The organism is Paenibacillus sp. EB106-06-01-XG199, assembly GCF_058791575.1.
Window position 1 is genome coordinate 1 of the sequence record NZ_JBYTDQ010000022.1, and the last position, 42,285, is coordinate 42,285.

The 42,285-nt window shown below is 42.2% G+C and carries 56 protein-coding genes and 1 pseudogene; 46 read left to right on the plus strand and 11 right to left on the minus strand.

The features are described 5' to 3' along the window. The 5 genes from AC3WT9_RS33850 to AC3WT9_RS33870 form a co-directional block, all read left to right on the plus strand. On the plus strand, window positions 1–861 hold an 861-nt coding region (locus AC3WT9_RS33850; protein ID WP_492408898.1), incomplete at its 5' end, for an RHS repeat-associated core domain-containing protein. Window positions 862–865: 4 nt separating this feature from the next. Next, the gene (locus AC3WT9_RS33855) at window positions 866–1,351 is read left to right on the plus strand and encodes a hypothetical protein (RefSeq protein ID WP_341377900.1); all 486 of its coding nucleotides are present in this window, start codon (window positions 866–868) and stop codon (window positions 1,349–1,351) included. 214 nt (window positions 1,352–1,565) lie between these two features. Continuing rightward, complete coding sequence (locus AC3WT9_RS33860; RefSeq protein WP_492408900.1) at window positions 1,566–2,195, plus strand: hypothetical protein; 630 nt, start codon at window positions 1,566–1,568, stop codon at window positions 2,193–2,195. A gap of 170 nt (window positions 2,196–2,365) precedes the next feature. Beyond that, window positions 2,366–2,992 carry a hypothetical protein gene (locus tag AC3WT9_RS33865; protein ID WP_492408902.1) on the plus strand — a complete coding sequence of 209 codons (627 nt, stop codon included), beginning with the start codon at window positions 2,366–2,368 and terminating at the stop codon, window positions 2,990–2,992. A gap of 449 nt (window positions 2,993–3,441) precedes the next feature. Then, complete coding sequence (locus tag AC3WT9_RS33870) at window positions 3,442–5,142, plus strand: DUF4127 family protein (protein ID WP_341377903.1); 1,701 nt, start codon at window positions 3,442–3,444, stop codon at window positions 5,140–5,142. Here the strand turns inward: AC3WT9_RS33870 and AC3WT9_RS33875 are convergent. Both AC3WT9_RS33875 and AC3WT9_RS33880 read right to left on the minus strand, forming a co-directional pair. Further along, the gene (locus AC3WT9_RS33875; protein ID WP_341377904.1) at window positions 5,123–5,905 is read right to left on the minus strand and encodes a hypothetical protein; all 783 of its coding nucleotides are present in this window, start codon (window positions 5,903–5,905) and stop codon (window positions 5,123–5,125) included. The two genes, AC3WT9_RS33870 and AC3WT9_RS33875, sit on opposite strands and share 20 nt — an antisense overlap. A 55-nt stretch (window positions 5,906–5,960) precedes the next feature. After that, complete coding sequence (locus AC3WT9_RS33880; RefSeq protein WP_341377905.1) at window positions 5,961–7,424, minus strand: discoidin domain-containing protein; 1,464 nt, start codon at window positions 7,422–7,424, stop codon at window positions 5,961–5,963. Between the two features lie 279 nt (window positions 7,425–7,703). Here AC3WT9_RS33880 and AC3WT9_RS33885 point away from each other — a divergent pair, with 279 nt between their 5' ends. Further along, on the plus strand, window positions 7,704–8,303 hold the full coding sequence (locus AC3WT9_RS33885) for a hypothetical protein (RefSeq protein ID WP_492408905.1): 600 nt from the start codon (window positions 7,704–7,706) through the stop codon (window positions 8,301–8,303). A 44-nt stretch (window positions 8,304–8,347) separates the two neighbouring features. On the opposite strand, the gene AC3WT9_RS33890 is transcribed toward AC3WT9_RS33885, so the two are convergent. Then, window positions 8,348–8,662, minus strand: coding sequence for a DUF8817 family protein (locus tag AC3WT9_RS33890; RefSeq protein ID WP_492408907.1), 315 nt, complete (start codon window positions 8,660–8,662; stop codon window positions 8,348–8,350). 73 nt (window positions 8,663–8,735) lie between these two features. Here AC3WT9_RS33890 and AC3WT9_RS33895 point away from each other — a divergent pair, with 73 nt between their 5' ends. Further along, a complete protein-coding gene (locus AC3WT9_RS33895; RefSeq protein ID WP_341377907.1) occupies window positions 8,736–9,173 on the plus strand; it encodes a hypothetical protein in 438 nt (145 codons plus the stop codon). 261 nt (window positions 9,174–9,434) lie between these two features. On the opposite strand, the gene AC3WT9_RS33900 is transcribed toward AC3WT9_RS33895, so the two are convergent. The 3 genes from AC3WT9_RS33900 to AC3WT9_RS33910 are packed head-to-tail and all read right to left on the minus strand — an operon-like array spanning window position 9,435 to window position 12,711. Next, window positions 9,435–10,445 (minus strand): YheC/YheD family endospore coat-associated protein, encoded by a 1,011-nt coding sequence (locus AC3WT9_RS33900; RefSeq protein WP_492408909.1) that lies wholly within the window; start codon window positions 10,443–10,445, stop codon window positions 9,435–9,437. 13 nt (window positions 10,446–10,458) lie between these two features. Further along, window positions 10,459–10,917, minus strand: a complete 459-nt coding sequence (locus AC3WT9_RS33905) for a hypothetical protein (RefSeq protein ID WP_341377909.1) — start codon at window positions 10,915–10,917, stop codon at window positions 10,459–10,461. Further along, window positions 10,918–12,711 carry a hybrid sensor histidine kinase/response regulator transcription factor gene (locus AC3WT9_RS33910; protein WP_341377910.1) on the minus strand — a complete coding sequence of 598 codons (1,794 nt, stop codon included), beginning with the start codon at window positions 12,709–12,711 and terminating at the stop codon, window positions 10,918–10,920. 293 nt (window positions 12,712–13,004) lie between these two features. On the opposite strand from AC3WT9_RS33910, the gene AC3WT9_RS33915 reads away from it, so the two are divergent. Then, on the plus strand, window positions 13,005–15,164 hold the full coding sequence (locus AC3WT9_RS33915) for a serine hydrolase domain-containing protein (RefSeq protein WP_341377912.1): 2,160 nt from the start codon (window positions 13,005–13,007) through the stop codon (window positions 15,162–15,164). Window positions 15,165–15,417: 253 nt separating this feature from the next. Continuing rightward, the gene (locus AC3WT9_RS33920) at window positions 15,418–15,567 is read left to right on the plus strand and encodes a hypothetical protein (RefSeq protein WP_341377913.1); all 150 of its coding nucleotides are present in this window, start codon (window positions 15,418–15,420) and stop codon (window positions 15,565–15,567) included. 275 nt (window positions 15,568–15,842) lie between these two features. Here AC3WT9_RS33920 and AC3WT9_RS33925 read toward each other — a convergent pair whose 3' ends face one another. Beyond that, window positions 15,843–17,411 (minus strand): recombinase family protein, encoded by a 1,569-nt coding sequence (locus AC3WT9_RS33925; RefSeq protein ID WP_341377914.1) that lies wholly within the window; start codon window positions 17,409–17,411, stop codon window positions 15,843–15,845. A 48-nt stretch (window positions 17,412–17,459) separates the two neighbouring features. Between AC3WT9_RS33925 and AC3WT9_RS33930 the strand changes: the two genes are divergently transcribed. After that, window positions 17,460–17,849 (plus strand): IS630 family transposase, encoded by a 390-nt coding sequence (locus AC3WT9_RS33930; protein WP_341377915.1) that lies wholly within the window; start codon window positions 17,460–17,462, stop codon window positions 17,847–17,849. Between the two features lie 205 nt (window positions 17,850–18,054). Continuing rightward, entirely contained in the window at window positions 18,055–18,642 is a 588-nt protein-coding gene (locus tag AC3WT9_RS33935) for an SMI1/KNR4 family protein (protein WP_341377916.1), read from the plus strand. A 212-nt stretch (window positions 18,643–18,854) separates the two neighbouring features. On the opposite strand, the gene AC3WT9_RS33940 is transcribed toward AC3WT9_RS33935, so the two are convergent. Together AC3WT9_RS33940 and AC3WT9_RS33945 are read right to left on the minus strand one after the other, a co-directional pair. Beyond that, the gene (locus AC3WT9_RS33940) at window positions 18,855–19,295 is read right to left on the minus strand and encodes an ImmA/IrrE family metallo-endopeptidase (RefSeq protein ID WP_341377917.1); all 441 of its coding nucleotides are present in this window, start codon (window positions 19,293–19,295) and stop codon (window positions 18,855–18,857) included. An 18-nt stretch (window positions 19,296–19,313) separates the two neighbouring features. Continuing rightward, window positions 19,314–19,796: a helix-turn-helix domain-containing protein gene (locus AC3WT9_RS33945; RefSeq protein WP_341377918.1), complete on the minus strand. Its 483-nt coding sequence runs from the start codon at window positions 19,794–19,796 to the stop codon at window positions 19,314–19,316. A gap of 150 nt (window positions 19,797–19,946) precedes the next feature. On the opposite strand from AC3WT9_RS33945, the gene AC3WT9_RS33950 reads away from it, so the two are divergent. The 10 genes from AC3WT9_RS33950 (at window position 19,947) to AC3WT9_RS33995 (ending at window position 23,539) form a co-directional block, all read left to right on the plus strand. Continuing rightward, window positions 19,947–20,156 carry a helix-turn-helix transcriptional regulator gene (locus tag AC3WT9_RS33950; RefSeq protein ID WP_341377919.1) on the plus strand — a complete coding sequence of 70 codons (210 nt, stop codon included), beginning with the start codon at window positions 19,947–19,949 and terminating at the stop codon, window positions 20,154–20,156. A gap of 195 nt (window positions 20,157–20,351) precedes the next feature. Further along, entirely contained in the window at window positions 20,352–20,501 is a 150-nt protein-coding gene (locus AC3WT9_RS33955) for a hypothetical protein (protein WP_341377920.1), read from the plus strand. 115 nt (window positions 20,502–20,616) lie between these two features. Beyond that, entirely contained in the window at window positions 20,617–21,000 is a 384-nt protein-coding gene (locus AC3WT9_RS33960; protein ID WP_341377922.1) for a hypothetical protein, read from the plus strand. Between the two features lie 21 nt (window positions 21,001–21,021). After that, entirely contained in the window at window positions 21,022–21,363 is a 342-nt protein-coding gene (locus AC3WT9_RS33965) for a hypothetical protein (protein WP_341377923.1), read from the plus strand. A gap of 94 nt (window positions 21,364–21,457) precedes the next feature. After that, entirely contained in the window at window positions 21,458–21,661 is a 204-nt protein-coding gene (locus AC3WT9_RS33970; protein ID WP_341377924.1) for a hypothetical protein, read from the plus strand. A gap of 424 nt (window positions 21,662–22,085) precedes the next feature. After that, window positions 22,086–22,253, plus strand: a complete 168-nt coding sequence (locus AC3WT9_RS33975) for a hypothetical protein (protein WP_341377925.1) — start codon at window positions 22,086–22,088, stop codon at window positions 22,251–22,253. A gap of 79 nt (window positions 22,254–22,332) precedes the next feature. Continuing rightward, complete coding sequence (locus tag AC3WT9_RS33980) at window positions 22,333–22,608, plus strand: hypothetical protein (RefSeq protein WP_341377926.1); 276 nt, start codon at window positions 22,333–22,335, stop codon at window positions 22,606–22,608. Between the two features lie 105 nt (window positions 22,609–22,713). Beyond that, window positions 22,714–22,932 carry a hypothetical protein gene (locus tag AC3WT9_RS33985; RefSeq protein WP_341377927.1) on the plus strand — a complete coding sequence of 73 codons (219 nt, stop codon included), beginning with the start codon at window positions 22,714–22,716 and terminating at the stop codon, window positions 22,930–22,932. Between the two features lie 65 nt (window positions 22,933–22,997). Beyond that, window positions 22,998–23,162, plus strand: a complete 165-nt coding sequence (locus AC3WT9_RS33990) for a hypothetical protein (RefSeq protein WP_341377928.1) — start codon at window positions 22,998–23,000, stop codon at window positions 23,160–23,162. A gap of 182 nt (window positions 23,163–23,344) precedes the next feature. Then, on the plus strand, window positions 23,345–23,539 hold the full coding sequence (locus AC3WT9_RS33995) for a hypothetical protein (RefSeq protein WP_341377929.1): 195 nt from the start codon (window positions 23,345–23,347) through the stop codon (window positions 23,537–23,539). A 50-nt stretch (window positions 23,540–23,589) separates the two neighbouring features. Here the strand turns inward: AC3WT9_RS33995 and AC3WT9_RS34000 are convergent, their stop codons facing one another. Then, the gene (locus AC3WT9_RS34000) at window positions 23,590–23,811 is read right to left on the minus strand and encodes a hypothetical protein (RefSeq protein WP_341377930.1); all 222 of its coding nucleotides are present in this window, start codon (window positions 23,809–23,811) and stop codon (window positions 23,590–23,592) included. Window positions 23,812–23,886: 75 nt separating this feature from the next. On the opposite strand from AC3WT9_RS34000, the gene AC3WT9_RS34005 reads away from it, so the two are divergent. The 16 genes from AC3WT9_RS34005 to AC3WT9_RS34080 all read left to right on the plus strand — a co-directional run bounded on the left by AC3WT9_RS34005 (window position 23,887) and on the right by AC3WT9_RS34080 (window position 34,318). Next, window positions 23,887–24,615, plus strand: a complete 729-nt coding sequence (locus AC3WT9_RS34005) for a Rha family transcriptional regulator (RefSeq protein WP_341377931.1) — start codon at window positions 23,887–23,889, stop codon at window positions 24,613–24,615. A gap of 395 nt (window positions 24,616–25,010) precedes the next feature. Then, window positions 25,011–25,220, plus strand: coding sequence for a hypothetical protein (locus AC3WT9_RS34010; protein ID WP_341377932.1), 210 nt, complete (start codon window positions 25,011–25,013; stop codon window positions 25,218–25,220). Window positions 25,221–25,247: 27 nt separating this feature from the next. Further along, window positions 25,248–26,423 carry a replication protein gene (locus AC3WT9_RS34015; protein WP_341377933.1) on the plus strand — a complete coding sequence of 392 codons (1,176 nt, stop codon included), beginning with the start codon at window positions 25,248–25,250 and terminating at the stop codon, window positions 26,421–26,423. Window positions 26,424–26,492: 69 nt separating this feature from the next. Beyond that, window positions 26,493–26,654, plus strand: coding sequence for a DUF6906 family protein (locus AC3WT9_RS34020; RefSeq protein ID WP_445935382.1), 162 nt, complete (start codon window positions 26,493–26,495; stop codon window positions 26,652–26,654). A 188-nt stretch (window positions 26,655–26,842) separates the two neighbouring features. Then, window positions 26,843–27,118, plus strand: a complete 276-nt coding sequence (locus tag AC3WT9_RS34025) for a hypothetical protein (RefSeq protein WP_341377934.1) — start codon at window positions 26,843–26,845, stop codon at window positions 27,116–27,118. 136 nt (window positions 27,119–27,254) lie between these two features. Continuing rightward, entirely contained in the window at window positions 27,255–27,467 is a 213-nt protein-coding gene (locus tag AC3WT9_RS34030) for a hypothetical protein (RefSeq protein ID WP_341377935.1), read from the plus strand. A 440-nt stretch (window positions 27,468–27,907) separates the two neighbouring features. Beyond that, complete coding sequence (locus tag AC3WT9_RS34035) at window positions 27,908–28,564, plus strand: YoqU family phage-derived protein (protein WP_341377936.1); 657 nt, start codon at window positions 27,908–27,910, stop codon at window positions 28,562–28,564. A gap of 12 nt (window positions 28,565–28,576) precedes the next feature. Beyond that, window positions 28,577–28,996, plus strand: a complete 420-nt coding sequence (locus tag AC3WT9_RS34040) for a hypothetical protein (protein ID WP_341377937.1) — start codon at window positions 28,577–28,579, stop codon at window positions 28,994–28,996. 161 nt (window positions 28,997–29,157) lie between these two features. Next, complete coding sequence (locus AC3WT9_RS34045) at window positions 29,158–29,823, plus strand: hypothetical protein (protein WP_341377938.1); 666 nt, start codon at window positions 29,158–29,160, stop codon at window positions 29,821–29,823. A gap of 57 nt (window positions 29,824–29,880) precedes the next feature. After that, window positions 29,881–30,090, plus strand: coding sequence for a hypothetical protein (locus tag AC3WT9_RS34050; RefSeq protein WP_492408919.1), 210 nt, complete (start codon window positions 29,881–29,883; stop codon window positions 30,088–30,090). After that, on the plus strand, window positions 30,090–30,392 hold the full coding sequence (locus tag AC3WT9_RS34055) for a DUF7678 domain-containing protein (RefSeq protein ID WP_341377940.1): 303 nt from the start codon (window positions 30,090–30,092) through the stop codon (window positions 30,390–30,392). The genes AC3WT9_RS34050 and AC3WT9_RS34055 overlap by 1 nt, the downstream gene beginning before the upstream one ends. Window positions 30,393–30,426: 34 nt before the next feature. Next, entirely contained in the window at window positions 30,427–30,612 is a 186-nt protein-coding gene (locus AC3WT9_RS34060) for a hypothetical protein (RefSeq protein WP_341377941.1), read from the plus strand. Between the two features lie 72 nt (window positions 30,613–30,684). Then, window positions 30,685–32,115 (plus strand): DNA cytosine methyltransferase, encoded by a 1,431-nt coding sequence (locus AC3WT9_RS34065; RefSeq protein WP_341380341.1) that lies wholly within the window; start codon window positions 30,685–30,687, stop codon window positions 32,113–32,115. 71 nt (window positions 32,116–32,186) lie between these two features. Beyond that, on the plus strand, window positions 32,187–33,215 hold the full coding sequence (locus AC3WT9_RS34070; protein WP_341377943.1) for a DNA-methyltransferase: 1,029 nt from the start codon (window positions 32,187–32,189) through the stop codon (window positions 33,213–33,215). 46 nt (window positions 33,216–33,261) lie between these two features. Beyond that, window positions 33,262–33,471 (plus strand): hypothetical protein, encoded by a 210-nt coding sequence (locus AC3WT9_RS34075; protein WP_341377944.1) that lies wholly within the window; start codon window positions 33,262–33,264, stop codon window positions 33,469–33,471. 82 nt (window positions 33,472–33,553) lie between these two features. Further along, window positions 33,554–34,318: a phosphoadenosine phosphosulfate reductase domain-containing protein gene (locus AC3WT9_RS34080; RefSeq protein WP_341377945.1), complete on the plus strand. Its 765-nt coding sequence runs from the start codon at window positions 33,554–33,556 to the stop codon at window positions 34,316–34,318. Between the two features lie 393 nt (window positions 34,319–34,711). On the opposite strand, the gene AC3WT9_RS34085 is transcribed toward AC3WT9_RS34080, so the two are convergent. Next, entirely contained in the window at window positions 34,712–35,275 is a 564-nt protein-coding gene (locus AC3WT9_RS34085; protein WP_341377946.1) for a stalk domain-containing protein, read from the minus strand. Window positions 35,276–35,497: 222 nt separating this feature from the next. On the opposite strand from AC3WT9_RS34085, the gene AC3WT9_RS34090 reads away from it, so the two are divergent. The 9 genes and pseudogenes from AC3WT9_RS34090 to AC3WT9_RS34130 all read left to right on the plus strand — a co-directional run. Further along, window positions 35,498–35,908 (plus strand): hypothetical protein, encoded by a 411-nt coding sequence (locus AC3WT9_RS34090; protein ID WP_492408923.1) that lies wholly within the window; start codon window positions 35,498–35,500, stop codon window positions 35,906–35,908. Window positions 35,909–36,081: 173 nt separating this feature from the next. Further along, on the plus strand, window positions 36,082–36,288 hold the full coding sequence (locus AC3WT9_RS34095) for a hypothetical protein (protein ID WP_341377949.1): 207 nt from the start codon (window positions 36,082–36,084) through the stop codon (window positions 36,286–36,288). A gap of 16 nt (window positions 36,289–36,304) precedes the next feature. Further along, entirely contained in the window at window positions 36,305–36,508 is a 204-nt protein-coding gene (locus AC3WT9_RS34100) for a hypothetical protein (protein ID WP_492408925.1), read from the plus strand. 63 nt (window positions 36,509–36,571) lie between these two features. Beyond that, on the plus strand, window positions 36,572–36,778 hold the full coding sequence (locus tag AC3WT9_RS34105; RefSeq protein ID WP_341377951.1) for a hypothetical protein: 207 nt from the start codon (window positions 36,572–36,574) through the stop codon (window positions 36,776–36,778). 201 nt (window positions 36,779–36,979) lie between these two features. After that, window positions 36,980–37,615: a recombinase family protein gene (locus tag AC3WT9_RS34110; RefSeq protein WP_492408927.1), complete on the plus strand. Its 636-nt coding sequence runs from the start codon at window positions 36,980–36,982 to the stop codon at window positions 37,613–37,615. Window positions 37,616–37,662: 47 nt separating this feature from the next. Continuing rightward, window positions 37,663–38,346 carry a DNA-methyltransferase gene (locus AC3WT9_RS34115; RefSeq protein ID WP_341377952.1) on the plus strand — a complete coding sequence of 228 codons (684 nt, stop codon included), beginning with the start codon at window positions 37,663–37,665 and terminating at the stop codon, window positions 38,344–38,346. 589 nt (window positions 38,347–38,935) lie between these two features. After that, window positions 38,936–40,351, plus strand: coding sequence for a GBS Bsp-like repeat-containing protein (locus AC3WT9_RS34120; RefSeq protein ID WP_341377953.1), 1,416 nt, complete (start codon window positions 38,936–38,938; stop codon window positions 40,349–40,351). A gap of 68 nt (window positions 40,352–40,419) precedes the next feature. Next, window positions 40,420–41,460, plus strand: coding sequence for an RICIN domain-containing protein (locus AC3WT9_RS34125; protein ID WP_492408930.1), 1,041 nt, complete (start codon window positions 40,420–40,422; stop codon window positions 41,458–41,460). Between the two features lie 427 nt (window positions 41,461–41,887). Continuing rightward, window positions 41,888–42,285: pseudogene (locus AC3WT9_RS34130) on the plus strand (hypothetical protein); the annotation flags it as partial.

Genomic DNA, 42,285 nt, shown 5'->3' on the forward strand with positions numbered 1-42,285 from the left:
GCTGGTGAGATTTACGACGAAGAAACGGGACTTTACTATCTGCGTGCACGGTATTATGATCCGAGTATCGGGCGGTTTTTAAATGAGGATACGGTTGAAGGGCAGATTGATAATCCGCTGAGCCAGAATCTGTATACGTATGTGAGTAATAATCCGTTGATTTATACTGATCCGACGGGTCATGATGCCCAAATGGGAGGCGCATCAGGTGGGAATCCGCTTTATAATTTGTCTAATACTAATGCTACTAGACAAGTTATCTCAGCTCGCTCGGTGGATGCAGCCGCCCAAGCAAAGATTTTAAATTCATTAATTAAAGAATATAAGTATGGATTCTTTGGTGATGATTCTGGAGGAATGACTAGAAATCAATTTGAATATCTATACAAAACGGCTTTGGCTGAGGGATCAAGTAACTACAATACTGCTAAATGGGCAATCTCACAACTGGATAGTTATTTTAGTTATGGAGCCAACGATAAGACTATTGCTATTGCTACTACGATTGGAGTTATGGGCGCAGGATCAATATCTGGCGGAGGTGGATTTAACAGGAATATTAAGACGGCTGCAGATCTAACACCTTCATCGTTTGGAAGTTTAACTAATAATGGTGTGATAAAAGTAAATGCTTCAGGGAGCAATCGACCATTAACGGGTAATCCGAGTAGTTATTACAGTACAGTGAATGGCGAACATGTATTTATATATGACAACAATGGGAAATTAATTTATGATTTAAGTAATCAAAGGGTTAAGGCATTTAAAATAAATGTTTCTCCTAATGGTACAGAACACTACCAACCATATAAATTGGATGGTCCTGTTCCTGATTTTATTAAAGACTTATTCGGATGGTGAGGATATGAATAGAGTTACAATTCACGAGAGCATTGTTAATAATAAGATTTTTGAAGAGTTTCAGACTCGCAATGGAATCAGTCTTTTCAACCACTCTGCTAATAGTTGTTCGATAGAAGACTTTCTTGCTGTTTCTTATGTTTTATGCCCTGACCTAATTGAAATCAATGGGTATATATTTATTGCTGATTTTTTCATTGAAGAGGGTGATGCCGCCATTGAAAAAGTAAAACGCCTAGAAATGCAATTTAATAATAATAAGAAAGACATACAACAATGGGTTAATAGTTGGAGTTTCGCTGACTTCTTTATCGGGAATGTCACAGAAGGACTGGATAACAGCAAAATATTAGAACAGTTCGGAGAAGTAATTGTATATCATTGGAGCAGAAGAGCTAAAGAGATTTTTCCGGAGAAAAACATAATTGTAGAAGTAGGCAATGAAATTATGGGTGAGCTTGGATTAAGTGTTACATTATATGAGGAATAATTCTCTATATAACCACATGTGAGTCTTATGCTCCATGTGGTTTTTTTCTACGGTTGATTACTTCTCTAACCATCCTGATTTTGGGTAACAAAAAGGTGAATGAGTTACTACTAGACTCGGTGTGAGTGTGGATGAATTCAATACGGATAAATGTGATAGTGTTTACACTACTATACTCAAATCTATCGTAGGAAAAACTGGTGAGGGGTGTGAAATGGATATTAACAATGTTATAGAATCACTTCAACAGAATGTGCTAAAACACGAGCCAGGTTCTTATAAGATTTTACTAAACTTATTTCAACAATTGTATGAAAATCATGATGATGAACATGAAATTGTAGGTTCATTCTTATTAGGACACATTAATGAATTGATTCCTGTTATCGCAGAAAAAATAGTTGAGTGGTTTTCAATAGATGATTCATATGGTCATATTGATTATTTATTTAATGGTTTTGCTAATAATGACTTGTTGGATTTTGAGAAGACCTTATTTAATGTCACTGCTAGTTATGAAGTTCTTAATTATGAGATATTACAACATTTCTTTGAAAGAGGGGTCTTTAATAAAGACCTTTGGAAGGGGATTATTAATCAGGCTGTTGATAAAGCGCTAAAGAGATTTATTTCAATAGTGCATAGCGAATTGAGTTTTAACGATTACATCTCTTTTTGTAATTTATCTATCATGGGCATTGAATATTATTTAAGACAACAAGGTGTTAATAACGAAAGTGATTTTCAAGAGTGGAAAAATACGCAATTCCATGATTATGAAAAGCTTTTGGTAAAATCCTCAAACAGCTATATCCAATCACTTCGAAGCTTAATAGCTCAATAAAATGAAAACTTTGATTGCTATCACAACTCCTGTGAGGGAATATTAACTCGAAACAAAGGAAAAGGGTTGATTCTTTTCCCTACTACACGGATGCGGAGAAGAAAGGGAATTAAATCCACGCTCATTCGGCAATGCACAGCTGATATTATACAACCCAAAGGCGGGAGAATATGAAAGTCTGGTTACGAATTTTAATGATACTCTCTATAATATTTAGTGCCTCATCATTTGTTTGGTTTCTTCTAGGTTCAACAGCGTATTTTCAACGAGGTATGGATATTATAGGAACTACTTATTTATGGGGTGGAGGTATTCCAGTTTTATTGTTCGCTGTATTATTTATCGTATTACTTATAAAAGGATGGACTCCAACGAGCCGAGTAGATTACGTTGGAATCTGTCTTGTGGTAGTGTTATCGACGGTACTCTCTGTTGTCCTATTTCAAAGTGTCAGTACCCATGGTTGGGCAAATGAAAAGATAGAAAGTGACTCTATAAAGATTACGGCAGATGAAAAGTATGAATATCGAATTGACTTAATTAATTTATTTCAAAGAAACAGTCATGCACGGCTCTATCTAAAGGATGTTGACTCGGGAGAGGAAATGTACATTCCGATTGAGATTCAGACGCGCAAGATTGTAGGACTTGGGGTTAGTAAGGTTAATCATTGGGTGGAGCTTGAGGCAATGGATAATGCATCTTATTATATTCTGTACACGACAAAAGATCTTGGCATCCCTGAAGAGGAGTTCAAAATCGACATCACAGCAGGAATATCGAGTAGGGTGAATTAAAACGAAATTATTCTAACCACTGGCGAACCCTTCCGTTTGTGGTTCTTTTCTTTTAGGGCATACCATCGCAGCAGTTCAAAGAATAAGCCCATACAAAGCCGTAGTGCAGGTGAGATATACGACGTGGAAATCGACTTTCACTATCTGCGTGCACGGTATTATGCAAGTGAGTACGAAATAATGCATGTAACTATCTTTCCAACGGTTGTATGGGAGGAACTGCGGAGTTCTTTTATAGTGGAGATGTTTTTTTGCAATTGACTATACCTCCGAAGAAGGCTTAAGTTCTACTTTAGTTTTAGATCAACAAAAAGGTATCTTTGAGAGACGCTTTATTAAGATTGATTTTTTAATTTTTTTCTGGTTGTAATACATCCGCTTAAATTACCCTATAAGTAAAGGCACAAATAAAGGAGAACTAGATGGATTTGGGAAGGAGCTTGATAAAAATGAAAAATGTACTGTACGTACCGTTGGATGATAGACCGGTCAATCTGGATGATGTTATTGTCCAAGGGAGATCGGCGGGGATCAATGTGATCACGCCAAGTGTGGGCGATCTTAGAAACCGGCTGGATTCACAAAAGACAGCATCGGGAACAACCTTACTGGCGACCTCTTCACCTACCTATGGGAATACCGCAAACATCCGGCAGTTTATCCTTAATAATGCAGCCTCTGTAGATGGCTTTATCATCTCAACAGATATGCTAGCTTATGGGGGCTTGATCGGAAGTCGCCGTCTTCGGACGAGTGCAGGCGGAGCTTACCCGGATTATGATGCGACTATCACGAATTTGCTCGACGTGATTCGTTTAGTTAAACAATCTTATCCTAAGAAGCCGGTCTATGTACTGGATACCATTTTGAGGCTGGCCACAACGATTTTTGCAGAAGGTTTAACCTTTGAAGCCTATACAGAATCACGCAGTTTCATGTTACAGCCACGGAAAAGTTTTTCACAGTTTGCTGATATTCTCACCGGATATAACTTGTCGCCAACCGGTTCTTATGGCAGCACGGCCCATTTTAATAAAGACCAGTATTACAATACCAGACAGCACAAGTTCAAGAGTAATCGTTACATTCTAGAGAAGCTGGTCCAAGCGGGATACATTGATTTTCTTGCGGTGGGTGTCGATGATGCCAATACGCAGGGGGTACAGATCAATGAGATTAACTTTCTGGAAGGGCGCATCAATGCTTGTCTTGGCGGAAAGAATGGTCAAAATCCAGAGCGGGCTATTATTCTTCCGGATGCAGACGGATTGGGGCAGGCGCTAGTGGCACGTATGGCGAATCAGCTCTACCGCTGCGGAATAAAGCCAAGGTATGCTGTGCAATACTTTGGACCACATGGCTCCACCATCACCAGTCCATATGAATATATGGATGTGCATCAAAATATTTTGCGTCATGTGGATATTGTTGGCGGAAAGTCTATGAGCACTTCACCTACCGTAGAAATTATCGCGATAACTGCTGCGAATCAGGTAACGGCTGCGGTCAGCCGGATTGCTGCCAACAGTACCCAACACGTTCCAACTGTAGTCATTGATTTCGTGGGTGGTGGCGCAGCGAATGCCACTGTAACCGAAGCATTGCTGGGTAGCGAGCATACGGGGAGTATTTTAGGATACAGTGGCTGGAACACGCCAGGTAACAAGATCGGAATTGCACTGGGTATGGGCCAGGCGCGGTATACGTACTTGGTTACGGAAAAAGATGCTGAGGCACTCAGTTCAGCAGTCAACGCTCACGGAACGCTTTTGTTCAAGCGATTCTTGAAAGACTATTATTACAAAACGTTGGCCATTGGTGAAATCCGGGAGTACTCGAGAGCCAATTCTTTGTATACAAATATCGCTACGATTGCAGACCAGAATATGATTTTGTTCAATAGTCCAGCAGACTATTTGCATTTACAAGAAGTGCTGAGGGAGCGGATGCAGACGCATACAACCTCACTTTCCGGGAAAAGTGCATTCCTTAACTGCGGTTCTGGAACGGCTTATAACGTCCGCCAGATTTGTGGAACCACTTGGTCATTTTCGGAATATGTCAGTGCAGAACTCCTTCATGATGATCCGGATTTTATTTGGGGCCGTGCTTTTGAGATTACTTTGAATCCTAACGTGTCTTTAGAATAAGTGTTAAGACAAATAAGACAGGAATAACTAAGATAACGCCAAAAAGAAATAAAATTACTGGAAGGGTATTAGAGGTAGCCTCAGGTTCAGTGAAATTAACTTGTCCTGACCCCATTTCAAGGACTCCGTTTTTAGTAGGAGAAGCAGCCCGTTTTTCCTTAATACTTTTTATTTTTTCATCAAAAACGGATTTGGATATTGTTTTCTCTGCGTGGAGGCTACCTGATGTAGGGTTGTTGCTGTTCAGATCTATTACTCGTTCCCCTGCTATCCCATGAATGTATAAAGCATCTATACCATATCTAACGTCACTAACAAGTTTTACGTCTTCTCCTTCTTTAAGGGATGATTGTGTTGCTACAAATGATTGCTCATTATTTATATCACTAGTAATGTTGAATATCTCCCACGAACCGGAGTCATTGTTTGAATAAATTGTTCCAATATTAATGTTATTCAATTTGATTGAAAAGATATAACCTGCAAAAACTAACTCACTACTGTTTGCATCATCAGATATTTTGTAGTAAGCAGTTCCTGAACTTAATTGTGCATTTTCAAAATTTTCTTTTTCTTCGAGGCCGTGTTCTGATTTCACTGAACTCAACGAATCAAGATACTTTAAATTGAATTCATTTCGTATAGTTGTTTTAATCTGTTCATTCGGAGCCGGCTCAAAAGAATCAGCAAAGATGAAGGTACTAAAGTTAAATAACAAGAGATTAAAGATGAGGAAAGAAGAAAAAAACCATTTCTTTTTCATTAAATAAAGTCTCCTTGATAAAAACCCACCTGATTCAGGCGGGTTTTAGCTATGATTAGAGTTTTAGGCTACTGAGAGTAGCCTTTATTTCATTCAGTTGAAAATAATAACTCCCCCTATCATCAACATTAAGTTTGGTCGCATAAATCCTTATAAACTTTGCTGAAACGGGAGTAGAGAAATTGAAATTCTTCGCAGATCCGTTATTAGCATAATTGGTATATGATTGATTTGGAATATCTGTCCATAGTATAGCGTTATTGCTAGCTTGAATACTGAAATCCTTTGGGAAGCTTAAGGTTGCCCGCGGGGATAGCGTAATTCCGCTAACCGATTTTATACTTCCTAAATTCAAAATAACCCACTCTGTGTTTGACTCATTGCTATGTGCCACACTTGACCACGAAGTCGCAGTATTATTATCTGATAATCTGCTGGCAGGCCAGTCAATTAAGCTTGATGATGCAGCCACATTGGTGATGTTAGCCTTGAATTCGGCAAGCTGGAAATAATACGAGCCCATGTCATCCTTACTTAATTTAGTGGCGTGGACCCGGATATACTTAGCCAGTACTGAGCTCTCAAAAGTAAAGGTTTGCACACTCCCGTTATTTACATAATTGGTATAGCTTTGGTTTGGAACATCAGACCAAGTTAAAGCATCATTGCTGGCCTGGATCTTGAAATCTTTTGGAAAGCTATAGGTTCCTCGGGGAGTTAAGCTAATACTGCCTACGGTCTCCATGTTGCCTAAATCGAAGGCAATCCACTCTGTAGCTGATTCAACCCCATGAGCCGGAGTAGACCAAAGGGTGGAGGTATTATTGTCAGTTAATCTGTTAACAGACCAGCCTTGCAAGCTAGATGAGGCTGCAATATTGCTAAGATCAGCACTGAACTCGGATAATTGAAAGTAATAGTTGCCCATATCATCTTTCCCCAACTTTGTTGCATACACCCGAACATATCTGGCTACCACTGAACTATCAAATTTAAACGATTGCACAGAACCGTTATTCACATAGTTGGTATAAGACTGATGTGGGACGTCAGACCATGTTACAGCGTTATCACTGGATTGGATTTTGAAATCTTTTGGAAAGCCTAATGTGGTTCTGGGAGTTAAACTGATTCCACTAATCATATGATTTTCACCTAAATCCGTAGCAACCCATTCCTGTCCAGTTTCTACAGGGTGACCATTACTTGACCAAAAGGTGCTAGAGCTGCTGTCACCTAATCTATAAGCTTCAAAACCACTATATTCAGAAGAGGTAAACATGGGAGGTTTTTTTGAACTGATTTTTTTAGTCGTATTCCCGTTGGAGTCGTATAGGTAATAAGTTGTTTCAGAGGGGGATATTTTATAATTCAATCTGCTGGTCCCATTGGAGTATTGATAATAGCTGGCGTTATTCTTCAATGACTCTACATCGCCTGCTTCAGCGAACACTTGGCTCCAGTTACAAAGAAGCACAAGTATTGACGATATCAAGCATACTTTTTTTGTAAGCTTCATTCTTTTAGCACCTTTCTAAGTTACATAGTATTTTTCAACAATGGTAAATGAAATAATTTCCTGTTAAATTATACTAAGATTGAATGTAACTTGTATACGGGAATTCGGTCAAAATCATATTTGTTAGCAGATGTTGACGGAGATAAGAGAGTGGAAGCCATTGTAATTGCCTACCGATAATTACCTAAAAGGGGAAATCGAAAGGAGGAGATATATCTGATTGTTCTAGTTAGCATATTGTCTCTTATATTTAGTTTCTTTGCGGGAGTGGGAATTTGGTTGTCAGTATTGAATATATTGCTCCTTATGGATAAGGAGTCTGGTTTTATTGAGCCTCAATATGAAAATGCTGTAATTCCCAGTCTCATCTTATTGGTAATTGTGATCTGCTATCTATTATTCATAATACACTCAATAAAAAACAATAATCAAAACCTGATGATAGTCTGTTTTATTATTACTATATTCTTCTCTCTTTTTGGACCTCGGGGTTTAGGGTGGATATCTAATATAGACGATTATCTCCATAAAGTGAGTATAGAAAGTAATGATAAATTCATAAACAAAATCCAAGCGGATATTAACAATCAACATATTTCATATCTAATCGATTTGAAAACAAGTGAGAAAAGAGTAAAGGAGTTAAAAACATATTATGTTGCAGTACTAGTGAAACAAAGTGAGGGAGCCATTACTAAAGATGAGGTCGGATTTTTTGCGGAGAAGGCTAAAAGTAAAAAATTTAAAAAAGTGAGTTTATTATTTTATGATAAATCTAAAGCGAACTCTATAGAAATATATATGAAATATAAGAAAGGTATTACATACTGCTATCCAAATGATGAATGTGATGAAATGGAAATAATAGAGAATAAATAAATGACCTGTTGTTATTTCTAAAACAGCCGCCCCTTCTGACCCATTCAGATAAGCGGTTGTTTGGCTTTGAGTTCATCTAATCTTTCGGTTGCCTCCATCACTTCTTCAAGCTCTGCACCTGTCAAAGATAAACTGTCGATTTTTTCAATAAAACTACTCATAAGTTCGATTTCATCCATGGATGCAGCAATATCGGCTCGTAATACAAAAGCTTTGTACTGTAGTGTTAATGTTGCTTCTTCAACTTTCGAGAATACAAGGTCAAGCACTTTCGCTGCGTCAGCGGGTTTATCTTTGGCATAGGCCAATTGGTAGGCAGTTTCGAAGGCAGTGGCAACTCTTGACGGAGGTTCTTTCAATTTTCCTTTATTGTTTCGATAATTACATTAATAGGATGATCTGTATGTAATTTCGTCCTAAAAGGGGAGACAAATGGAGAAATTGATAAAGACATTACTCCAAGCCATTCTTTATGTACTAATAGTTGTTGGATTACATCTAATTTTGATCTATTTCCTTGAGCTAAGAATAGAAGGGTGGGGGGCAGGATTATTAGAATTCTCATTTAAGGTATACTTTGTGCCGCTATTTCTATGTTTCATTAATTCCTTTTTGTTTATAAGGACTCAGAGGATAAAGTACCATGTCACCTGGTTTCTGTTTACTACACTCCCTAATTCTTTACTTTTGTTATTTTTCAAAGGAATACAAAGTAGTGGAGATAGTGAGGATGCAGTTGTCGTTTCTATTGAATTATTCCCAAAATATCAGGTGGAAATGCTCATTTTGCTTCCTGGGAGCGTTTTAGTAATCCAATTTTTTTTGGTTTTATATTATCTCATCAAAATAAGAAAAGAAGTTAAATCATAATTCAAGCATCATAGTGTTTTATGTATGGTTGTTTATTGATTTTAAATTTGACGATGGTTTTGTTGAATTGATGATTCTGTTTCCTTTTTCGTACTTGTTAATACAATTAGCTCTAGTTGTAGCACTATGGATATTTAAATTCCCAAAAAACAACTAAAAAACAATACATATACTATAGTTTTGATGACACAGCACGGTAGCCAAACAACCGCCTCTCTGAGTGATTCAGAAGAGGCGGTTGTTTGGCTTTGAGTAACAGATTTACTCTTCAGTTGTCTTTACCGGACTCGGCGTGTTCTTGTTCTTATACACCCACATCGCATATTCCAGCGGGCGCAGCATCGCTTTGCGGTAAGTGGCGCTGTCCCCGGAGCGGGCGAAGACTTCGCGGGCAGGCTTGGGATTGACCTCCAGCACGTAAATCTTTCCCTCACGGTCGATGGCGAGGTCCAGCGCCAGCTCGCATAGGGCGCCGAAGCTGTCCTCAAGGAAGGCGGCGGCTTCAAGCCCAAGCTTTTCAGCCGTTTTCATGGTTTTGGACGCTTTTTCTTCGCTGCCGAGCCATTTCTTCAGCAGGACCTCCGCACGTACCGCATGTCCGCCGCCGTGAAGGTTAGACGTTACGCTGCGGGCTGCTCCCACCCGGCCGGCCATGCCGGTCAGCTCCCACACGCCTTGGCCGTTCTTTTGCACTAGCATGCGGTAGTCGTGGTAGCGCCCGCTGGGCAGGCGCAGCGGGATGCCCTGCTGGACCAGGAAGCGTCCGCCGAGGCACCATTGGCGCACAATGGACTCCAGACGGGTGAGCGACACCTTGCGGGGGGCAATAATTTGCCGGTTCTGGCGGCGTCCCTGGATATCGTAGAGTTGCTTGCCGTCCCGCTGCCGTTCAATCCGCAGGATGCCGCGTCCACCGGTGCCGTTGATCGGTTTGACGTAGACGACAGGGCTGAATTTCAGCATCCGGTGCAGATCGGCGGAAGACTGATATAGCAAAGTTTCCGGCATATGCTGGCGGAAGCGGCTTTTCTGCGAAAAGGTCTGGTGGACCGTCCATTTGTTGCGCAGCGGCCGGTTCAGAAAGGTAAGATGACTATAGCGGGAGCGGAATCTGAGCAGCTGCTGAAAGCGGGAGCTGCGCTGGATCCGGCAGCGGTCATAGATCATGTTCGGGAATGGCCGCCATTTGCGTGACCATTTGCCGCTTTTAACATCGTAGACAAGCGCGTGAATCTGTTCTTTGCTGACATGCACATCGGAAGGAGTAAACACAATAACACCCACATTATAGACGTGGGTGTAGAAACAGCTCAAACTGTTCTTTGTACTGGGTAGGCCCCTTTTTATAAACCACTTTTCTATTCATGGGGTTGTCGGTCTGGTAATACGACTTCACAACAGATTCCGCAATGGGGATGATCTTGCTTTTGGCTTCTTTGCGGGTTAATTCCAGATCCAGATCTTTTTGTACTCTGTTAAGCCCCTCATTTGTTGCAGCTATTCGTTTAGTGATCTCCTGCGATCGTTCCATAAACACTTCCTCGGAATAAATACCTCTTTCTAAAAAATCGAACAATTTTCCTCTTTGATTTTCCAATTCTTTAAGTTCATTTTGCAGTGAGGCCAGTGCTCGTTCTTTTAGCTTGAGTTCACTCTGCGGTGTCGTTTGATTTCTTTTTCCCCATTTGATCTTATAATCGTTCAGCCAAATCTCAAGTCCTTCAACGATCCTGGTGAGTGCCATCTACACGATATTCTCCGTTCTCGCCAGTTCTATCGCTTCTTCGCGGTTGTTGACGCTGAGCTTTGAGTAGAGAATCGAGCAGTAATTGCGGATCGTGCCCTCCGATAAAAATAACTTGGCGGCGATCGACTTGTAGCGCAGTCCGCCCGATAGATGTTCCAGAATCTCCATCTCGCGTTTCGTTAGGCCATACGGGTAGTTTTCCAGACTTGAACCTATCTTCTCCAACTGCTCACGTTGACGTTTCATCTCTTCGAAAACTCGTGTAGCAACCGATTGGTCGATCCATGTTCCACCGTTATAAATAAGTTTCAAGGCTTCCTTCATCTCCCGCGGATGAATCGACTTTAGCATGTATCCTTCTGCTCCGCGCTCTAATGCAGATGCTGCCTGTAAGGAGTCCTCAAACGTCGTCATGAACACAACCTTCATATCAGGCCAACGCTGTTTTATCTCGAGTAACGTCTCAAGTCCGTCACTTCCCTGCATACGAAAATCCATTAGCACAATATCCGGCCGGGAACGCTCACAATGTTCTAATGTTTCCCGTCCGTTCCCTGCCGTACCAATGACGTTAAAATCAACATTCTGATCCAAAATTTGCTTCAAACTGTCGGTAATGATGACCTGATCATCAGCGATCAGCAAGCGGATCGCGTCATGTACAGGCTCGGTCAGTAACGGAATATTACATATGATGAAAGTACCTTGTCCCGGTCCGGAATGCATGGACAGCGTGCCGTGAAGTAGTTCAATCCGTTCCTTCATCCCGTTCAGCTCAAATCCAAATTGGATTTCTTCCATTCCGATGCCGTTATCTTCGATCTGTAACCGGATCTGCTGACTATCGAAAAGCAGCTGAACGGATATCATGCTCGCCTGTCCGTACCGAACCGCGTTGGTTAGAGACTCTTGAAGGCAGCGATGTAGGCAAAAATTTATTTTTTGCATCACAAGTGTCTCACTGCCGATCACACGGAATTTAACCGTTATCCCCGTCGATTTCATGAATTCTTCAGTTAAATGTTGCAGCGACTCACTTAACGAATGGCTGAGCGGAACTTGAGAGAGCTGGTGCAGATGCTTGCGGATATCATCCATACTGTGCTGGGCGATACCGACAAGCGAATCGATCTTCTCGATCTGATAATGCGGTACGGACGATCGCAGCGATTCGACACCGACGATGAGCGAGGTAAGCGAATGGCCAATCGTGTCATGCAGTTCATGTGACAGCCGGCTGCGCTCCTCATGAAGCGTAAGCTCCTCTATCCGCTTAATATGCTGCTCCAGTAATTGCTTCTGCTCTTGAATAATTCGGGCTTGCTGATGGGACTGAATTAAGATATTGAAGGCAAAGCCGATAGCAAAACCTAGGCTGCAGCTAAAGATAAACTCAAACGGGAGACGGTCAGCGATCCAACCGTTCATTATCGGGAATACGATTCCGCAGAGGATTCCTGTCCACACATAAGTTGTTCGGCTGCTCGACAAGCCGATCGTTATCACAAGTAAAACAAGAGACCATAGCAGTTCCGGAGCTGTGTAGGCTATATAAAGATAAAAAGACCCCGTTGCCGTGACTTCGACAGCGAGATACCAAGCTTCTTTTCGATAGCGGACGATGAACGGAACGAGGTAAACGACGAGAGCAAAAGAAATTACAATCCAAAGCGACCCACCGAGCAAGGACGAATCGACCAAACCAGCGCTTGCGATAATGAACAGCCAAATTGTTCGAGTGGCCAAATGTATCCAATCATACCAGAACCATTTTTTCATGATAGAGAACACGGATTATGTTCACCTGCTTGTATGTTTATGATAGTCAATTTCCGATTGATTCAGACCCTTATCATGCACCATTATCTCCTGATTCGTCAAGCGAGAGAGGGGGCGGTTAGAACCAAGTTGTAGCAAGAACGTCATATGAGACATTGACAATTTGTCATACGGTATATGTGACAGGTCCAAGCACGATGTCATCAAAAGTTTGGCGGTTTCATCAATATCCGATTTAACAACTTCGGGGGTAATGTGAAGGAGTGAACCAACACACCAATCCAAAAAAATAGGAGCGATGCATCATGAAATTATTTACCATGCAAAGAGGAGTTGCACTTACGTTAACAGCTATATTGGCGGTTACACCGGTATTCCCTGCTTATGGAACACTACACGCAGCGGGTCACACCGCAATCTATCAAGCGATTGATAAAGCTGCTAATAGCGACAATATCCCAGGCGTGATCGTAACCGTTAAGAAAGGAGATGCAAGCTGGTCCTATGCTTCCGGAGAAGGGAATATTGAAAGAAATCATAAGGTGGATGCCGACTCTGCTTTCCGGATCGGAAGTACAACGAAGACGTTTGTCGCTACGGTTGCCCTGCAGCTTGCAGGCGAGAAGAAACTATCCCTTGATGATACAGTGGAGAAGTGGTTGCCAGGGCTCGTACAGGAAAATGGGTACGACGGCAATAAAGTTAAGATTCGTCAATTGTTGAATCAAACAAGCGGACTTCCTGACTACTTGACGCCAGAACTCAGAACGGAATTACTGGCGAATCCAGGTGGGAATTATACAGCCGAGCAGTTAGTCGCCATGAGTTTGGAGCAAAAGCCGGTAACAGGGTGGGCATACTCGAACACAAATTACACGATTATGGGTCTCATTATCCAGAAAGCTACCGGGGAAACCTATGCGGAGCAGATTAAAAAACGGATTATTGAACCGCTTCAGCTGAAAGAAACCTTCCTCCCCGGCAATTCGATGGATATTCCGAAAAAAAACGCCCGCGGCTACTTGGACACAGGTAATAAATTAGTAGATCTTACAATGCTTAACCCATCGTTTGCTAATTCCAGCGGAGAGATGATCTCGACAGGGGAAGACATGACGACGTTTTTCCGCGCCTTACTCGGCGGAAAGCTGTTGACGCCAGAGATGAAGAAGGAGATGTTGACTAGCACAAATGATTCACCATTTGGAAAGTATGGACTTGGCATACATCAAACAAAGCTACCTGACGGTACCACTGTATGGGGACATGGTGGCGGTATTCCCGGATTTACCAACTTTGCGGGCGGAACGGAAGACGGTCAGCATGTCATCTCGATCAATATTAATGTAATGGGAGATGCGGCTAGACATATCGACAATATTATAGAGACGGAATTCACAAAAGAACCAAAAAAAGAACTCAACGAGAAGGAAAAGAAAATCAAACATCGGGAAGACGTCAAACGCGTCATGGATGAGGTGATAACGAACAAAAGAGTTCCTAGTGTTATAGCCGGCGGACTACAGGATGGCGAACGCTGGTCCTACGCTACAGGCACAGCTAGCTACGAAGTTCCACGCTCAGTGGAGCCGGATTTTTCATTCCGTATTGGAAGCATCACGAAGACGTTCACTGCTTCCGTTATATTACAATTGGCTGAGGAGAAACAATTGAGTCTGGATGATTCGGTCGAAAAATGGCTGCCAGGGGTCATAAAGGGGAACGGCTATGACGGCAACAACATTAAGATTCGCCAATTATTGAACCATACAAGCGGGCTTGCGAGTTATACGGATCCAGATATGCGAGACATTATCTTGCCTCACAATCCATTCCGTTACTATTCCGTAGACGATCTTGTCGGCTTGGCCCTTGCAAAACCGCCTGTATATGCACCAGGGAAGGGGTGGAACTACTCCAACGTCAATACGATACTCACCGGCAAAATTATTCAGAAGGTAACCGGGGATACGTATGCGGAACAGATCAGGAAGCGGTTCATCGAACCGCTCGGGCTGACGGAGACATTCGTCATGGAGAACAGTTCTCATATTCCGGGGAAACATGCCACAGGATACAATATGGACAGATCGGGCCATTTGTATGATTTGACTGAAATGAATCAATCCTGGGCAAATGCAGCCGGGGATATGGTGTCAAATGTCAAAGATTTGACCACCTTCTTCAGTGCGCTTTTAGGTGGAAAGCTACTAAATCAAGAGATGATGGACCAGATGCTCACAACAGTAGATTCACCTTTGGGTAAAGTCGGACTAGGGATTTTTGAAGGGAGAACGCCGGACGGGCAATCCTATTGGGGACATGCCGGCGGTACTTTCGGATTTGAGACAAGAGCCTTCGGAACTCTAGGCGGGAAGCATATTCTGGTAACGGCCATCAACTCGGTAGGACCGGAAGCCACAGAGGCTCACGATAAATTACTCAACAAGGAGTTTAACCGATAAGTTTAAAGCCAACATCGCTCTCTTTATTTCAGAGTGGGTATCAGTTTCTGTAACACTTTCATATATTAACAACTTCACCAATTAAAAAAGGATGATATAAATGTGTACTTTTAGCACAGTATATCATCCTTTTTTTTATTGATATGTCTTCGATATTTGCCGATTTTAGCAACTGCAAATTAAAAATAGGAGGTAACAATCATAGTTGTTACCCGATCATCCCGGCATACACATAATGCCAGGGGGTGCTGGCATGATTGTTGCAATCTACACATTTGGAGAGACAACGGTTTATATCTGCGATGACCATCTTGTTACAGACCCGGATGAACGGGAGAGAGTGGAGATTGCTATTGCTGAGGCCGCCTGGGCATGCCTGCAAGACCAAACAGAGCAGGAATGAATCGAACATTATATACTTGAAAAGTACAACATACGGTCCGCTTCGATGTAATCGGAATTTTGATCTACAGAAGTGAATGAGGTCTGAGTCCGGTTGGTCATTATAAGGCGCTCGACTTTCGATTAGTTTTGCTATTACGTTCCCGAATAATATGCAGAATATTCCTGACGGACAGAGGCTTTTTGCAGCCTGCAGCTTATTTGTATCGGCATAGCGCTGGTAAACTGGATGAGATAATGAATATGGCAGATGAGGTGGCAAGGGGCTCACCCACATCATAGACGTGGATACAGAAACAGTTCAAACTGCTCTTTATACTGGCCGGGTCCCTTTTTATAAACCACTTTATTAAGCACGGATTTCAATAACGCATTTCTGCTCATGGGATTATCTGTCTGGTAGTACGACTTAACTACAGATTCTGCTATAGGGATAATTTTGCTTCTTGCTTCTTTACGGGTCAATTCCAAATCCAAATCGTTTTGAATCTTGCCGATTTCTTTGCTGGCTTCTGTAATTCGTCTGGAGACATTTTGTGATCTCTCTATAAACACCTCTTCGGTATAAATTCCTCTTTCTAAGAAATCGAATAATTTTCCTCTTTGGTTCTCTAGTTCTTTTATTTCATTTTGTAATGAGGCTATTGCGCGTTCTTTTAGCTTGATCTCGCTCTGAGGTGTAGTGTGGTTTCGTTTTCCCCATTTGATTTTGTAATCGTTAAGCCAAACCTCAAGCCCTTCAACGATTCTGGCCTCCACAGCATCATAACGGCTGCTGCGCGAAGGACAACCAACGGTATTGCAACGAAAATGGGCGGGTTGATTGTTATATGAGTATGACCGGTAGACCATTGTCAGTCCGCATTCGGAGCACTTAACAAGTCCGGCTAATGCTGATGTCATCCGCGGTTTCCCATCATTATTGAGCTTGTGAGGAGGGTGGTGATGTTCTGAGAGCCTCTGGTTTGCCTTCAGGAAGGTTTCGTTGTCGACGAGGGGTTCGTGCTTCCCTTTGACATCAACCCACTCATCTCGGCTCCTATGACGAGAGGTGCGGTGTTTGCTTCCGTCCTTGCTTTTTTTTAGTTCTTTCTTTCCCCATTGGATTCTTCCAATGTATACTTCGTTTTTAAGCATGGTTAAGACAGAAGAGGCTGACCAACTACCACCTTTGTAAGAAGGGATTTTAAGCCGTTCCAATTCTGATGCGATTTTGCCGCCTCCCTTTTGTTGTTCCGGATCTTCGTGTGTATACCAAGCGAAAATTTGTCTTACGATATCAGCTTGTTCTGGATGTGGCTTTAGAGTACGACCACGACCATCAGGAAGATTCTCGATTAAGTAACCGAATGGTGGACGTGTACCTATAAAATTACCTTCTTCCGCAGCGCGTTTCCGTCCACCTTGCATACGGCGGGTAATGATTTTGAGCTCCTTACGGGCCATAAAGGCCTCAAATTCACTGTATTCCTCATCAAATTCATCCATTAAGTCATAGGTCTTCCGTGGAGTTATAATCTTAGTCTTGGCTGAGCGGAACGTCTCCAGAATCAATCCTTGCTCTTGCATATTGCCACGTCCAAAGCGGTCAATATCCATAACAAGGACGGCATCATATTCACCGGATTCAACCTCTTTTAATAACTGCAGCATTTCTGGGCGATGGACTAAGGTTTCACCACTGACAATCTCTTCACGGATACGGATAATATCTAATTTTAATTGTTTGGCAAGTTTGAGTAGAGCTGTCTTATGTTTGGTCAGAGTTTCACCTTCGCCGCGCCGTTCGGCGTCTTCATCGGCTCTGGATTTTCGCAAGTATAGTGCTACATCCAATATGTACATCCCCTTTAGGTTATAAGAAAATATTTATGGATGTATTTTAAGCGAAGTATGAAGGGAAAGCAACGCAAAGTGCCTACGTACGGTAAACACGAAGGAGCCAAATTGTTTGGGGCGATTAACTATGAAACCGGTCAGGTGCATCACCGGGAAGAAGAAAAGGCCAACACAGAAGTCTTTATTCGATTTCTCCAGAATCTCCTCGTTGCATATCCGAATGGAAAAATCGCCTTCATTCTGGATAACAGCCGGATTCATCATGCCATAGAGTTACAACCTTTTTTGGAGGAACACTCACGTCTACAATTGGTTTTTCTGCAGCCTTACAGTCCAAACCTCAATCCAGTTGAAAGTCTATGGCTGGGGCTCAAAGCCGATGTAGGAACAACGTCTTTTTTGAAAAATTCTATAAGATTAAACTTCATGTCAGTCAATTTATGAAGCGAATCAATCAGCAACCGATGAAAACAATTAATCGCCTGCTTGTCAAGTTATGATCTTAATTGCGGTCTATATAGAGAGAAAATGATAAACTGATTTTAATATATACGGACATATTGTAGGGGGAGGATTTATCCTACCAATAAGTACATTGGCTTTATCTGTTTACATTTGCTTTATATTTTATTACTGGGAGGACAAAATAATGGATTTGGTAAACAAATTTTTAAATGGCTTGAGAGCAGCATTACCAACAGATGAACTTGAGGCACTAAATATAGCGTGTGGTGCTACAAAAGAAGATATTGATACATTAAGGTCAGAATATCCAAATTGTCCAGAATCACTAATCTCTTTACTTGAAAATATTGATGGTACATATTGGAGGAAATATGGAGAAAAAGAAATTGCGGTTTGTATTCTTGGCTCAGATGTTGAAGAAGGCAAATATCCATATTATTTACTGTCTACTCAACAGATGCTCGAAAGTTCAAAAGAAGAAGAAGACATCTCCTATCTCTTAGAATACCAAGATGACGAGGATGCCGTTGACCCTAAGATAAATCCAGAGGGACTTCTTCCAGGGAGGTATATTCATTTTTCAGACTGTATGAACAATGGTGGAACATCAAGACTTTATATTGATTTTAACCCTTCTGATGAAGGTGTATGCGGTCAAATAGTTCGCTTTTTGCACGACCCTGACCAATATGAAGTGATTGCGAAGAGCTTTGATGAGTATTTACAGGAGCTTCTTGACGGTGGTTTTGTTTTTCTAGACGAAGAAGAGTAACCTCGATAGTTTGTAGAGAGTTGCACTTTAAACTGGTGTTAGTTGAATAAAAGAGACAGCTTTTTCGCTGTCTCTTTTTTATCAATCTGTTAGCAACAATTCTTACGAACAGAGCCAAAAAATAAGTGGTTTCTTATAAGACAGGCGATTGCATTGTACAAATCGCCTTTTTTTTAAAAGAATTATGTATTTTTAAGTGGTAACAGTCTATTTTATATTTCTAAATCAGACAGCTTCTTTAAGCTTTCAAGTCCAGAGGGTACTCCGTAAATAACCGCAGCTTCTTGCATTGTGAAGTTCTTATGCTTGGATTCATACAGTAATTCATCAGGCATTAACAACTCCACAGCGAATTGATTCGCCTCTCGTTCAATACGATCCACAGAATAAAGAGTATGTCTTCGAAGAAAGGGAGTGTTCACATTCGGATGTAAAATGACATGCCCTAATTCATGAGCACAAGTGAAACGCTGATCCTGCTGAGAGGCAGTGTTGTTAATATGTATCATTTGTAATCGACGACTGGAATTATAATAGCCTAACATGTCACCCAACAATTCAAAAAGAACCAGGATGTTTTTCTGGGATGCAATTTCAAATGGGTCATTGGTTCTATGCTTCTTGATCAGTTGGGCTACAGTTTTTTTGATCATGCTGTATCCCTTTCCTGATTAATCCCTGTATTTATTTGGTGTGAACTTTTGTTTAGACAGTTCTCTAGCCAATCTCAAAGAATTTTCAAGTGAAATAGCGAATAACCGCTTTGTTTCCTCATCCATGGGTTCCCCGTTAAAAGCTAATGCCTCGTTTGATTCCAAATCAGCAAGCATGCGTTCAAGGTCCTTCCCGATGTCTTTTTCGTCTTTTTCTGTGAGAGTGTAATAGGTATTAGCGTTGTTGTTATTTCCTTGATTTTCTTCTTCACTGTCCTTTTTTTTACTTGGTGTTTTATCGTCTGTTTCACCTAACAAATAATCGGTAGATACATTAAAGAAATTTGCCAATAAAACAAGACGATCTCTCCGAGGAATTGAATTTGATACCTCTAATCTTCGGATAGTTGCTGAAGGAATATCTAATTTATTTGCTAATTGTTCTTGAGTAAGACTACGTTCATTTCGTAGTTCCTTTAATCGATCATTGAATAAAGACATATCATTCACCGCCTATCTTTAGCATAACCTAAAATGTTCGTAAAATAAACGTTCATAAAATGAGCTTTTCGGTATTGACATGCTCGTTTTACGAACATATAATATGGGTATTAAAGTTCGTAAAACGATCAAGTGAAAGGTGGGGGGAAAATGAAAGAAAAACGTGAGAATCTTATAATTGCTAGAAAAATGAAAGGATGGACTCAAGAAGAACTTGCGAAATCTGTAGGGATATCAAGGGCATATTTAGCTAATATTGAAAGAGGAGAACATGATCCCTCTCTAAAAGTAGCGCAACTAATATCATGCCAACTAGAGTTAAGTGTGGATCTCATTTTTTTTCAAAGTAATGTTCGTTAAACGAGCAATCGTATTAGGAAATGTGCTAAGAAAATATAAAATAGCAATAGTGGCAGAAAAATTTTTTATATTATTGTTCGTAAAAAGAACATTCAGTTTTGGTTTTGTATTTTCAAAAATTAAAAATAGGAGGTGGAAATCATGGTTGTCCCTCGATCATCCCGGCATACACATAATGCCAGGGGGGATGCTGGCATGATTGTTGCAACCTACACATTTGGTGAGACAAAGGTTCATATCTGCGATGACCATCTTGTTGCAGACCCGGATGAACGGGAGAGAGTGGAGATTGCTATTGCTGATGCCGCCTGGGCATGCTTGCAAGACAAAGCAGAGCTGGAATGAAGCAAACATTATCATTATAGCCTTTACTCAGTGTTTATATAAGGAACTAATTCATAATCCGAACTCATTCAACATCAAATATTGAGATTACCCAATTTGGTTTTAGGGAGAAAACATGGACGAACAAATTATGAAGTTGCCAGTTGGAACACAAATAGAAGAGAAGATTGTATCAGCTATGTGGGATATTTCAGGCGTGCAACAGCCGAGAATGGCTTTTTCACGGGATACACTGGCGGCACTTGGTTTAAGGGATTTTGCTGCAGATGCTTTTGGAACAGTGTGTCTCATGAAATGTGGTGATGGTCCTACGTTTATAAGCGAGATATGCATTATTCAGGATGAGGAGGATCACCGGGTACAAGTGATTACTTCGGATTGGAAGGAGTCCTTAGCAAAAGCTTTTCTCCTCTTCAATTATGGATTTTACGGAGAATACCAAGATTTGTTTCCTGCTGAGTTGTCTCAACGTCTCGAAGCAGCGCTTTGGGTTCATTAAACAAGAACAGGAGTAGGGGCTATGGGGAAGTTATTAAGTGTTGCTCAGCGATTGGCGAAGAAGTCAAAGGAGATTGACGCAATTAAAGATGGGCGGCGACCTTTGTTTTCAGAAGTAGAGGCAAATAAAGAGCAGATCATTCAAATGCATTACGAAATGGAGTTTAAACGGCTTGAATGCATGTACTTAAAGCAAGAGCAGATCAAGGAATTGAAAAATCATACGGATGTTTACAACCCACAAATCTATCAGCAGCAACTCGAACGTCTGGAAGCCATCACAAACCGGTGTATTTCGTCCATACTCAAACGGCTTTTTGAAGGAGGTTACGGCAAGGAATTGAAAAGGCGTGGGCTTGTGTAGGAATACATAACAGCCAGTCCAATTATTTCGCATTAAAAGGGTGTGATTCAAGGTGAATTTGTTCACTAATGATCCTTCATTTGGAGAGAATCAGATGAGTGAGGCCAATAAATTGGAATTTGCAGAAGCACTGTCCACCAGATATATGCAGCTCATGATTTTGGCTGATGTAACAAAGTTTTTTACTGAAGATCCAGAGCGTCAAAAGGCGGAGGAAGAACTTCACCTCCTACGGACCATCATTCTGGATCTTCCGGAAGACATTCTTAACTTAGTGAGGCAGCGTATTTCCTTGTAGGTATATGGGACAAGCCCCGGATTTATACTGAACGCAATTTTGCGCTCAGTTCGAAGTAAGGAGAGGATCTTCGCGCCTAACCACTCAACGCAAAATTGCGTTAAGCCCAATCATGAGAACGGGGATGTAGATAATGAAATCCTTAGTTAACGATAAGCCATTAACCAAAAGTATGGTTGGAGAAAGGATTTGGGCCTTGAAGTCGGTTGATTCTGAGGCATTTGCGCGGGAGCTTGAAGTGTATTTTGCAAGAGGATATCCAGGGTTCAGGGTGGTATCCCATGACTATCCCTATATCTTTTTGAGTGATGAAAGGGTCATAGATTCAGCGTGATAGGTAGAGGTCGGTTTCGAGAGGTTGTTTTTAATAGCGGGATTCATGGGGAACTGTGAATGTCCCACTAATCAAAGGAGGAAGGCAAAAATGCAAGAGTGGAGCAATAATGCGTGCCTTGGGTATATCCAGGCAGCATTGGAACGAAAAGGCTGGTCCAAAGAACAGATTAATGAAGTCATACGTGCCGTGTATTATGAATTTGACTTCAAGACCATAGGGGAAGCTACCCAGCTGTATGAAAGATCATTTGATTAATCGGCTTGGTGGCATGGAGCGAGGGATATTCTCGTAATTGAAATAAAGAAAATCTGCTAACAACGAAAGGAGTACATATATGGGGGCTATGAGTTCATTGCCAGTGATCACTGGCAGAGCTGCTGCAGAATACCTGCAGGACTGGCTGCACATCTCAGCGATTGTGAAGGTAGTGTCGGACGACAGGAAGTATCTCTACTTCAGAGTTAAAGATCCGATTGGAAGACGGATGGAGTACCGTGTGGAGGCTGTGGCTGAAGCAGATTACCATAACATTTACGAACGGACTCCAGATCCGGAACAATCGGAAGCATGGGAATGGGCCGATGCGATCCCTGTGAGGCGTGAGGGCTAGCTCTTCAGAACTCTTAGGGGAAGGCGAAGGTCAAGCCAGCTAGCAATGTTAGGGACTACAGCCCCATATCCAAAAGCCGGAGGGCTTTAACCTTGGAGGATACTTATGGAAGAATTAATTCGCAAGGCCATGCGTTCAAGCCTGATTAACTCAAAAGAGGAAGCCCAGGAAGCGATTGAATTTGTTTCCAAACTGCTGAATTTGCAGATTAAAGAAACAATCGATAAAGAGCCGTATGCGAAAAATTGGATTGCAAGAGCTGAGGAAGCACTCCGGCTCGTCGATAATCTCTCTGAATTTGTTGACGAGAATCTGCCTGCCTGATGATGGCTCCAGTGGATTAATTGACTATTACGGGGCTACGGCTCACTAAAGGAGGAAATGAACAAATGAAATTCACCGCTAAAGAAAAATATGCTCTTGAGTCAGCGTTGGATGGTTACATTAAAGGTCTTATAAGAGACATTCAAAAATGGCGTAATGATGTAGCTGTGGAGGCTTGCAAGGAGTTATTGGCGTCGGCAGAATCAGCCATGGCAAAAATAAAATCATAATCCGCCTGATGAGCGCTGAGAGCGTCTTGGACCGGCTGCGGGGCTGGTTGAAACCTACCGGACGATTTATCCGGGATGGTCGCGGAATCCGCCATAGAGGAAAAGAAATCCCATTCCCTATGTTAGTAAATAAACTCATTAGAACTACATTACAAGATGGTAAATGGAGAGGAGGGAGAAGGATGGATAGCCAGACGGCTGCAAATTCACCTAACGAGGAACGAACATGGGAAACAACAGAACGGATCAACAACGAGAATTGGACTGTTTCCAATAAGGTTATGGATTTGTTTATAAATGAAGGTCTGTGTATTTCCCGAGCCAATCAAATTATGGAGTTGGTAAAGCGGAGGATGCTTGAACGCCCCTTGGCATAATACCTAATGGTTCTATGAGGACCGTCTTCTCATAGAACCATTAGCCAGTGTCAATTCCGATTTAAAAGTTGGCGTGACTCTCTTGCGTAGCTTTTTAATTCTTCGGGCTTATCTGTTTCAATTGCTGCTAAAAAAGAATTGTAGATTCCAGTGTAAGTGCTAATGATTTCATCAATATTTAATTTTTCCAATTTCTTAGGATCAATTTTATTGAGAGCAGAAATCGTAAAGTCTTTTGCAACGAGTTTATTATAATCATTTGTTTCAGCCAAAAATAAAGCCTCCTTTCTCAAAAAAAGATTATGTACAATTTCATCTTATCAGAATTTAGGAGGTAGAATCAAAAAATGTATGTATTACGAAAGGATGTGAAGATGCTGAAAGACGTTATCCATAAAGTGGAAATAAGCAAGAGAAAAGCTTCCTCAGTCCCAGAAGAAGATAGAAATTTTGTCTATGTTGAAAATGGACAAGCCATGACAGACAGTCGAAGTATTGCGGACAAGTTTGGTAAGCGTCATGCGGATATTTTAAGAAGTATTAAAACGCTCGAATGCAGTGCTGAATTTACTGAACGCAATTTTGCGCTAAGCGAGTACATGGACAAATCGGGAAGAAAGAATCCGTATTACAAGGTGACTCGTGATGGATTTGTATTTCTGATTACAGGTTTTACGGGTAGGGAAGCTGCGAGGTTCAAAGAAGACTATATTGCCGCCTTTAATCAAATGGAAGTCCAGTTACAGGGATTGCTTGCTTCGGCACAATCAAATCCTTTGGTTATAAGTGAAGTGGCATTTACTCAAATGAAGGAACGCGTAAAGGAAGTAGAGCAGCAACTGAACCACGTAACCAAAGAGATCACTCTCATAACGTGTGAACAGAAGATGTTGCATGCTGCTATTAGACGCAGGGTCATTTTGATGGCTAATCAACCAAGCCAGCGACCAGGGGTTTTTAGACAATTGTACCGGTCAATCTATGCTGAATTTGAGGTTACCAGCTACAGGGATATCCGCAAAGGAGACTTGGAGAGGGCGCTACAATATGTAGAATGCTGGAGACCGTTAGCTTAACGCAGTTTTGCGCTCAGCGATAATACCCTCATTTATTGAACGATTCAATGCGTCCAGCGGACTGAACGCAGTCTTTCGTTAAGCGGTCATCATTGGAGGATGAACGCAAAGTTGCGCTCAGTACTAGGAAGTTAAAGGGAGGTGAGAAAGCATTGGAGGAAGACATGACATTGCCACTACTAGCAACGATCTGGTTTGAACGTAGTCCGCTGCAGCATCAGGTGTTGGTGAAGAACATTATGCGATGTGAACATGAAAAAAGGTACATAAGCACTGCGAATGCTCATGTACCGGGTCCAACTAGCGGATTGATTATCTCATAGAACTTTGCATGGCGCAACACTGCCACTTAGCGCAATTTTGCGTCCAGTGTGGAGTGTGAGGAGGGCTGAGCCTTGGAACATGTTGAGCAAGTAGACCTGTTTGATTTGATCGATGTTCAACAAGACCCAAAACCCGTTGTCCTAAATGGGATGTATTACGAGCAGGCAACAGGTAAATACGTTTCGTTTGTCTGTGGGCGCAGGCACTATGAGATCCCTGCGAAAGGCTGCGGGTTGAATCGGGAATGGCAAGAGCGGACAAAACGTTTCAGAGCGATCTAAGCGTAAAAGGATACAGGAGGGGATGCCGTGGATTCCAGTGTTAATCCTCAGCCAACGGATGCACACATCAGAATATCGCACGAAATACACCGAGAGCTGATCCGGCGGAAGTTTTCTCAGCGCCAGAGGAATGTCATTGATTTTATTCTGACCTTGAGCTGGGGATGCGGGAAGCCATCGGCAATCATTCCGGAATTGAAGAATTTTCAAGAAGCAGGTATCGGTAGTAACCATATCCGTCAAGTATTAGACGGATTAGTCGCCGGAAATGTCATCCTATGGGATCAACTTATGAATATTTTCCAAGTCAATAAGCACTATGACCAATGGGAAATTGATATAGTGTCCAGTTCTGCAAAGAAATTCAAAGAATTGATTAATATGAATCTTGCCCGGCCTTCACCCAATTTATTGAAGCCATCGATTCCTAAAAAGGGAAATGAGTCCCCGGAAGAGGAACCAGGTTCCCCAAATGGGAATCCAGTTCCCGAAAAGGGAAGTGTTATCCCAAAAAGGGAACCGAGTTCCGGAATAGGGAATCCCCCGGTTCCCGAAAAGGGAAACGAGTTCCCGAAGAAGGAACCGCCCATTTCCCAAAAGGGGAAACGCACAGTTCCCAGAAAGGGAAACGTCAGACGTGATTATCCTAGTCATATCAAAGGGTTCAGCGTTTCTAAAGCTAGTATTAAAGCTATCTTTAAATCTTTTAAAAGAACTACTACTACAACAATAACTACAAGGGAACCTCTAGATTTGCTAGAAGATGCTGATTCATTCCAAAGTGCCATGATCAATTACTCAAATAACTTTCTGGCAGGTAAAAAGGTTGCCCCGTTTGACGAAGAGGATATGAAATCACTGTTTGACGACTTCGGCGGGGCATGGCTGCATGCAGCAATGAGGACGGCTTATCGAGGTGGGCCGGAAAAACAGAACCTGGCCTATATACGAGGCATTTTAAATGGCTATCAACATCGCGGCGGCACGACTAGCCAACAATCGGAGAAGACGGACGCATCTTTTATTTCTCCAGGGAAACCCAAGACTCCTAATGGATCGGGGAGAAATACCAGTAGAAGTGGAAAGCAGCAGATTCCGATATCTGTCGATGATGGCAGTGGAGATGTTCCTACTCCGGAAGAAATGGCTGAAATGATGCGGAAAGCTCAGGAAATAAAGGATGCCAAGGTATCTGTACGGTGAGTAGCAAGCCTTTGAAGTCAATACATATCCATATCTGAGAGGATGAACGGCATGAAGAGTACTAAAGAAATGAGAAAGAATCGCGGATTACGCCCAACACGGCGGCAAAAGCAAGTGATCAGTCAGCACCGGCTGATACCGGAGAACTGGTTAGTGCTTAGTGCCACCCCAGAGCAGTTGGAGCTACTAAATAAAAAGAAAGGCACTACACGTATCGTGAGCTGCGGATAGAGCCACTTAGGGAATTATGACTAATCGAACTTTGGAGAGAGACTGTCTCCAGAGCTGGAGAATTGCGGACTTCAAACAGAACATACGATCTCTTCATATTATAAAACGGTAGTTAAAGGAGGATTAATCCGATAGCAGCCGGGCAATTTGGGCAGTTACAGCTACTTTAGGAAGGAGGTACCGTTGATATGAACCAGTGTACCGCGAGTCCGATTCACCCACGTGCCGTGGATATGATTAACAGCGCCCTCCAGCATCTGCTTCTTAAAGACAAGGAATGCAAAATTGAGCGTCTGAAATTACATGTATGCCCAGATTCTGAGATGGCACAATATCATTCCATTCCCACGGCTTTCGGAACACTCAGGGTATGTCCCAGCATTTATGTGACCAAAGGTGTGGCTTATGTGCTTGAAGATTCAGGGCGAGGGGAAAAGGCGTTTGCCTGGGTTTGCCGCAGATAATAAAAGGCACTAGCGATACCCAACATCGGTACGTAGCTTTGTATGATCGTACAGATGCTAACGGAGTGATTAAGGACAAGCTCCTGCCGCACGAGGTAATGAGAACTAACTAACCTACAAAGGAGAGATAAATGACATGGCAAAACAACCAAAGTTTAAGAAATCAGGCCTAAAACCGGAAGACAAGGTAATCATGCATTCCTGCTACGAAGCACGTAAGGAAGAAAATAAGGATAAAGTTTGGACGGTGAAATCGGAGCCGTGGGACCTGTGCGGATCAGAAGTTGTGCTGCTGGAGGGTAAGAGCGGCGGCTTTGCTACTGAATTTCTCAAGAAAGTAGAGAGCTAATGATGAGAGCAGAGCGATTGATTGGCAAGCGGGCATTGAGAGCATGCCCACCTGTATCCGGTGATATGAGTTTTACACGGGACCCGATACGAATATTGGCGGTTACTGAAAATCATATCGTGTATGTTAACGAACGTCCCATTACCAAAGGCAGGAAATCAATACTTTCGTTTGAGTGGTTGGATGACAATTGGACTTCATATGACGATCTCATGGCTCTTGCTTCAGAGGAGCATATCAAATTAATGCAAGAACTGCATAGGGTAGATGGTTAACCACCCTCTCCCCTAGCTGCATAGTGGAACATATAGTTGATGCCAATGAAAAAGAGAATTAATAGAGCAGCCGTCAATATTCCAAGCCAAATAAGTGCTTTACGACTCATTAAAAAATCACCTCATGAAATTTTGATAATTATACCATAGGGAGGCATAAACAGTATGAGTATAGCCTTGAACATATATGAAATCACTTATCCGGGTGAAGTCGGCGAATATGAAACTTATTCTGTTATCCGGAGCGGGTTGACGCCTGGGAAAGTGAAGTATGCCGAATACCTTGAATATTCTGACCCTTGTCCAGATACAACCTATATCGAATTTCTTAAAATGATTCGCTGCCGGAAGATCGGTCAATCGACGCCACGGCCTGGCGAGGAAGCGTTCCCGGGGCAAGAGCGCATCGAAACGGCTAACCGGCTGATCCAAGAGATCGGCAGCCGTGGACGCAAGTTTCTATATAGCGGGAAGAATAATCGATATTCGGAATTTCATTGGGCTGGAGGAAGACTCTGGTACACAGATCATTATTCCGACATGCCGATGATTCTTGTGCCGGGGGCAGAAGGCAAAACCAATGAGCAGAAGCATCGCTTCAGCAACGGCGGAACGATGTGGGGACTGATCAACGATTTCCGGGATTATATCTTCGGGGACGATGACGCTAATCATAACAACGGGTACGGTGGCCTGTATTGCCCACATTGGGGATACCCAGAAGAGGACATGCAAGCAATCCGGTATATGGCTGTGGAGTTGGGATACTTGAAACCAAGGGAGGCTGCTCAGAAGGCAGCGACTAAGCGAAATATTCAATAGGAGGCAAAGCGTGTGGCTGATGGGAAACTGAAGCAAGGTGACCGTGTTGTCATGCACAGTTGTATAGAAGCTGAAGATCCGAATAACTACGGCAAAGTGTGGACATGCAGAACGGATCAGTTTACTCGGGGTAAAGGGATGACTGCACAAGATTCTGTGTTCCTGGAAGGTTACGGCAGCTCATTTGCACCTGAATTTCTCCAAAAGGTCAGTCTGCCATCAGAGGACGAACGAATACTGGCTGAATTAAAGGAAATGAAGTTCAAGATATTGCATGCGAATTTCATCATAAATAGATTGAGGGATGCTGTGAGTTTATCCAAGTCAATTATGAATTACTTCAGAGTGATCTCGAAAGATGAGATTGATGAAGCCAAGATTAATCGAATGATTGACGAACTCAGTTTACTATTGCCGAAGCAAAGCACATAAAGGGGGAATGGCGATTGATTTGCCTTCATTGCGGCAATAGGTGCCATGAAGTAGGAGAGTACGCCTTCCAGTGCAGCGTCTGTAAAAAGAAATTTGAACAAAGTTCTTGGGATTTTGAGTTGGAAGAGACAGAGGGCTTATCAAGGGGGGAGTGTGGGGGATTGAAGAACTTTCAGGTCACAGAGCTTAACATCTCATTGGTGCCGGTAGATTGGTTATTTGCCCGATACCAAAAGTTGAAAAAATCAGTGAAGACAACTACTTCACCTGCTGTGCAACAGGAACTGATGATCATAAAGGAGCATTTGGAGAAAACAGGTAAATCATCAGTCAGTAGTTGCGATGAAGAAGTGGAACAAATTGAAATGAATATACCTGTAGCCATTCGGCAGCAATACGTTTCTATCGTAGAGTACCGCTTAAAGCAATATTACCAAGCAAATAAGCGTAAACACTGGTTAGACGTAGAACTTCAAAAAGTTAAGCCCAAGGAGCCGAAAGTTACAGCTGGAATGGAGCTTACCGGCGTCAGTGGCCGATCAGGACTTCCGCATTCTTCCACCGAGCACGCAGTCATGAGCATGTTTGATAGAGCTGAACGCCTTCAGGATGAGATTTGGGAGGTAGAGGATCAGTTATATCCCATGGAAAAAGCCTTGCGTAGTCTTGATCCTGATCAACTCAGGCTTATTGAGGCTAAATACTTTTGCCGCGAGGAAGCATTGGATGAGTATCTCATGAACAATTTTAACTGGTACCGCGCTAAATATTATCAGGTTAAAAAAACAGCACTTATTTTACTGGCCCAGTCCTTACGAATTATTTAAAGAATGATCAGGGAGTCTATTTTCCTCCTTACCTATATTGTAGAAAGGATGAGTGGTATGGACTTTGATTATCCAGTATTCAATGCAGCGCAAATGCTCAGATTTGTAAATGAGGATGCTTATCTCAAATGGATGTATACCGATCTTTTGAAAAAAGGGCATGCCTCTGAAACAGCACTAGAAGTCCTGTTTAACGCAAATGTATTGGGGGATACTGCCATGACTGACGAATATGAGTTATATGCCAAAAAGGGAGATAAACGCTAATGCCACTGGAATACAAGCGTCGCCTGTACGCAGGGGACCTCTTTGAAGGAGAGATTCAAGGGCTCTTTGTACAAGCGCAAGTTTTTTCAGAGCCATCCTCGTATGGGATATCAGAAGGTCGAATCAGTCGGTTGACCGTGTATCCGGATAAACAAAAAGAGTTCTGTAAAAGGCTGGCCAATTATGAACGGGGCTGGAATGGTAAACCTCCAGAAGACAGTAAGATTCGTGCAGTTATTGAAGCGGTAGTTAGGCAGTTTGATGATCAAGAACTAGACTGGTCTTTTGAGGCCTCACGATAGATTGCGAAGAGTTCACCAGGTTAGGAGGTAAGTTATGGAGCTAGGTTTGTTTGAACAAATGCTTTTGTGCCGGGTATTAACAGAAGCAGATTATAAAGAAGTTCAATATGCACATTCAAATGATAGATGCCATGTGTTTCACACTGATGTCGGTCTGGTCGCTGTTGATCGGGAAACGGGGAAATTCGATTCCAAGGATTACAAACAGATGTTTCGATAAAACCGTGTGTGATGAATGGTAGACGCATACGGTTCAGGAAGGAGTGATATTGTGGCCTTGAAACAACGAAATATGACGGAGATCATCGTAGATAACTTTGCGGGCGGGGGCGGCGCCTCTACCGGTATTGAGCTGGCAACCGGCCGCAGCGTGGACATAGCCATTAATCATGATCCGGCTGCCATCGCCATGCATCGGGCCAATCATCCAGAGACGGAGCACTATTGTGAAAGTGTATGGGATGTAAATCCTCGTGAAGTGGTGGCCGGACGCAAGGTAGGACTTGCCTGGTTCTCTCCGGATTGTACTCATCATAGTAAAGCCCGGGGAGGAAAGCCGCGCCAGAAGAATATACGGGGATTAGCATGGGTCGCAGTACGCTGGGCAGCAACCGTGCAGCCGCGCGTGATTATGCTGGAGAACGTAGAGGAATTTCAGGACTGGGGTCCTCTTGATAATGAAGGTCAGCCCATAGAAACAAAAAAAGGTAACACCTTCCGTTCTTTCGTCAATGCGCTGCGGAATCTTGGATATACGGTAGAATGGCGCGAACTTGTTGCATGCGATTACGGAGCGCCTACGAGCCGGAAACGGCTGTTCCTGATTGCTAGGCGTGACGGGAAATCGATAGTGTGGCCTAAACCGACACACGGTCACAGACGATCTCCGGCAGTCATTACGAAGCGACTAGAGCCATATAAACCAGCTGCGGGGATTATTGACTGGTCCATACCATGCAAATCCATCTTTGGCCGGGAACGATCGTTGGTAGAAAAAACGATGCGGCGCCTGGCGCTTGGAACATTTAAATTCGCAATTAACGATCCAGATCCATTCATATTAAGCGAGGACCAAATACACCCGTGGATGCGGGAAATAGATGATTCACACAAACCTATGGTTGCATCGTTCCTCTCCAGTTACTACGGGGAGACCAAAGGCAATGAAGCGCGCGGCAGCAGCTTGCATGATCCCTTGCACACCATTACGGCAGGCGGTAACAGGTTTGCTCTAGTGACAAGCCATCTGACCAAGTTCAGGGGAAACAATATTGGATCGTCAATGACTGATCCTTTGCCGACTATTACCGCCGGCGGGCAGCACTTGGGACAAGTGTACGCGTTCCTGACAATGTACTACGGCACCGGAGTAGGGCAGGATTTAAGAGACCCTATCAATACCATAGTGACTAAAGACCGTTTCGGGCTGGTGTTGGTCCGTGGAGTAGCTTATCAGATCGTAGATGTCTGCATGAGGATGCTGATCCCGAGGGAACTGTACGGAGGCCAAGGGTTCCCAGGAAGCTACATCATAGCACCGGAGCACAACGGTAAGTCGTTTACCATCAAACAGCAGGTTGCCAAGGTAGGTAATTCTGTATCACCGCCAATGGCAACAGTACTGGTCCAGGCAAATCTTCCTGAGCTATGCGTGGGATCTGGCCGTCAGTTAGCACTTGAAAGATACAATCCTGTAGCCGGTCAACTGGCATTCAGCCTGTGAAACTGCAGCACAGTACGAAGATCCGATGCAATAGACGCATACGGTGCATCAAGAAAGGAGAATCGGCCTATATGATCTTGCAAGGAGATAACATGAAGATTATGCCGCAGTTAGAGGCCGAGAGCTTTAACACCTGCGTAACCAGCCCGCCTTATTGGGGCTTGCGGGATTACGGTGTTCCGCCGACAATTTGGCCGGAGACAACATATACACCAATGCCTGGGATGTCACCGATGACTGTGCCGATATGGACCGGCTGCCTAGGGATGGAGCCTACGCCCGAAATGTTTGTCGCTCACAGTGTTGCGGTATTCCGGGAGGTGTGGCGGCTTCTAAGGCCGGACGGGACTCTTTGGGTGAACTACGGTGATGCTTTCGCTACTACCGGAGCTCGGACGGCTGTGTCTGAAATCAAAGTCAAGGATCTGATTGGAATCCCGTGGCGAATAGCCTTTGCTCTTCAGGCAGATGGGTGGTACCTCCGGATGGATAATGTTTGGAGCAAACCCAATCCAATGCCTGAAAGCATAAAGGACCGCCCCACAAAGGCCCATGAATACGTGTTTCTACTCTCTAAAGCAGAGCGGTATTACTACGATGCTGAAGCTATCAAGGAGCCTGGAGTGCAGAACGAATGGGCAAATGGATTCAGGGAGGGGAGTTACACCGGTAATGGAACCTTCGACAACCAGGAAGGCGGCAAGAGGAAGACAACAGGGAATATTAGAGTGATTAAATCACATTCCTTCGCCCGAGAGGTCAAATCGTCCCCGCCACCCGGTCAGCCGCAGCAGCACCGGCCTGATCGGGAGGACATTGAGTACAACGGCAAGCGAAATAAACGCAGTGTTTGGACAGTGGCCACTCAGTCATTCCCCGAAGCACACTTTGCAACGTTCCCCGAAAAGCTGATAGAACCGTGCATTCTCGCCGGTGCGCCTCCGAACGGATATGTGCTTGACCCATTCGGCGGCAGCGGCACCACACGGAAAGTCGCGCTGGAGAACAACCGGGAATGCACAATTATCGAAATTGGTCCTCAGTATGTGGAAATAGCAAAAAGACGGACAGCAGTTATTCAGCCGGTATTAAATCTATAACACCTACAGTGCTCTACTTATTGTTTTAACATAAATGAGAGAAGGAATGATTGAAATGAAGATAGCTGTTTATACCGGAATTACGGGTATGGGAAAACGGTTTGAAGGTTATACAACACTTGAAGAAATAGAGGGGTACCAGAATAAAGATAAGGCCAGAAAGATTATTTCCGGCCTAAAAAGAACTGGAGCTTGTGTCCTTCCAATTAAGGGGAGTATGGATGCTGTTTATTATGAAGTGATTCCTGAATCTTAAAGGGCTTCAGTGGCTCGAAACCTTGAGGTATAGAGTACTGAACCGTTGACGCATATGGCGTATCAAGGGGGAGGTCATGATTATGAATCTACCAGAAGAAATTGCTGGTTTAGTAGAATCGGGAGCAATTTTCTACTGTTCTCATTCAGGTGGTAAGGATTCGCAGGCAATGTATGCCTTGCTCCATGGTTTCATTCCAGATGATCAATTGGTCGTGGTTCATGCAGAACTGGGTGAAGTTGAATGGACTGGGGTTCATAACCATATCACTACCAATACCCGGCACCCTGTGAATGTAGTTAGAGCGATTAAACAGAACGGTGAGGTGAAGACACTGCTTGGCATGGTTGAGGATCGGGGGAAATGGCCTTCTTCATCATGCAGACAGTGTACCAGCGACCTGAAACGCGGGCCGATATTTAAGTTTATCCGAAATGACCTTAAACAGCGCGGTGCTTCCATAGCGGTGAACTGCGTGGGGATTCGGGCAGAGGAGTCCTCAGCCAGAGCTAAGAAACAGCCATTTCAATATAACGTTTCCGAGAGTTGCCGGAGCCGTGACGTATACAACTGGATGCCGATTTTTGATTTAACTACTGAGCGGGTCTTTCAGGTAATTAGAGATGCTGAGCAGGAACCGTTCTGGGCATACGCTGACGGAAATGAACGGCTATCATGTGTATTCTGCATCATGGGCAGTGTCAACGATTTACGGCATGGAGCTATCTGCAACCCAGGTTTATACCGCAGATATGTTGAGCTGGAGAAGCAGATTGGACACACCATGTTTATGAAGGGGAAGCAGCCGATCAGTCTGGAGGATCATATAGGGATCAAGATTGATTAAAGGAGATGTGTTTCATTGAAGAAGAAAAATGTCCGCAATGTGGAAATGAAAACCTGAAGGTTTATGAGCAAGTAGCAGTCGGAAGAATCAGATCCGTTAAAACTGGTAAAGTGCTGAAGAATGAAGGGGACCTTGAAGTGACCTGCTGGAACTATTTTTGTAAATGCGGCTGGGTTGGGGAGATTGTAACCCCATAATGCACAGCCCGACGAAACTGTTAGGAAACAAAACCTGTGTCAAAAGCATCAGGTTGGAAGACTTTCGTCAAGTCAGATAAGTAAGGAACTGCACAATGCAAAACAAAAAGCAGTCTAAGACCAGAAAATTAAAGTCTTAAACTGCTGATTATATCGTCTTTTCAATTGCTCTTCAGCTGATGCCAAGTATATATTTCTATTCGTGGATTGTTACGCTCTTTGTTGTAACATCATAATCGACTTTGTATCCCGCCATCTCATAGACATACCGAACAGGAAAGTAATTACGTTTCATTTGGGCTTTCACTTCGTCTGAAAGCGGCTGAGGAAGTCCCTGGAAAGTAATGTAGGTTTTACTACCCATTGTTACCATTACATCTGTTTTTCCATCTTTATTGAAACTTGCCGCTTTTGTACCATCCGTGTATTCGCCATACGTAACCAAGAAAGGAATAGTTTTTTCATCTTCATATTTGAAGTACAAAGAACCGTTAATAATCTCGGCTTTATTTGCCACTCCATTAAGTTTGTTGTTATACACTTTCACGGCCTGGCTTTCCACAATACTTTTCAGTTCGATTTTTGTTTCCTGATTCACATCGGCAGCCGTCGTCGTTCCAGCAACGATTAACGAAAGAAGAAGTCCCGAAAGTAGTGCAACCTTTTTTTTCATTTGATGCTCTCTCCACCTAACTTTAGTAATTTGCTGAGAATTATCGACTCCCAGTTGGACATGTGGCTTAAGCTGTTTCTCAGCCAATCCTTTCAACTTCTAAGCTAGAGTGTACCATGATTTATAATTTTAATAATTACAAATAATCACAGGTATTTCGACTTTTTTCAACCGACGAATTAAAAGATGAAATGCGCAGTTCGAGGGTTACTATGAATTAACGATGGTTTACACGGCTCCTGATGTTGAAGATCAGGAAGGCTGCGGTGGACTATCGAGTGGCTAAAATAGAATAGAGGGAGTGCTTTTATGAATACTTCAGGAGGTTTATTTACAATTGAAAAGCGCGTTCAACCTGCTTTACCTGAATCCTATATTTTAACCGTTAAAATTTCTGAAGAGCCTAAAGGATTTTATACACGTTTATACTCCATATACCAAAGCAAGAATATTTACCTAACTAAAGAGGTGAATAAGAGACTATTTAAAGACGATTCCATTACATGGAGGGCTTCTTTTGAGTCATCCCATGAAAGAAAGGGAATAGAAATTTCTAAGCATCATAATTTTAGACGTATTATGGCCTTTAATTTCAAAACTGAGATAGATATGATAGATGCACTTTATACTTTAGAGAGATTCTTGGATGAAGTTATTTCAGAGGAGTACATTAAATTCCAGATGGCTGTTAATTCTGATCAATGGATTGAAAAAATGTAAGATCAACCACTAGTGCAGCTGCTGCATATGTTCTTCCGGATACAGGTGAGCTGCTGCAGCAACAATCTCCCTGCACATCGATCTCATAACTTGAATTCAGGGGGCTGAAGACCACCTGGATATAACAGTGTGTACTGAATTATAGAGGCATACAGCGAAGGAGGGTTAATCGCATGAAACGGGAAGTTTGGTTTTTATTAGACGGAAAAGACACGGTAGAAACAGTCGATGTCGATAGTGATGAAGAAATAAAGGCGTACTTAGTTGAGGAACATATGACAGATGAAATTCTAATTTATAACGTTGAGCAGTGTATAGTCCGATCACTGCACATTGTGCGGGGGAGAGTTGGGAGAACTGGCCGACACATAAATGAATAGAGAAGGAATGATTGAAATGAAGATAGCTGTCTATACCGGAATTACGGGCATGGGAAGACGTTTCGAAGGATATAAAACTTATGAGGAGATTTTAGAGGGATTTGAGGATAAAAACAAGGCGAATATAATTATTTCTGACCTTAAAAGAACTGGAACCAGTGTACGTGCAATTAAGGGGAGTATTGAAGCGGTTTATTATAAAATAGTTCCTGAATCTTAATGAGCTTCTTAGGTTAGGACTGCGTATATGCCTTCACAATCTGCTGTAGGCAGAATTATCAAAATGAATAAGGAGCGTGAATGGACAAACTTCAAAATACAGAAAGGACACTTGCATGAGAGGCGCACTTTATTGCAGCAACTTGCAGATTATAGCGATCTTATGGAGGATGCGATTACAAAAGGAGATTTGGAGCTCTATGAGAAAATGGAGCGAGATTTCATACACATAGTTGAGCAATTAGAGTTCGTGGGTAAACGTTATAAATAGATTTTCATTTATGAGTTTCAATTTGAGGTGCTACGGTCACCTTTTATTTTAATGAAGGAACAGTTCCAAAAAGCATGCTTTCTGAGACAGTAGAATGGCTGTTCATTTCTTCGTTTCAAAATGCCTTAAAAATAGATTTGAAACGTCTCACTGATTCAATAGGTCATTTGAGACGTTTTTATAGTGGGAGGGGTTCCATCTATGAAGATTGCATACGGAAGAGTTTCAACTAAGGAGCAGAATGTAGAGCGGCAGCTCCTGAAATTTCGAGAATTGGGGATTGAAGAGCGATTTGTTTTCGTTGATAAGCAGAGCGGCAAAGATTTTGATCGTCCACGGTATCAGGCAATGCGATTAATGATTCGGGAAGGTGATCTGGTTTATGTAGATGCCCTGGACCGGCTGGGCCGGGACTATGACGGTATCATTGCGGAGTGGAAACATATCACGCGCGAAATCGGTGCAGACATTGTATGTCTGGATAACGAAACATTGTTCGATTCCCGGAAGTTTAAGACGATGGGAGACTTCGGAAAGGTCATGGAGGATCAATTTCTAAGCCTGCTGGCATATGTGGCTGAGCAGGAACGGAAGAAGAATCGTTCGAGGCAGGCTGAAGGCATTGAGGTCGCTCGGACTGAAGGGGTTACCTTTGGTCGACCCAAACATGAAATTGATACCAAATTTATTGAAGTGTACGAGGAATGGAAATCCGGGGGATTTACTGCAACTGAAGCGATGAGAAGAATTGGAATGAAGAAGCCCACATTCTATCGTAGAGTGAAAGAATATGAAAGTAAGTTTCCTGAAAATAATAGGAACTTATGTTCTTATTAATCCGTATATAACCATTGGGACCAAATACACCAATGGGAGGACTTAAAATGTTATATTTGGATAGTTGTATAGAAGGAGCACAAAAAGTAATTGCAGATGAAACCGTAGATTTAGTGATTGCCGATCCACCGTATAATTTGAAATTCGGAGGAACAACCCAAACTAAAAATAAAAAACCTCGTTTTCAGATTTTCGCCAATGATAACCTATCTTTTCCCGACTACCGCAGATTTTGCCTCGCTTGGCTGAAGCAAGCCTATCGAATCCTGAAACCAGGAAGTCATGTGTACGTCTTTATCGATTGGCGCACCTACCCGGACATGGCCCGATGGCTTAAGATTACCGGGTTCACCATTAAGAATTGCATCGTATGGGATAAGAAAAACATGGGCATGGGGTGGCAATATCGGTATCAACATGAATTTATTATTATGGCTGTGAAGGGCAAGAAGAACGTCAGACGGATACGCTCACGGAATCAAACGGACGTATGGCAAGTCCCGCGGATTCCCGGGAATCAAACCATACATCCTACGGAAAAGCCCATAAACTTAATGAAACGGATCATCGAGAACAGTACCGAGGAACATGAGTATATCGTTGATTTATTCGCTGGAAGTGGTGTTGTTCCAGAGGCTGCAGAGAACTTAAACCGCAAATGGGATGCCTTTGAAATTGATCCGGGCTGGGCTCAGGTCTCAACGAAGCGATTGAACGGCGAATATACATAAGACATACTTTTTACGAACATTCATAGCACGTTTTAATCGCTTTGGAATTATTAAATAACGTTCCCCTACTGAGCTGCCGTGTGGCGGCTCTTTTTCATGTGTGCCTCACAGTCGCATCATCTAGGTGGTGTAAATCCACCCGGTAACTTCACCCTTTGAAGTGCCATAGCCGAAGTAGACAACCGGCAACCAAAGCCACGGTAGTTCTTCAAAGGCATAACTCTGAGGTGGGAAGCTTGATCGCTCATATCTTTGTCTGATAATCAATATGCTGGTGTCTTGACGTGCAACGTTAATCGTTAACAGATGCCGGATCTAATGTAGAATAGAAGGCCTGTTTCAGTAATTAATGTATGTTAACCACATGTGAGTCACGTACTTCATGTGGTTTTTCTTATGAGATAGCATTCGACATTCTGAATGATTAACAATAATATTACTTAATTACCAACTAAATGTATATTATTTAATGACATTTATATTAAATATAGTTACACAGAATTTTATAACATGATTCGACAATTTCTGGATAAATGATTTGCTATAATAAATCGATTCGCAATTAAGAGACGAGAGGTGTTATTTATAAATGGGCTATATTAAAGGGACCCAGAAGATTGTTGCTATTCTTTTTATTGGAAATTTAGGTTTCGGATTTTCACCGGTTCAAGCTGAGGAGGCGATGAACTATCCCAATTACATTGTTTATAACTGGGCCAGTATTCAAAAAGATCAAACCATAAATATTTACAACACGGGGAAATTAGACTCTTCCATATTAAAGGATAATTCGATAATCAAATATACATATGATTCAAATGGGAATTTAATTAATAAAAAGAAGATGACTTCTTCCTCTGAGCCATATACAGTTAGTTTTTCTTCTCTTTCTTATGATATTTATTTAAAAGGAGTTCCTGACAACGTCAGTCAAGTCCGCTTTCCGACTTGGACATTAAACAAAGGTCAGGATGATATTGAGTGGATAAACGGCGAGAAGGTATCCGAAGGAATTTGGAAGGGGACAATCCAATTTTCAAAACATGGAAATGAACTGGGGACTTACATCACACATATGTATGTGGATAATGATTCAAAGGGGATTTCAGTTCAGGTCGTATCCACTACTTCAGTAGCAGGGCCGCAGAATGCAAAATTAAGTGACGGTTACTATGAAGTTACCGCAAAAGGTGTGGGTACCAATATTGAACAAGTGAAATTTCCAACTTGGACAGAAAAAAATGGCCAGGATGATTTGATAAATCCATGGATTATTGGAGAAAGAATCAGCAGAGATACCTGGAGAATTAGGGTCCCATTCAGCGAACATAACTTTGAGACAGGACTATATAACACTCATGTCTACGCGTTTGATAAGTATGGAAATATTGGGGGAATTGGGGGATTCTCTACAAATGTTTCAGGGGGTATAGGTGGACCTTCAAACTCGGACCTGTCAGGTGTCTCCTGCGATGTTTTTATCTATGGAGTTGACGATAACGTGGCCAAAGTTCAGTTTCCGACGTGGACTGACAGAGGAGGGTCAGATGATCTTGAATGGATTAATGGGGTAAATGTAGCGAAGGGTGTTTGGCAAGGTACAGTAATATATTCTAAGCACAACAATGAGACAGGAAAATACTTTACTGATATCTATACCGATGGAAAATATAGTGGTGGAACCATATTTGAAGTGAAAAATGAATCCAAAGTAACCGTTCCAGCTGAAGTAGCCTTAAGCAAGGGATATTATGAAGTTTTTGTCGAAGGGGTTCCTTCCAATATACATGAGGTTAAATTTCCTACATGGACAGAAGCCAACGGTCATGACGATTTAGAGATTCCGTGGGTTCAAGGAGAACGAATCAATCCAACAACATGGAAAGTTAAGATACCATTTTCTAAACATAATAATGAGACCGGGAAATATCTCACTCATATTTATAGTGTCGATTCTTATGGAAATCAATACGGGTTTCGGAGTGTACAAGTGAATGTTAAATAAGCTTGTTCTAATTTAATATGATGGCGCTTGAGAACTTACATTATCAAAAGGATAGGAAGATGTTATTAATGAAAAAATTCATATTCTTTATAGTATTTTGTATGTGTATCTTGTTTTATCCCAATACAACTACTGCGATGAAGTATACCTATCTAAAAACAGGACAGTTAGGTCTTATCGGCATTTCAGAAGGTAAATATATGGATTTTCAGTACGACAACAATGGAAATATGATCGGAAGGAAAAGCTTAACCTGCAAAAGTTCTGAGTTCAAGCTAATCAATGTAAATAGTAATAAAGCTTTGGATGTTTTTGCAGGGAACACAAGCAACGGTACGAAAATACAGATTGAGGAAGATAATGGGACTGATGCGCAGCGCTGGTTGATTTGTAATGCACCAAATGAAACCTATAAATTAATCAATGTGAATAGTGGAAAAGCGCTTGATATTACAGGAGGAAAAACGGCTGAGGGTACATCAGTTCAACTTTGGAATGATAATGGAACCGAGGCTCAAGCATGGCGTATGGTGGATAACGGTGATAGCTCTTATACACTTTTAAATGTATACAGTAATAAAGTGCTTGATGTAGCAGACGGGAGCGTGAGTAACGGATCAGCTGTTCGGATTTGGACATCTAATGGAACATCGGCACAAAAGTGGAGACTGGTCAAAGCAATTTCTAACGGAGCTGAATTCAAAGTGTTGAATTATGGAAATCAAAAAGCGTTAGATGTCACTGGAGGAAACACTGCTGATGGCACCCCGGTACAAATTTGGACAGATAATAGTACTGCCTCTCAACGATGGCAGGTGTTCGATACGGGAGACAACAAGTATAAACTGATTAATGTAAACAGTGGGAAGGCGCTTGAAGTGTCCGGGGGAGGCACAAACAATGGATCAGCTGTACAGGTATGGACAGATAATGGAACGGCTTCTCAACATTGGACAATAAATGAGAATGAAGATGGCTCTTGTACACTGAAGAATGTAAACAGCAGTAAGGTGCTGGACATACCTGGAGGAAGCAGTGCGGATGGAACACGCTTGCAGATATACACAGACAACGGAACATCCTCTCAAAAATGGAAGTTAGTAAAATGAAAGAAATAGTCTTAACTTAGCGTCATTCCTTATCTTAAGCAGCAGCAACTAATTGTAGAATAGGAAACCTGCTTCAGTAAATAATGTAATGTTAACCACATGTGAGTCACGTACTCCATGTGGTTTTTCTTATGAGATAGCATTCGACCTTCTGAATGATTAACAATAATATTACTTAATTACCAACTAAATGTATATTATTTAATGACATTTATATTAAATATCTTCACAAAGAATTTTATAACAAGATTCGACAATTTCCGGATAAATGATTTGCTATAATAAATCGGTTCGCATTTAAGAGATTCAGACACTTCTATATGAAAGGATAATTCCATGATCAAATATACATAGATTTAAATGGTGCTTAATGGGAATTACAATCTAATATTTTATCAAAAAATAATAGAATCTTGGAGGGACTTTCTTGAAGAAATCAATGATAGTGACCCTGCTAGCCAGTGTCTTTTTAACTTTTTTTATCTTTAATACTAAGACTTCAGCGGCTGCGGTATTAGAAGGTGTTGATTCCAATTATATAATCAAAGACATGAACGGCACGCCACAGCGGCAGAAGATCAGCATTTACAATCAGAGTCGGCTTGAGATGGAGATTCTTCCGGATAATTCAATGATTCAGTATACCTATGATGCGAATGGCAACCTTCTTAAGCGCAGTAAGGCCACACCCGCAGAACCGTATATCTTCAGCACTTCGGTAGTCTCCTATGATATTTATCTGAAAGGGGTTCCTGACAGTGTTAAAACCGTACGTTTTCCGACATGGACGGATTACAATCAGCAAGATGATCTCGAATGGATTGA

Excerpts from the sequence above, each read along its gene's own strand:
- AC3WT9_RS33855 (WP_341377900.1), top strand. The coding sequence starts at position 866 with ATGAATAGAGTTACAATTCACGAGAGCATTGTTAATAATAAGATTTTT.
- AC3WT9_RS33860 (WP_492408900.1), top strand. The coding sequence starts at position 1,566 with ATGGATATTAACAATGTTATAGAATCACTTCAACAGAATGTGCTAAAA.
- AC3WT9_RS33865 (WP_492408902.1), top strand. The coding sequence starts at position 2,366 with ATGAAAGTCTGGTTACGAATTTTAATGATACTCTCTATAATATTTAGT.
- AC3WT9_RS33870 (WP_341377903.1), top strand. The coding sequence starts at position 3,442 with ATGAAAAATGTACTGTACGTACCGTTGGATGATAGACCGGTCAATCTG.
- AC3WT9_RS33875 (WP_341377904.1), bottom strand. The coding sequence starts at position 5,905 with ATGAAAAAGAAATGGTTTTTTTCTTCTTTCCTCATCTTTAATCTCTTG.
- AC3WT9_RS33880 (WP_341377905.1), bottom strand. The coding sequence starts at position 7,424 with ATGAAGCTTACAAAAAAAGTATGCTTGATATCGTCAATACTTGTGCTT.
- AC3WT9_RS33895 (WP_341377907.1), top strand. The coding sequence starts at position 8,736 with ATGGAGAAATTGATAAAGACATTACTCCAAGCCATTCTTTATGTACTA.
- AC3WT9_RS33905 (WP_341377909.1), bottom strand. The coding sequence starts at position 10,917 with ATGGCACTCACCAGGATCGTTGAAGGACTTGAGATTTGGCTGAACGAT.
- AC3WT9_RS33915 (WP_341377912.1), top strand. The coding sequence starts at position 13,005 with ATGAAATTATTTACCATGCAAAGAGGAGTTGCACTTACGTTAACAGCT.
- AC3WT9_RS33920 (WP_341377913.1), top strand. The coding sequence starts at position 15,418 with ATGATTGTTGCAATCTACACATTTGGAGAGACAACGGTTTATATCTGC.
- AC3WT9_RS33925 (WP_341377914.1), bottom strand. The coding sequence starts at position 17,411 with ATGTACATATTGGATGTAGCACTATACTTGCGAAAATCCAGAGCCGAT.
- AC3WT9_RS33930 (WP_341377915.1), top strand. The coding sequence starts at position 17,460 with ATGAAGGGAAAGCAACGCAAAGTGCCTACGTACGGTAAACACGAAGGA.
- AC3WT9_RS33935 (WP_341377916.1), top strand. The coding sequence starts at position 18,055 with ATGGATTTGGTAAACAAATTTTTAAATGGCTTGAGAGCAGCATTACCA.
- AC3WT9_RS33940 (WP_341377917.1), bottom strand. The coding sequence starts at position 19,295 with ATGATCAAAAAAACTGTAGCCCAACTGATCAAGAAGCATAGAACCAAT.
- AC3WT9_RS33945 (WP_341377918.1), bottom strand. The coding sequence starts at position 19,796 with ATGTCTTTATTCAATGATCGATTAAAGGAACTACGAAATGAACGTAGT.
- AC3WT9_RS33950 (WP_341377919.1), top strand. The coding sequence starts at position 19,947 with ATGAAAGAAAAACGTGAGAATCTTATAATTGCTAGAAAAATGAAAGGA.
- AC3WT9_RS33955 (WP_341377920.1), top strand. The coding sequence starts at position 20,352 with ATGATTGTTGCAACCTACACATTTGGTGAGACAAAGGTTCATATCTGC.
- AC3WT9_RS33960 (WP_341377922.1), top strand. The coding sequence starts at position 20,617 with ATGGACGAACAAATTATGAAGTTGCCAGTTGGAACACAAATAGAAGAG.
- AC3WT9_RS33965 (WP_341377923.1), top strand. The coding sequence starts at position 21,022 with ATGGGGAAGTTATTAAGTGTTGCTCAGCGATTGGCGAAGAAGTCAAAG.
- AC3WT9_RS33970 (WP_341377924.1), top strand. The coding sequence starts at position 21,458 with ATGAGTGAGGCCAATAAATTGGAATTTGCAGAAGCACTGTCCACCAGA.
- AC3WT9_RS33975 (WP_341377925.1), top strand. The coding sequence starts at position 22,086 with ATGCAAGAGTGGAGCAATAATGCGTGCCTTGGGTATATCCAGGCAGCA.
- AC3WT9_RS33980 (WP_341377926.1), top strand. The coding sequence starts at position 22,333 with ATGGGGGCTATGAGTTCATTGCCAGTGATCACTGGCAGAGCTGCTGCA.
- AC3WT9_RS33985 (WP_341377927.1), top strand. The coding sequence starts at position 22,714 with ATGGAAGAATTAATTCGCAAGGCCATGCGTTCAAGCCTGATTAACTCA.
- AC3WT9_RS33990 (WP_341377928.1), top strand. The coding sequence starts at position 22,998 with ATGAAATTCACCGCTAAAGAAAAATATGCTCTTGAGTCAGCGTTGGAT.
- AC3WT9_RS33995 (WP_341377929.1), top strand. The coding sequence starts at position 23,345 with ATGGATAGCCAGACGGCTGCAAATTCACCTAACGAGGAACGAACATGG.
- AC3WT9_RS34005 (WP_341377931.1), top strand. The coding sequence starts at position 23,887 with ATGTATGTATTACGAAAGGATGTGAAGATGCTGAAAGACGTTATCCAT.
- AC3WT9_RS34020 (WP_445935382.1), top strand. The coding sequence starts at position 26,493 with ATGAGAAAGAATCGCGGATTACGCCCAACACGGCGGCAAAAGCAAGTG.
- AC3WT9_RS34025 (WP_341377934.1), top strand. The coding sequence starts at position 26,843 with ATGAACCAGTGTACCGCGAGTCCGATTCACCCACGTGCCGTGGATATG.
- AC3WT9_RS34030 (WP_341377935.1), top strand. The coding sequence starts at position 27,255 with ATGGCAAAACAACCAAAGTTTAAGAAATCAGGCCTAAAACCGGAAGAC.
- AC3WT9_RS34035 (WP_341377936.1), top strand. The coding sequence starts at position 27,908 with ATGAGTATAGCCTTGAACATATATGAAATCACTTATCCGGGTGAAGTC.
- AC3WT9_RS34050 (WP_492408919.1), top strand. The coding sequence starts at position 29,881 with ATGGACTTTGATTATCCAGTATTCAATGCAGCGCAAATGCTCAGATTT.
- AC3WT9_RS34055 (WP_341377940.1), top strand. The coding sequence starts at position 30,090 with ATGCCACTGGAATACAAGCGTCGCCTGTACGCAGGGGACCTCTTTGAA.
- AC3WT9_RS34060 (WP_341377941.1), top strand. The coding sequence starts at position 30,427 with ATGGAGCTAGGTTTGTTTGAACAAATGCTTTTGTGCCGGGTATTAACA.
- AC3WT9_RS34065 (WP_341380341.1), top strand. The coding sequence starts at position 30,685 with ATGACGGAGATCATCGTAGATAACTTTGCGGGCGGGGGCGGCGCCTCT.
- AC3WT9_RS34070 (WP_341377943.1), top strand. The coding sequence starts at position 32,187 with ATGATCTTGCAAGGAGATAACATGAAGATTATGCCGCAGTTAGAGGCC.
- AC3WT9_RS34075 (WP_341377944.1), top strand. The coding sequence starts at position 33,262 with ATGATTGAAATGAAGATAGCTGTTTATACCGGAATTACGGGTATGGGA.
- AC3WT9_RS34080 (WP_341377945.1), top strand. The coding sequence starts at position 33,554 with ATGAATCTACCAGAAGAAATTGCTGGTTTAGTAGAATCGGGAGCAATT.
- AC3WT9_RS34090 (WP_492408923.1), top strand. The coding sequence starts at position 35,498 with ATGAATACTTCAGGAGGTTTATTTACAATTGAAAAGCGCGTTCAACCT.
- AC3WT9_RS34095 (WP_341377949.1), top strand. The coding sequence starts at position 36,082 with ATGAAACGGGAAGTTTGGTTTTTATTAGACGGAAAAGACACGGTAGAA.
- AC3WT9_RS34100 (WP_492408925.1), top strand. The coding sequence starts at position 36,305 with ATGAAGATAGCTGTCTATACCGGAATTACGGGCATGGGAAGACGTTTC.
- AC3WT9_RS34105 (WP_341377951.1), top strand. The coding sequence starts at position 36,572 with ATGAATAAGGAGCGTGAATGGACAAACTTCAAAATACAGAAAGGACAC.
- AC3WT9_RS34110 (WP_492408927.1), top strand. The coding sequence starts at position 36,980 with ATGAAGATTGCATACGGAAGAGTTTCAACTAAGGAGCAGAATGTAGAG.
- AC3WT9_RS34115 (WP_341377952.1), top strand. The coding sequence starts at position 37,663 with ATGTTATATTTGGATAGTTGTATAGAAGGAGCACAAAAAGTAATTGCA.
- AC3WT9_RS34120 (WP_341377953.1), top strand. The coding sequence starts at position 38,936 with ATGGGCTATATTAAAGGGACCCAGAAGATTGTTGCTATTCTTTTTATT.
- AC3WT9_RS34125 (WP_492408930.1), top strand. The coding sequence starts at position 40,420 with ATGAAAAAATTCATATTCTTTATAGTATTTTGTATGTGTATCTTGTTT.